Origin of the sequence: Variovorax sp. 22077 (assembly GCF_052044195.1) — a bacterium.
GTDB classification, from domain to species: Bacteria; Pseudomonadota; Gammaproteobacteria; order Burkholderiales; family Burkholderiaceae_C; genus Variovorax; species Variovorax atrisoli.
This window is the reverse complement of the sequence record NZ_JBQEQC010000008.1, coordinates 110,693-166,010: the sequence shown is the minus strand read 5'-3', so window position 1 is coordinate 166,010 and position 55,318 is coordinate 110,693. Positions and strand designations below refer to the sequence as shown.

The 55,318-nt window shown below is 68.8% G+C and carries 51 protein-coding genes (2 of these 51 cut by a window edge); 24 read left to right on the top strand and 27 right to left on the bottom strand.

Going from position 1 to position 55,318, the window contains the following annotated elements:
• The 11 genes from ACTJLF_RS14120 to ACTJLF_RS14070 all read right to left on the bottom strand — a co-directional run.
• Positions 1-573 carry the 5' portion of a TetR family transcriptional regulator C-terminal domain-containing protein gene (locus ACTJLF_RS14120; RefSeq protein WP_019653878.1) on the bottom strand. It extends 117 nt beyond the left edge of the window, so 573 of the gene's 690 nt are visible here — the first part of the coding sequence; it begins with the start codon at positions 571-573; its stop codon lies off the left edge, out of view.
• Positions 570-1,535 (bottom strand): PDR/VanB family oxidoreductase, encoded by a 966-nt coding sequence (locus tag ACTJLF_RS14115; protein ID WP_184606112.1) that lies wholly within the window; start codon positions 1,533-1,535, stop codon positions 570-572. The genes ACTJLF_RS14120 and ACTJLF_RS14115 overlap by 4 nt, the downstream gene beginning before the upstream one ends.
• 37 nt (positions 1,536-1,572) lie before the next feature.
• A complete protein-coding gene (locus ACTJLF_RS14110; RefSeq protein WP_019653880.1) occupies positions 1,573-2,163 on the bottom strand; it encodes an NAD(P)H-dependent oxidoreductase in 591 nt (196 codons plus the stop codon).
• Between the two features lie 165 nt (positions 2,164-2,328).
• Positions 2,329-3,357: an ABC transporter substrate-binding protein gene (locus tag ACTJLF_RS14105; protein WP_019653881.1), complete on the bottom strand. Its 1,029-nt coding sequence runs from the start codon at positions 3,355-3,357 to the stop codon at positions 2,329-2,331.
• A gap of 59 nt (positions 3,358-3,416) precedes the next feature.
• Positions 3,417-4,799: an FAD-binding oxidoreductase gene (locus tag ACTJLF_RS14100; RefSeq protein WP_019653882.1), complete on the bottom strand. Its 1,383-nt coding sequence runs from the start codon at positions 4,797-4,799 to the stop codon at positions 3,417-3,419.
• A gap of 129 nt (positions 4,800-4,928) precedes the next feature.
• Positions 4,929-5,819 (bottom strand): ABC transporter permease, encoded by an 891-nt coding sequence (locus ACTJLF_RS14095; RefSeq protein ID WP_184606113.1) that lies wholly within the window; start codon positions 5,817-5,819, stop codon positions 4,929-4,931.
• On the bottom strand, positions 5,797-6,615 hold the full coding sequence (locus ACTJLF_RS14090) for an ABC transporter ATP-binding protein (protein WP_184606114.1): 819 nt from the start codon (positions 6,613-6,615) through the stop codon (positions 5,797-5,799). The genes ACTJLF_RS14095 and ACTJLF_RS14090 overlap by 23 nt, the downstream gene beginning before the upstream one ends.
• Positions 6,612-7,433 carry a creatininase family protein gene (locus ACTJLF_RS14085; RefSeq protein WP_019653885.1) on the bottom strand — a complete coding sequence of 274 codons (822 nt, stop codon included), beginning with the start codon at positions 7,431-7,433 and terminating at the stop codon, positions 6,612-6,614. The genes ACTJLF_RS14090 and ACTJLF_RS14085 overlap by 4 nt, the downstream gene beginning before the upstream one ends.
• A gap of 173 nt (positions 7,434-7,606) precedes the next feature.
• Complete coding sequence (locus ACTJLF_RS14080) at positions 7,607-9,232, bottom strand: MFS transporter (RefSeq protein WP_184606115.1); 1,626 nt, start codon at positions 9,230-9,232, stop codon at positions 7,607-7,609.
• A 153-nt stretch (positions 9,233-9,385) separates the two neighbouring features.
• On the bottom strand, positions 9,386-10,156 hold the full coding sequence (locus tag ACTJLF_RS14075; RefSeq protein ID WP_019653890.1) for an amino acid ABC transporter permease: 771 nt from the start codon (positions 10,154-10,156) through the stop codon (positions 9,386-9,388).
• Positions 10,157-10,237: 81 nt separating this feature from the next.
• Positions 10,238-10,996, bottom strand: a complete 759-nt coding sequence (locus ACTJLF_RS14070) for a basic amino acid ABC transporter substrate-binding protein (protein WP_126183730.1) — start codon at positions 10,994-10,996, stop codon at positions 10,238-10,240.
• Positions 10,997-11,204: 208 nt separating this feature from the next.
• On the opposite strand from ACTJLF_RS14070, the gene ACTJLF_RS14065 reads away from it, so the two are divergent.
• Positions 11,205-12,887, top strand: a complete 1,683-nt coding sequence (locus ACTJLF_RS14065; protein ID WP_019653892.1) for a M28 family metallopeptidase — start codon at positions 11,205-11,207, stop codon at positions 12,885-12,887.
• A gap of 159 nt (positions 12,888-13,046) precedes the next feature.
• Here ACTJLF_RS14065 and ACTJLF_RS14060 read toward each other — a convergent pair whose 3' ends face one another.
• On the bottom strand, positions 13,047-13,547 hold the full coding sequence (locus ACTJLF_RS14060; RefSeq protein WP_132801484.1) for an Lrp/AsnC family transcriptional regulator: 501 nt from the start codon (positions 13,545-13,547) through the stop codon (positions 13,047-13,049).
• Between the two features lie 175 nt (positions 13,548-13,722).
• Here ACTJLF_RS14060 and ACTJLF_RS14055 point away from each other — a divergent pair, with 175 nt between their 5' ends.
• From ACTJLF_RS14055 to ACTJLF_RS14035, 5 genes are all read left to right on the top strand, one after another.
• A complete protein-coding gene (locus tag ACTJLF_RS14055) occupies positions 13,723-17,346 on the top strand; it encodes an indolepyruvate ferredoxin oxidoreductase family protein (protein WP_440883273.1) in 3,624 nt (1,207 codons plus the stop codon).
• A 289-nt stretch (positions 17,347-17,635) separates the two neighbouring features.
• The gene (gene yajC, locus ACTJLF_RS14050) at positions 17,636-17,965 is read left to right on the top strand and encodes a preprotein translocase subunit YajC (protein ID WP_019653895.1); all 330 of its coding nucleotides are present in this window, start codon (positions 17,636-17,638) and stop codon (positions 17,963-17,965) included.
• Between the two features lie 78 nt (positions 17,966-18,043).
• Positions 18,044-19,927 (top strand): protein translocase subunit SecD, encoded by a 1,884-nt coding sequence (gene secD, locus ACTJLF_RS14045; protein WP_019653896.1) that lies wholly within the window; start codon positions 18,044-18,046, stop codon positions 19,925-19,927.
• A gap of 24 nt (positions 19,928-19,951) precedes the next feature.
• Positions 19,952-20,905 carry a protein translocase subunit SecF gene (gene secF / locus ACTJLF_RS14040; protein ID WP_019653897.1) on the top strand — a complete coding sequence of 318 codons (954 nt, stop codon included), beginning with the start codon at positions 19,952-19,954 and terminating at the stop codon, positions 20,903-20,905.
• Positions 20,906-21,071: 166 nt separating this feature from the next.
• Positions 21,072-23,489: a DUF1631 family protein gene (locus ACTJLF_RS14035; RefSeq protein WP_440883272.1), complete on the top strand. Its 2,418-nt coding sequence runs from the start codon at positions 21,072-21,074 to the stop codon at positions 23,487-23,489.
• Between the two features lie 124 nt (positions 23,490-23,613).
• On the opposite strand, the gene ACTJLF_RS14030 is transcribed toward ACTJLF_RS14035, so the two are convergent.
• The 3 genes from ACTJLF_RS14030 to ACTJLF_RS14020 are packed head-to-tail and all read right to left on the bottom strand — an operon-like array spanning position 23,614 to position 26,570.
• Complete coding sequence (locus ACTJLF_RS14030) at positions 23,614-24,132, bottom strand: DUF494 family protein (protein ID WP_019653899.1); 519 nt, start codon at positions 24,130-24,132, stop codon at positions 23,614-23,616.
• Positions 24,133-24,166: 34 nt separating this feature from the next.
• Positions 24,167-25,318, bottom strand: coding sequence for a DNA-processing protein DprA (gene dprA / locus ACTJLF_RS14025; RefSeq protein ID WP_440883271.1), 1,152 nt, complete (start codon positions 25,316-25,318; stop codon positions 24,167-24,169).
• Between the two features lie 34 nt (positions 25,319-25,352).
• Complete coding sequence (locus ACTJLF_RS14020; protein ID WP_440883270.1) at positions 25,353-26,570, bottom strand: LysM peptidoglycan-binding domain-containing protein; 1,218 nt, start codon at positions 26,568-26,570, stop codon at positions 25,353-25,355.
• A gap of 159 nt (positions 26,571-26,729) precedes the next feature.
• Between ACTJLF_RS14020 and def the strand changes: the two genes are divergently transcribed.
• From def to ACTJLF_RS13995, 5 genes are all read left to right on the top strand, one after another.
• Complete coding sequence (gene def, locus ACTJLF_RS14015) at positions 26,730-27,248, top strand: peptide deformylase (protein ID WP_019653902.1); 519 nt, start codon at positions 26,730-26,732, stop codon at positions 27,246-27,248.
• A gap of 5 nt (positions 27,249-27,253) precedes the next feature.
• Positions 27,254-27,769 (top strand): hypothetical protein, encoded by a 516-nt coding sequence (locus tag ACTJLF_RS14010; protein ID WP_132754313.1) that lies wholly within the window; start codon positions 27,254-27,256, stop codon positions 27,767-27,769.
• Positions 27,766-28,731: a methionyl-tRNA formyltransferase gene (gene fmt, locus ACTJLF_RS14005; RefSeq protein ID WP_440883269.1), complete on the top strand. Its 966-nt coding sequence runs from the start codon at positions 27,766-27,768 to the stop codon at positions 28,729-28,731. The genes ACTJLF_RS14010 and fmt overlap by 4 nt, the downstream gene beginning before the upstream one ends.
• Positions 28,731-29,471, top strand: a complete 741-nt coding sequence (locus ACTJLF_RS14000; protein ID WP_019653905.1) for an AzlC family ABC transporter permease — start codon at positions 28,731-28,733, stop codon at positions 29,469-29,471. Before fmt ends, ACTJLF_RS14000 begins: the two co-directional genes overlap by 1 nt.
• Before the next feature lie 192 nt (positions 29,472-29,663).
• Positions 29,664-30,011: an AzlD domain-containing protein gene (locus ACTJLF_RS13995; RefSeq protein ID WP_132754309.1), complete on the top strand. Its 348-nt coding sequence runs from the start codon at positions 29,664-29,666 to the stop codon at positions 30,009-30,011.
• Positions 30,012-30,111: 100 nt separating this feature from the next.
• Here ACTJLF_RS13995 and ACTJLF_RS13990 read toward each other — a convergent pair whose 3' ends face one another.
• From ACTJLF_RS13990 to ACTJLF_RS13965, 6 genes are read right to left on the bottom strand one after another with little or no spacing between them, the layout of a single operon-like run.
• Positions 30,112-31,086 carry a Bug family tripartite tricarboxylate transporter substrate binding protein gene (locus ACTJLF_RS13990; protein ID WP_440883268.1) on the bottom strand — a complete coding sequence of 325 codons (975 nt, stop codon included), beginning with the start codon at positions 31,084-31,086 and terminating at the stop codon, positions 30,112-30,114.
• Positions 31,087-31,133: 47 nt separating this feature from the next.
• The gene (locus tag ACTJLF_RS13985) at positions 31,134-32,096 is read right to left on the bottom strand and encodes an MBL fold metallo-hydrolase (protein ID WP_019653908.1); all 963 of its coding nucleotides are present in this window, start codon (positions 32,094-32,096) and stop codon (positions 31,134-31,136) included.
• Positions 32,093-32,305, bottom strand: coding sequence for a DUF2783 domain-containing protein (locus ACTJLF_RS13980; RefSeq protein WP_440883267.1), 213 nt, complete (start codon positions 32,303-32,305; stop codon positions 32,093-32,095). The genes ACTJLF_RS13985 and ACTJLF_RS13980 overlap by 4 nt, the downstream gene beginning before the upstream one ends.
• Entirely contained in the window at positions 32,302-33,954 is a 1,653-nt protein-coding gene (locus ACTJLF_RS13975; RefSeq protein ID WP_440883266.1) for an FAD-dependent oxidoreductase, read from the bottom strand. The genes ACTJLF_RS13980 and ACTJLF_RS13975 overlap by 4 nt, the downstream gene beginning before the upstream one ends.
• Before the next feature lie 13 nt (positions 33,955-33,967).
• Positions 33,968-35,089, bottom strand: a complete 1,122-nt coding sequence (locus tag ACTJLF_RS13970) for an alpha/beta hydrolase family protein (protein ID WP_440883265.1) — start codon at positions 35,087-35,089, stop codon at positions 33,968-33,970.
• Complete coding sequence (locus ACTJLF_RS13965) at positions 35,082-35,642, bottom strand: VOC family protein (RefSeq protein WP_132754303.1); 561 nt, start codon at positions 35,640-35,642, stop codon at positions 35,082-35,084. Before ACTJLF_RS13965 ends, ACTJLF_RS13970 begins: the two co-directional genes overlap by 8 nt.
• A gap of 91 nt (positions 35,643-35,733) precedes the next feature.
• Between ACTJLF_RS13965 and ACTJLF_RS13960 the strand changes: the two genes are divergently transcribed.
• The 3 genes from ACTJLF_RS13960 (at position 35,734) to pyk (ending at position 39,523) form a co-directional block, all read left to right on the top strand.
• Complete coding sequence (locus tag ACTJLF_RS13960; RefSeq protein WP_440883264.1) at positions 35,734-36,642, top strand: LysR family transcriptional regulator; 909 nt, start codon at positions 35,734-35,736, stop codon at positions 36,640-36,642.
• A 119-nt stretch (positions 36,643-36,761) separates the two neighbouring features.
• Positions 36,762-37,955, top strand: a complete 1,194-nt coding sequence (locus ACTJLF_RS13955; protein ID WP_132754299.1) for a phosphoglycerate kinase — start codon at positions 36,762-36,764, stop codon at positions 37,953-37,955.
• A 119-nt stretch (positions 37,956-38,074) separates the two neighbouring features.
• Positions 38,075-39,523, top strand: a complete 1,449-nt coding sequence (pyk, locus tag ACTJLF_RS13950; RefSeq protein WP_019653915.1) for a pyruvate kinase — start codon at positions 38,075-38,077, stop codon at positions 39,521-39,523.
• Between the two features lie 102 nt (positions 39,524-39,625).
• On the opposite strand, the gene ACTJLF_RS13945 is transcribed toward pyk, so the two are convergent.
• Positions 39,626-40,642 (bottom strand): 1-aminocyclopropane-1-carboxylate deaminase, encoded by a 1,017-nt coding sequence (locus ACTJLF_RS13945; RefSeq protein ID WP_019653916.1) that lies wholly within the window; start codon positions 40,640-40,642, stop codon positions 39,626-39,628.
• 155 nt (positions 40,643-40,797) lie between these two features.
• Between ACTJLF_RS13945 and ACTJLF_RS13940 the strand changes: the two genes are divergently transcribed.
• The 5 genes from ACTJLF_RS13940 (at position 40,798) to ACTJLF_RS13920 (ending at position 46,137) form a co-directional block, all read left to right on the top strand.
• Complete coding sequence (locus ACTJLF_RS13940; protein WP_126021137.1) at positions 40,798-41,283, top strand: Lrp/AsnC family transcriptional regulator; 486 nt, start codon at positions 40,798-40,800, stop codon at positions 41,281-41,283.
• 44 nt (positions 41,284-41,327) lie between these two features.
• Positions 41,328-42,248, top strand: a complete 921-nt coding sequence (locus tag ACTJLF_RS13935; protein ID WP_132754297.1) for an alpha/beta hydrolase — start codon at positions 41,328-41,330, stop codon at positions 42,246-42,248.
• Between the two features lie 74 nt (positions 42,249-42,322).
• On the top strand, positions 42,323-43,387 hold the full coding sequence (fba, locus tag ACTJLF_RS13930; protein WP_019653919.1) for a class II fructose-bisphosphate aldolase: 1,065 nt from the start codon (positions 42,323-42,325) through the stop codon (positions 43,385-43,387).
• A gap of 94 nt (positions 43,388-43,481) precedes the next feature.
• Positions 43,482-44,387: a phosphoribosylaminoimidazolesuccinocarboxamide synthase gene (locus ACTJLF_RS13925; protein WP_132754295.1), complete on the top strand. Its 906-nt coding sequence runs from the start codon at positions 43,482-43,484 to the stop codon at positions 44,385-44,387.
• A 124-nt stretch (positions 44,388-44,511) separates the two neighbouring features.
• Positions 44,512-46,137: a hypothetical protein gene (locus ACTJLF_RS13920; RefSeq protein ID WP_132754293.1), complete on the top strand. Its 1,626-nt coding sequence runs from the start codon at positions 44,512-44,514 to the stop codon at positions 46,135-46,137.
• A 9-nt stretch (positions 46,138-46,146) separates the two neighbouring features.
• Here the strand turns inward: ACTJLF_RS13920 and ACTJLF_RS13915 are convergent, their stop codons facing one another.
• Together ACTJLF_RS13915 and ACTJLF_RS13910 are read right to left on the bottom strand one after the other, a co-directional pair.
• Positions 46,147-46,596, bottom strand: a complete 450-nt coding sequence (locus ACTJLF_RS13915) for an META domain-containing protein (protein WP_132754291.1) — start codon at positions 46,594-46,596, stop codon at positions 46,147-46,149.
• A 146-nt stretch (positions 46,597-46,742) separates the two neighbouring features.
• Positions 46,743-47,663 carry a tetratricopeptide repeat protein gene (locus tag ACTJLF_RS13910; protein ID WP_440883263.1) on the bottom strand — a complete coding sequence of 307 codons (921 nt, stop codon included), beginning with the start codon at positions 47,661-47,663 and terminating at the stop codon, positions 46,743-46,745.
• Between the two features lie 36 nt (positions 47,664-47,699).
• On the opposite strand from ACTJLF_RS13910, the gene purE reads away from it, so the two are divergent.
• From purE to ACTJLF_RS13895, 3 genes are read left to right on the top strand one after another with little or no spacing between them, the layout of a single operon-like run.
• On the top strand, positions 47,700-48,251 hold the full coding sequence (gene purE / locus ACTJLF_RS13905) for a 5-(carboxyamino)imidazole ribonucleotide mutase (RefSeq protein ID WP_019653924.1): 552 nt from the start codon (positions 47,700-47,702) through the stop codon (positions 48,249-48,251).
• Positions 48,248-49,456 carry a 5-(carboxyamino)imidazole ribonucleotide synthase gene (locus ACTJLF_RS13900; RefSeq protein WP_019653925.1) on the top strand — a complete coding sequence of 403 codons (1,209 nt, stop codon included), beginning with the start codon at positions 48,248-48,250 and terminating at the stop codon, positions 49,454-49,456. The genes purE and ACTJLF_RS13900 overlap by 4 nt, the downstream gene beginning before the upstream one ends.
• Positions 49,453-50,454, top strand: a complete 1,002-nt coding sequence (locus ACTJLF_RS13895) for an L-threonylcarbamoyladenylate synthase (RefSeq protein WP_019653926.1) — start codon at positions 49,453-49,455, stop codon at positions 50,452-50,454. The genes ACTJLF_RS13900 and ACTJLF_RS13895 overlap by 4 nt, the downstream gene beginning before the upstream one ends.
• A 99-nt stretch (positions 50,455-50,553) precedes the next feature.
• Here ACTJLF_RS13895 and ACTJLF_RS13890 read toward each other — a convergent pair whose 3' ends face one another.
• The 3 genes from ACTJLF_RS13890 to ACTJLF_RS13880 all read right to left on the bottom strand — a co-directional run bounded on the left by ACTJLF_RS13890 (position 50,554) and on the right by ACTJLF_RS13880 (position 54,337).
• On the bottom strand, positions 50,554-52,158 hold the full coding sequence (locus tag ACTJLF_RS13890) for an alpha/beta hydrolase family protein (RefSeq protein ID WP_440883262.1): 1,605 nt from the start codon (positions 52,156-52,158) through the stop codon (positions 50,554-50,556).
• A gap of 162 nt (positions 52,159-52,320) precedes the next feature.
• Positions 52,321-53,742, bottom strand: a complete 1,422-nt coding sequence (gene dacB / locus ACTJLF_RS13885) for a D-alanyl-D-alanine carboxypeptidase/D-alanyl-D-alanine endopeptidase (protein ID WP_126183749.1) — start codon at positions 53,740-53,742, stop codon at positions 52,321-52,323.
• 7 nt (positions 53,743-53,749) lie between these two features.
• Positions 53,750-54,337 carry a GDP-mannose pyrophosphatase gene (locus ACTJLF_RS13880; RefSeq protein WP_132754287.1) on the bottom strand — a complete coding sequence of 196 codons (588 nt, stop codon included), beginning with the start codon at positions 54,335-54,337 and terminating at the stop codon, positions 53,750-53,752.
• Positions 54,338-54,416: 79 nt separating this feature from the next.
• Here ACTJLF_RS13880 and ACTJLF_RS13875 point away from each other — a divergent pair, with 79 nt between their 5' ends.
• Positions 54,417-55,238, top strand: a complete 822-nt coding sequence (locus tag ACTJLF_RS13875; protein WP_019653930.1) for a DeoR/GlpR family DNA-binding transcription regulator — start codon at positions 54,417-54,419, stop codon at positions 55,236-55,238.
• An 8-nt stretch (positions 55,239-55,246) separates the two neighbouring features.
• Positions 55,247-55,318, top strand: partial view of a tRNA (adenosine(37)-N6)-threonylcarbamoyltransferase complex dimerization subunit type 1 TsaB gene (gene tsaB / locus ACTJLF_RS13870; RefSeq protein ID WP_440883261.1) — the 5' end (the start) only. 645 nt of this gene lie beyond the right edge of the window; 72 of the gene's 717 nt are visible here — the first part of the coding sequence; its start codon is at positions 55,247-55,249; its stop codon lies beyond the right edge, outside the window.

Genomic DNA, 55,318 nt, shown 5'->3' with positions numbered 1-55,318 from the left:
GTCGGCGTAGAACTGCGTCACGGCCCAGATGTGGAACAGCACCAGCATCGGGTCGGCCTTGTCCATCAGGCCCTGGTTCATCCAGTTCTGGATGACGGCGGCAGCCTGTTCGGTGCGCTGCTTGCTCGTTGCCATCATGTCGTTGATGACCGGCGCGCCGCGCATCATCTCGGCCGTGAAGATGCGCGAGCGCAGCGGGTGCTCGAACGAGAACATCATCTTGCGCCGGATCAGGTCGCCCAGCACCCTGCGCGGGCCGAAGGCCTCGTCGCTGAAGCCGAACACCACGATCCAGTCGTTGAGGATGTCCTGCAGCACCTGGCGGTACAGCGCCTCCTTGCTGTCGATGTAGTAGTGCAGCTGCGCCTTCGAAAGCCCCGCCTTGTCGGCGATCGCCTGCGTCGACGCGCCGGCCAGGCCCTCGCTCGCGAACACCTCGATGGCGGCCTGGTTGATGAGGGCCAGCACCTGCGTGTACTTGCGCGAGCGCCCGCGCGTGGCGGGAGCCTCGCCGTCGTTCTCCTGGGTGATGGCGGAAGCCGCAGCGGAAGAGGCAGACGCACGCGCGCTCACAGCTGCAGTTCCAGTTCCAGCCCCTTGGCGCGCGAGCAGCACAGCGCCACCTTGTGGCGGCGCTCGCTGCCGGTCAGGCAGAAGTCGCGGTGCTCGGCGCCTTCACCGTCGCCCTCGACCACGCAGGTGCCGCACAGGCCCTGCTGGCACGACACCGGGATGTCGATGCCGACCTCGTGCAGCGCGTCGACGGCGGTCTGGTCCGCCGCCACCGGCACCGTGATGCCGCGCTTGGCGAGCTTCAGCGTGAAGGGCAGGCCGGCGGCCGCGCCGGCATCGGTGGGCGCGGAGAAGTATTCGGCGTGCAATGCGTCTTCCGGCCAGTGCGCGGCGGCGTCGCGCACCGCCTGCATGAAGCCGCCGGGGCCGCACACATACAGGTGCGTGCCGGGTGCGCGCTGGGCCAGCAGCGAACGCAGGTCGATGCGCTGCGATGCGTCGCCCTGGTCGAGGTGCAGCCGCAGGTGCGGTGCGAGCGACGGCGCGCGCAGCGCATCGGCGAAGGCCAGGTGCTCCTCGCTGCGCGCGAAAACGCACAGCGTGAAGGCGGCGCCGCGCCCGGCCAGCGCCTGCGCCATCGCCAGCAGCGGCGTCATGCCGATGCCGCCGGCCAGCAGCAGGTGGTGCGCGGCCTCCTCGCGCAGCGGGAAGGTGTTGCGCGGCGCGCTGATCGGCAGCAGGTCGCCCTCGCGCACGCGCTCGTGCATCGAGGCCGAGCCGCCGCGGCTGGAAAGCTCGCGCTTCACGCCGATCACGTAGCGCCCCGCGCTGGCCGACGACGGCGCCCGCGCCAGCGAATACTGGCGCGAGAAGCCGCCGGGCATGTGCACGTCGATGTGCGCGCCGGCCTCGTACGAGGGCAGCGGCCGGCCCCACGGGTGGGCCAGCTCGAAGGCCAGGATTTCCGGCGTCTGGCGCGAGATGCGTTCGACGCGGACGGTGAGCGTGCGTTCGAGGCTCATGGTTTCGTGTCTCCCTCTGGAGTCTGTGGCTCTTCTGCTAGATGCTGCTCAGCTTGCGCGAGACGCGTTCGATGAAATGGGTGCGGTCGTTCGCGGTGACGGCGTTCATGTCGTGCAGCTGCAGCCAGGTCACCTTGCAGCGCCACGCGAAGAGTGCGCGCAGCGCCCGCGTGAAGAGGCGCCTGCCCGGATCTCCGATGACCATCACGAACCAGCGCGGCGAGCCGCCGGTGGTCACCACCGTGAGCCGCCTGATGTGGCGCATGCCCGACTTCGCGAGCTGTCCCTTGCGTTCCGCCGGCAGGAAGGCCACGCCAGGCAGCCAGACCCGCTCCAGCCAGCCCTTGAGCATCGACGGCGGCCCGTGGAACCAGGTGGGAAACACGAACACCAGGTGCTCGGCCCACAGCAGCGCTTCGACGTGGGGTTTCACACGTTCGCGGATCAGGTCGGGGTTGTCGAGGTAGGCGATGCGCTCTTCGCATGTCAGCGTGGGGTCGAAGCCCTCGGCATAGAGGTCGATGGCCTTGACGGGATGTCGCGGCGAGAGCGCCTCGAGGGCGGTGCGGTAGAGCGCGTGGTTGAAGCTGTCAGGGTTCGGATGGCAATGGACGACGAGCGTTTTCATGGTTGAGGGCCGGTTCGCTCGGCGGTTGTCGGCCGCCGGCGAGACGGGGTCAGAGCCCAGGGGGTGAAAGGCCGCGCGGTGCCTTATGGCAACCCAGGCGCCGGCATCTGACCCCGGCGCAAGCCCCGCGCGGCCCGCGGGAAAAATGCGTTCTTCGCAGGGGCCTTACTTGCCCGTGAGCTTCTTGCGAACGTCGATGCCGACGCCCTTGTTCACGAACTGCGTGGTGACCACCTTCGACAGGTCGACCTCGCCGGGCTTGTACAGGCCGGCCTTGACCATCTTGTCGTAGAAGTCCTTCACGCGGGCCTCGTCCATCGCGCCGATGCCCTTGGTGAGCGATTCGCCGCTGTCGACGATGCCCATCTTCTTCATCAGCTCGATGGAGCCCTGCGAGGACGCCACGGGCGAGTCGGGGTTGATCTTGGCGATCATCTCGTTGGCGGCCTTGTTGTCGCCGTAGAGGTAGTTGTTCCAGCCGATGATCGAGGCCTCGATGAACTTGCGCACCGTCTCGGGCTTGGTCTTGACCATGTCGGCGCGCGTCTCGATGGTGGTCGAGTAGGTCGAGAAGCCGTTGTCGGCCAGCAGCTGCACCACCGGGTCGAAGCCGGCCTGCGCCTTGATCGACAGCGGCTCCGAGATGGCGTAGCCCTGCTGGATGGACTTCTTGTCGGCCAGGAAGGGGCCGACGTTGAAGGTGTAGGGCTTGAGCTGCGAGTCCTTGAAGCCGTGCTCCGACTTCATCCACTGCCAGAAGCTGAACTGGCCGTCCTTGCCGATGAAGGCCACCGGCGCCTTGGTCATGTCCTTGAAGGTGTCGAAGCCCTGGCCCGGGTGGGCGAACATGGCCTGCGGGTCCTTCTGGAAGAAGGCCGCCACCACCACCGTGGGCACGCCGTTCTTCACGTTGTCGAAGGACTGCAGCAGGTTGCCCGTCATGAGGAAGTCGACCTTGCCGGCCGGCAGCATCGGCCGGTTGTTGACCATCGGGCCGCCCTGCTGGATGTCGACGTCGAGGCCGTACTTCTTGTAGGTGCCGTCCACCAGCGCCTGGTAGAAGCCGCCGTGGCCGGCCTGCGCCTTCCAGTTGGTGGCGAACACCACTTTTTCCTGCGCCTGCACGGCGAAGGCGGCGCCCGCGAGGGCCAGACCCAGAACGAGCGGGCGGAGGGTGAATGCGGGGATGCGCATGGGAACGTGCTCCTGTGGAGGTTTCGTTGAAAAGAAAGGGATGCGCAGACTAAGGCTTTTCAGCGTTCGATGGCCATGTCGGCGCGCCACCCGCGTGTTTTTCCGGGGTTCATCAGGCCCATCGGGTCGCTGCGCTTCTTGAACTCGATCTGCTTCGTGTCGATGGTCTTCATGCCGCCGTCCTCGATGGTGACGACGTGCGGGTTGAAGATCACGCAGCCGCCCTGCGACTCGATCTCGCGGATCACCTCGTACTGGTGGGCCTTGCCCTTCCAGCGCACCAGCAGGATGCCGAAGGTGCCGCATTCGCCGTTGGCGCGCGCGAAGTCCTGGTGCTGCAGCACGTCGTCGCCGAAGATCTCAAGGTGCCGCTCGACCACGGCCGGGTCGAAGGGTTGTGCGTAGGCCACCTGCAGGTAGGTCCAGCCGCGGTCGGCCTTCAGCGCCTGCAGCGTCGTGTGGTTGAAGGCGCACTCGTAGGCGGGAGGCAGCCCGTCGGCGAGCAGCTCGGCCTCGGTACCCGCTACCGAGATGGTGCCGCCCTGCGCATCGGCGAGCGCGCGGAACTCGGCCATCGATTCGGGCGAGACCATCGCGAACACCGCGTGCCGGTCGGCCGGGAAGCGGTCGCGCATGGCCGTGTAGTAGGGCGAGAAGCGCGCCTCCACCGTCGACAGCAGGAAGATGTCGAGCGAAGGCGCCTGCGCGGCGATGCCGAAGTCGAGCGCGCCGCGGTAGGTGCCGAAGAGCACCGTGCAGTGCACCCAGTCGACGGCAGGGCTCAGCGCCACTTCCACGTCGAGGATCACGCCGTTGGTGCCGTAGGCGTGGTGCACCTGCTGGATCTCGTCGCCGTGCAGCTCGATGACGCGCGGCTCGCGCTCCACCGTCATCACGCGCGCGCGCAGCAGGTTGCCGGGGTCGCGCAGGATGCCGTGGCGGAACGAGCCGATGCCGCCGAAGCCGCCCGCGATGAAGCCGCCGATGGAGGCCACGTGCCAGGTCGAGGGCCACATGCGCAGCGCCTGCCCGGTCTCGCGCGCGGCGAGGTCGATGTCGTGCATGCGCGCGCCGGCCTCCACGCGGATGCTGCCCTCGCGGATGTCGAGCACGCGGCACATCTGCGTCACGTCCAGCACGATGCCGCCTTCCAGCGGCACGCACTGGCCGTAGTTGCCGGTGCCGCCCGCGCGCACCGTGAGCGGCAGCTTCCACTTCGCGGCCACGGCCGCGGCCTGGCGCACGTCGTCCTCGGTGCCGACCTTCACCACCAGGTCGGCCACGCAGCCCGCGAGCTGCTCGGTGAGGATGGGGCTGTACCAGTAGAAGTCCTTCGACAGCTGCTTGCGCTGGCCGGGCGCGGTGATCACGTTGAGGCCGCGCAGTTCCTCGCGCACGGCGTTCCAGTCGACGTTTGCAGGGGAAACGTGTTCGGAGTTCATCGACGCTCCGTCAAGGGGGACTCTTCGCAAGGGAACGCCGCGGAACCGGCTTTGCCGGGCCGCAGGTGTTGCCCCCGGCAGGGGGTTGGCGAAGCGACACGAAGTGCGCGCAGCCCGGGGGCGAGCCAACTATCTTTCACGGCGCATCTCGCTTTCGTGCCAGTGGCCGAGGACCAGGCGCGACAGGGCCGCGAACACGATGAAGATCACGATGCCCAGCAACGACACCAGCAGCAGCGCCGCGAACATCATCGGGATCTCTGTTCGGAAACTCGATTCGAGGATGCGCGAGGCCAGCCCCGTCTCCTTGCCCGCCGTGCCGGCCGTGAATTCGGCCACCACCGCGCCGATCAGGCTCAGGCCGCCCGCGATCTTCAGGCCCGCCATGAAGTAGGGCAGCGCGCTCGGCGCCAGCAGGTAGCGGAAGGTCTGCCAGGGCGAGGCCTTGTAGAGCTGGAACAGGTCGCGCAGGTTGCTGTCGGCGCTCTTCAGTCCGATGACGGTGTTCGACAGGATCGGGAAGAAGGCCACGATCCACGCGCACAGAAGGAGCGCCGCCGTGGTGCTCGACACGTAGATCAGGATCAGCGGCGCGATCGCGATGATCGGCGTGACCTGCAGGATCACCGCGATGGGGAACAGGCCGATCTCCACCCACTTGAAGAGCGCGAAGGCGATCGCCAGCAGCACGCCGCCCACGATGGCAGCGACCAGCGCCAGCAGCGTGAGCTTCACCGTGAACCACAGCGCGCTGGACAGCGATTCCCAGTTGTCGAACAGCGTGCGGATGATGAGCGAGGGCGCGGGCAGGATGTAGTGCGGGATGTTGTTGGCGCGCACGGTCCATTCCCACGCCAGCAGCAGCAGCGCGACGATGGCCGCGGGCACCGCGATGCGCAGCATCGACTCGCGCCGGCGCAGCCGGTCCTCGTGTGCGCGCAGCGAGGCCTCGGAGGGCGCGGCGGCGGCATCCGCGAGAGGGGCGGCCGCGTGGGTCTCAGTGATCGATGTCGAGGCCATGCAGGGCTCCATGCAGCGATTGCGACACCGCGGTGCAGTGCGCGTTGTAGCGGGTCGAGGTGCGGAAGTCTTCGCCGCGCGGATACGGCTCGTCGATGCGGATCTCGTCGATCACGCGGCCGGGCCGCGCTGCCATCACCACGATGCGGTTCGACAGATACACCGACTCGTACACGCTGTGCGTGACGAACACCACCGAGAAGCGGTGCTCGCGCCAGATGGCCAGCAGGTCGTTGTTGAGCTTGATGCGCGTCATCTCGTCGAGCGCGGCGAAGGGCTCGTCCATCAGCAGCAGGCGCGGGTGGGTGACCAGCGCGCGGGCGATCGACACGCGCATCTTCATGCCGCCGGAGAGCTCGCGCGGGTACACGTCGGCGAAGCGCGAGAGGCCGACCATCTCCAGCGCCTGCTTCACCACCGGCGCCGCTGCGTCGCGGCTGGTGCCGGCCAGCTTCAGCGGCAGCCAGACGTTGTCGAACACCTTCGCCCAGGGCATGAGCGTGGGCTCCTGGAACACGAAGCCCAGGTCGCGGTCGGTCTTGCCGTTCTTGCTGTTGCCGGCGGCGGCACCGCCCCAGTGCATGTCGCCCGAACTGATGCGCGTGAGCCCCGCGATGAGGCGCAGCGCCGTGCTCTTGCCGCAGCCCGAGGGGCCGAGGAAGCTGATGAAGTCGTGCTCGCCGATGTCGAGCGACATGCCCTGCAACGCGAGCGTGCCGTTGGCGAAGCGCTTGCTGACGTTGCGCAGGCTGACCAGCGGCGCGCCGGCGGCGGCGGTGGTGGCTTCCGTGCTCATTTCCAGGCCGGCTCGTTGGCGAGGCGCGAGAGCGGGAAGCGGTCGACCTCCTGCAGCAGCTCGACGAAGCGGCGGCCCACGTGGTCGAGCACGGCCGCGCCCTTCTCGGCGGTCGCGCGCGTGGCGTCGCCGGCGGCGCCTGCGGGGTTGATGTCGTGCATCTGCCAGCCGAGCTTGCCGCTGGGCGTGATCGAGAGGAACCTGTTCTCCGCGGCCAGCTGCTCGGTCATCGAGCTGAAGTTCCGGAACTGGTCGCGGCGCACGTAGTCGGGCGTGAGGTGCAGCATCACCGAGCTCTCGAGGTCGCCCGCGTGGATGCCGTGCCTGCCCTCGTGCGCGGTGAACAGGCCCTCGGGCAGGCCCAGGGTGTACCAGTTGGCGGCCACGACCATCATGCCGTGCTCCTCGCGCAGGTCGCGCGCGACGATGTCCATCACGCTCATCTGGCCGCCGTGGCTGTTGTAGAGCACCAGCTTGCGCACGCCGGCTTTCGCGACGCAGGCGCCGATGTCCTTCCACATCGAGATCAGCGTGTTCGCCGACACGGTGAGCGTGCCCGGGTAGCGCGAGTGCTCGTTGCTCTTGCCGTAGGGAACGGTGGGCAGGAAGAGCACCGGCAGGTCGTCGGGCAGGTGCGGCAGCGTGGCGCGCACCATGCCGTCGATGGTGGCGGTGTCGGTCGACATCGGCAGGTGCGGGCCGTGCTGCTCGGTGGCGCCCACCGGCAGCACGGCGATGAGCCGTTCGCGGTCGAGGCGGGAGAACTCTTCGCTGGTCAGGTCGGACCAGAAGCGGCTGCGCAGGGGAGGCGGATTCATCGCGGGTGTACCTCGTGGCGCCTGGTGTGGCGGTGGCTTAAATTATCCATGCGGTCAAAAAAGAGCGGATATACGTGGATACCCGGCAAATTTTTCCATGCAAGCGCCGTGCCATTAAAGTTAACCGATTGGTAAAAATTGGATGGCAAGCATCCGACCGACCGGATGCCCGCTCAGCGCCGCACGATGTACCGCGTGACGACCGGCCCCGACTCGCCGATGTGGAAGGCGAGCCTGCGTTCGCGCAGCGCCATGTCGCTGGCGGTGGCGCGGGTGAAGCGCCGCAGGTGGTCGGTCCACGACTCGTCGACGATCTGCTCCACGTAGCGCTCGGGCTGCCCGATGTCGTGCAGCAGCTCCCAGCCGATGGCGCCCTGGCTCAGGCGCGCGCGGCGCGTCTGCTGCATCACGAGGTGGAAGGCGGCGGCGCGCGCGGGGTCGATCAGGTATTCGACGGTGACCACCACGCGGCCGGTCTCCTCGGGGGCTTCCGCGGGCGGACCGACGGCCCAGCCGGCCTGCGCGGGGCTGGTGTCGTCCTCGCCGCTCAGGTCGGTCACCCAGCGCAGCGCCGCGAGCATCAGCAGCGTGCCGCTGACCGCCGCAACGCTCAGGCTCGCGACCAGCGAGCTCAGCGTGGCCACCTGCCCCCAGATGGCCGCGCCGATCGCGCTCGCGCCCATGATCGCCATCTGGTACATCGACATGCCGCGCGCGCGCACCCAGTCGGGCAGCGCGAGCTGGGCCGACACCGACAGCGAGTTGGCCACGGTGATCCACGCCATGCCGCCGAAGAACATCGCCGGCACCGCGATCCACGCATTGGGCGCGAACGCCATCACCGCCGTGGCGCCCGACTGCAAGAGCGTGCCGCGCAGCACCAGCTGGTCGCGCCCCATCGCCTGGCGCAGCCGCGGCAGGAACAGCACCGCGACGATCGCGCCCGCGCCCATGGCCGCCAGCAGCAGCGTGAAGGTGCCTGCGCCGCCGCCCTGGAGGTTGCGCGCCAGCAGCGGCAGCAGCGCCAGCAGCGCGGTCGAGTGGAAGAAGAAGATCGAGATGCGCGTGAGCACCGCGCGCATGCGCTGCGACTGCCGCACGAACTGCACGCCGACGCGCATCGCGCTCACCAGCTTCTCGCGGCCCAGCGGATTGGGCGTGTGCTCGCGCCGCCAGCGCAGCACGACGAAGCCCGATGCCACCGACAGCACCGCGTTCAGCGCGAACACCCAGATGCTGCCCGCGCTCGCGATCAGCATGCCGGCGGTGAGCGGGCCCACGATGCGCGACGCGTTCATCGCGATGCCGTTGAGGCCCAGCGCGGCCGGCAGCTGTGCGCGCGGCACCAGCTCGGGAACGATGGCCGCGAACACCGGCCAGCGCAGCGCCAGCCCGATGCCGTTGGCGAAGGTCAGCGCCAGCAGCAGCGGCGCGGTCATGAGGTCGAGCGCCAGCGCGGCGCACAGCACGATGGCGGTGCCGGCCAGCCAGAACTGCGTGGCCACCAGCCAGCGCCTGCGGTCGAGGATGTCGGCCAGCGCGCCGCTGGGCAGGCCCAGCAGGAACACAGGCAGCGTGGAGGCCGACTGCACCAGCGCCACCCAGATCGGCGAGGAGGTCAGCGTGGTCATCATCCACGCGGCGGCCACGTCGTTCATCCACATGCAGATGTTGGCGACGAGCCAGGTGCTCCACAGCATGCGGAACACGGGAATCTTCAGGGGCACGAGCGCCGCGAACTTCGTCGGCTGCGGCCTCGCGGGCGGGATGGGTGTCTCTTCGGTGGATATGGGGGGCATGTGGCGCTATTTTGGCTCCGCGCCAGCAGAGCCCGCGATCCCGTCATCGCCATCGCGCGAACACCGAGGAACCGGCTTTGCCGGGCCTCAGGTGTTGCCCCCTGCAAGGGGGGTGGCGCAGCGACACGAGGTGCGCGAAGCCTGGGGGTGTGCCTAGGTCCTGTCGCTGCGGGCGAGGCGGTGCTCGAGGCGGCGCAGCAGCGTCGTCAGGATCAGCGTCATCACCCAGTAGATGACGGAGATCGCCAGGTACGGCTCCCAGTAGCGCGCATAGGCGCCGGCCACGGTCCGCGCGGCGTAGGCCAGCTCGGCCAGGCCGATGGCGGAGACCAGCGAGGTGTCCTTCAGCAGCGCGATCGCGTTGTTGCCCAGCGGCGGCAGCATGCGGCGGAAGGCCTGCGGCAGCACCACGTAGCGCATCACCTGCGCGGGCGAGAAGCCCAGCGAGCGGCCCGCGTCGAACTGGCCGCGCGAGATCGACTGGATGCCCGCGCGGAACACTTCCGAGATGTAGGCCGCCGAGTTGAGCGTGAGCGCCACCACGCCCGAGATGAGCGCACCGTGCTCCTGCTTGAGCGTGCGCGCGAGCTCGCCGTCGATCAGCAGGCCCGAGGTCGGATGGATGAACACCGGCATCACCGCGAAGTGGATCAAGAGGATCTGCACGAACAGCGGCGTGCCCCGGAAGAAGCTCACGTACACCGTGGCAGGCCAGCGCAGGAAGAAGCGCGCGACCCAGGTCCACGGCGCGTGGCGCGGCTGCGCAAGCCGCGCGAGCGCGAGGCACAGGCCCCAGCTCGCGCCCAGCAGCACGCAGACCACCGTCATGCGCAGCGTCATCCATGCGCCCTGCCAGAACAGGTCTTTGTATTCCACGAGGATGTCCCATCGGAACCATCCAAACAGCAGGATCGGTTGTTCCATGCTTGCGTCCTCAGCTCTCAGTCAACAAAAAAACGAAACGGCCGCTTCGAGGCGGCCGTGTTCGGAGAAATGCCGTGCGGCTCAGCGCACGTTCGGGTCCTTGTTGAACCACTTCTTGTAGATCGTCACGTAGCTGCCGTCGGCGCGGATGGCAGCGAGGCCGGCCGTGAGCTTGTCCAGCAGGGCCTTGTCGCCCTTCTTCACGACGATGCCGAAGCCCTCTTCGGGGAAGGACTTGTCGTCGATGGTCTTCAGCTCGGGGTTCTGCGCCACGCGGTAGGCGATCACGCCGTTGTCGCCCATGGCGGCATCGACGCCGCCGCCGGCCAGCTCGGAAATGATGAGCGGCGTGCTCTCGAAGCGGCGGATGTCGGGGCTGGTCTTGCCGAACTCGCGCGAGGCGATGTCGTCGGCGGTGGAGGCGCTGACCACGGCGATCTTCTTGCCGGCCAGGTCCTTCAGCGAGGCGACCTTGCTGTTCTTCGGCACCGCGATCAGCTGGCGGGCCGCGAAGTACGGCGGCGTGAAGTCGTAGCTCTGCTTGCGCTTCTCGTTGATGGTCACGCCCGAGATCACGAGGTCGACGTCGCCGTTGTTCAGTGCGCCGAAGATGCCGGTGAAGGGCGTGTTGACGATCTTGATCTTCAGGCCCTGCTGCTTGGCGATGGCGTTGATGATGTCGATGTCGAAGCCGACGATCTGCTTGTCCTTGTTCTCGAAGGCGAAGGGCGCGTAGGTGGCGCTGGAGGCCACGATCAGCTCGCGGTTCTGGGCCTGGGCGCCAAAGGCGAGCGTGGCGGCGGCGAGGCCGAAAGCCAGGGCGCGGCGGAGGGAGTTCATGCGGGGTCCTTGTTGTTCGCCGTCCGGCGGGAGAAAGGTGGTGGGCGGGGATTTTAGGCTGTCGCTATCGGTGGCCTTCCGTTGCACCTGTTTCAAGGATCGCCGCACGAGGCCAACCAAGGTTCTCAGGGCGGCGCGAAGGACATCGGCCGGCCGTCGCGGTCCGCTGGCTAGCATCCGGGGCTTTCCGGCCCCAGGAGCGCCTCGCATGACGACACAGCGGCTTGCCTTCCATCTTCTCTGCGGCATCGGCCTCGCATCGGCCGCCGCCATCTCGCTGGCCGCGGCCGACGCACCGGCGCCGCCCTTCGATCCGCAGCGCCTGTCGCAGATCGTGAAGACGGTCTCCGGCGACGACTTCGAGGGCCGCGCGCCGGCCACGCCGGCGGAAGCGAAGACGCTCGACTACCTCGTCGCGCAGTTCAAGGCCGCCGGCCTCGCGCCCGGCGGCGATCTCGAAGGCGGCCGCCGCACGTGGACGCAGTCGGTGCCGCTTGTGAAGACCGAGTTCCGCGGCACGCCGCAGATCACGCTGCAGGTGGGCGCGCAGCGCGACGCGCTGGCGCAGGGCGAGCAGATCGCGGTGCGCGCGGCGCTCGACGGCTCGACCGCGGTGTCGATCCAGCAGGCGCCGCTGGTCTTCGTGGGCTACGGCGTCAGCGCGCCCGAGCGGCGGTGGGACGACTACAAGGGCGTCGATCTCAAGGGCAAGATCGCCGTGGTGCTGGTGAACGACCCCGACTTCGAGACGGGAAGCGGCGACTTCGGCGGCAAGGCCATGACCTACTACGGCCGCTGGACCTACAAGTTCGAGGAGGCCGCGCGCCGCGGTGCGCTGGGCGTGCTGATCGTGCACGAGACCGCGCCGGCCGCCTACGGCTGGGCCACGGTCAAGAACTCCAACACCGCGACCATGCTCGACATCGAGCGCGAGCAGCCCGCGGCGGTGCATCCGAAGCTGGAGGGCTGGATCCAGCGCGACGTGGCGGTCGACCTGCTGCGCCGCGCGGGGCTGGACTTCGAGGCGCAGAAGAAGCTCGCGCAGACGCGCGAGTTCCAGCCGCAGCTGCTGAAGGACGCGAGCCTGTCGGCCGAGTACGCGATCGACCGGCAGGTGATCGTCTCGAAGAACGTGGTCGGCCGCGTCGAAGGCCGCCGGCACCCCGACGAGACCGTGATCTACAGCGCCCACTGGGACCACCTGGGCGTGGGCGCGCCCGACGCGAAGGGCGACCGCATCTACAACGGCGCCGTCGACAACGGCACCGGCCTGGCCGCGCTGGTCGAGATGGGCCGCGCCTTCGCGAGCGCGCGCCACAGGCCCGAGCGCTCGGTCGTGTTCCTCGCCGTGACTGCGGAGGAGCGCGGCCTGCTCGGCTCGGAGTTCTATGGCGCGAAGCCGCTCTATCCGCTGGCGAAGACGGTGGCCGTGATCAACATGGACGCGCTCAGCCCCGAGGGCCCGGCGCGCAACTTCAGCACCTCGGGCAGCGCGGTCTCGCAGCTGCAGGACCTGCTGGTGGAGCAGGCGCGCGGTTTCGGCCTGGCCTATGCGCCCGATCCGCATCCCGAGGCCGGCTACTTCTTCCGCTCCGACCATTTCTCCTTCGCCAAGCGCGGCGTGCCGGCGCTCTCGTTCGCCTCCGGCAACGACCTGGTGGACGGCGGCCTCGCGGCCGGCGAGGCCGCCAGCAAGGCCTACAACGCCGAGCGCTACCACCAGCCGGCCGACGAATGGCGCGCCGACTGGTCCTTCGCCGGCATGGCGCACGACCTGCCGCTGCTCTACCGCGTGGGCGAGACGCTGGCCAACAGCCGGCGCTGGCCGGAGTGGGGGCAGTCGTCGGAGTTCCGCGCGATCCGCGAGGCCAGCCGCGCCGAGCGGCGCTGATTCCGGGGCCCCTCGGAGCACCAGACCTGCGGAAAGGGCAGCCGGGGCAGGCCGCCCGGCGTTGCGCTCCTGGCGTGTGCGTGTGCGCACGCGTCGTCCCGCGCCTTGATCGGCCCGCCCTGGTGCCCTTCGCGGCTCCGGAAACAGTGTGAACGGGCCCTATGCCCCGCGCGAGCGGCCGGTGCCGCCGCCCAGGTGCGCCAGCGGCAGCGCGCTGCTGGCCTTCACCTCGCCCAGCGAGAAGCTGGTGTGCAGGTCCTTCACGTTGGGCAGGTTCATCAGGTGCTGGCGTGCGAAGGCCGAGAAGCTGTCGAGGTCCTGCGCCACCACCTGCAGCTCGAAGGTGCCGGTGCCGCTGATGTAGTGGCAGGCGATCACGTCGGGCAGCTTGCGGATCGCGTCTTCCAGCCGGCGCGTGGCCTCGTGGGTGACGCGCTCCGTGTCGACCCGCACGAAGGCGAGCACGCCCAGGCCGATCTTGTGGCGGTCGATCTCGGCGTGGTAGCCCTTGATGAAGCCGGCCTCCTCCAGCGCGCGCACCCGGCGCCAGCAGGGCGCGGCCGACAGGCCCACGCGCTGCGCAAGCTCGGCGTTGGTGAGGCGTCCATCGGCCTGCAGTTCTTGCAGGATTGCGAGGTCGAACTTGTCGATGCTTTCCATGGATGCCGATGTTAAGCAAGATTCTTTCTGGAAGCGCGTTTTTCAAGGCAGAGAACGCAAACACCTGTCGCGGACCCCGGCATACACTTTGCGTGATCATGGGCTCGTGCCCTACCCGGGCACAGACCCAGAAACAGCCAGGCCCATGAGGCCCTGCCAAACGGAGACAGACGACATGAATGCACCGCTACCCGCGCACATTCGCAAGGCCCTAGAAACCGTCACGCTCGACGACAAGTACTCCCTCGACTACGGCCGCGCATTCATGAGCGGCGTCCAGGCCCTTGTGAAGCTGCCCATGCTGCAGCGGCTGCGCGACAAGCACGCCGGCAAGAACACCGCCGGCTTCATCAGCGGATACCGCGGCTCCCCGCTCGGGGGCTACGACCAGGCGCTGTGGAAGGCCAGCAAGTTCCTCAAGGAACAGAACATCGTCTTCCAGCCCGGCGTGAACGAGGAGCTCGCCGCCACCGCGCTGTGGGGCACCCAGCAGCTGGGCTTCTCCCCGCAGGGCACCAACAAGTTCGACGGCGTCTTCGGCATCTGGTACGGCAAGGGCCCGGGCGTGGACCGCTGCTCCGACGTCTTCAAGCACGCCAACATGGCCGGCACCACCGAGTACGGCGGCGTGATCGCGGTGGCGGGCGACGACCATATCTCCAAGAGCTCCACCGCCGCGCACCAGAGCGACCACATCTTCAAGGCCTGCGGCACGCCGGTGTTCTTCCCGGCGAACGTGCAGGAAATCCTCGACCTGGGCATCCACGCCTTCGCCATGAGCCGCTTCGCGGGCGTGTGGTCGGGCATGAAGACGATCCAGGAGATCGTCGAGTCGAGCGCCACCGCCATGATCGACCCCGACCGCGTCGAGATCGTCATTCCCACCGACTTCGAGATGCCGCCCGGCGGCCTGCACATCCGCTGGCCCGACCACGCGCTGGAGCAGGAAGCCCGGCTCATGCACTACAAGTGGTACGCCGCGCTGGCCTACATCCGCGCCAACCGGCTCAACCACAACGTGATCGAGGGCCCGAACGACCGCTTCGGCATCATGGCCAGCGGCAAGGCCTACAACGACACCCGCCAGGCGCTCATCGACCTGGGCCTGGACGACGCGGCCTGCCGCCAGCTCGGCATCCGCCTGCACAAGGTGGGCGTGGTGTGGCCGCTGGAGGCGCAGCTCACGCGCCAGTTCGCCACCGGCCTGCAGGAGATCCTGGTGGTCGAAGAGAAGCGCCAGGTCATCGAATACCAGCTCAAGGAAGAGCTCTACAACTGGCGCCCCGACGTTCGGCCCAACGTGGTCGGCAAGTTCGACGAGGGCGAGGTGCACGCGGCCGAGGGCTATTCGGGCGGCGAATGGTCGATGCCCAACCCGACCTCGCACACGCTGCTGCGTGCCAATGCCGACCTGAACCCGGCGCTCATCGCCAAGGCCATCGCCTCGCGCCTGAAGAAGACCGGCCTGCTGGCCGCGGCCGGCGCCGACATGGCCGCGCGCATCGACGCGCAGCTCGCCATTCTGGAAGCCAAGGAGCGCTCGATGGCGCTGCAGCAGGCCTCCACCGGCGTGGCCGACGCCACGCGCCAGCCGTGGTTCTGCTCGGGCTGCCCGCACAACACCAGCACCGTGGTGCCCGAGGGCTCGCGCGCGATGGGCGGCATCGGCTGCCACTTCATGGCGACCTGGATGGACCGCTCCACCATCGGCTTCACGCAGATGGGCGGCGAGGGCGTGCCGTGGGTGGGCCAGCAGCCCTTCACTACCGACCAGCACATCTTCGCGAACCTGGGTGACGGCACCTACTTCCACAGCGGCCTGCTTGCCATCCGCCAGAGCATCGCGGCGGGCGTGAACATCACCTACAAGATCCTCTACAACGACGCGGTCGCCATGACCGGCGGCCAGACGGTGGGCGAGCGCCCCGAGGGCCACTCGGTGCTGCAGATCGCCGAGAGCCTGCATGCCGAGGGCGCGGCCAAGGTCGTCATCGTGACCGACGAGCCCGAGAAGTACGAGGGCGTGAGCATCCCCGGCGACCACGTGCAGGTGAAGCACCGCGACCTGCTCGACGACGTGCAGCGCGAGTTCCGCAAGATTCCCGGCACCACGGCCATCATCTACGACCAGACCTGCGCCACCGAGAAGCGCCGCCGCCGCAAGCGCGGCACGGCGGTCGATCCGGCGAAGCGCGTGGTCATCAACGAGCTGGTCTGCGAAGGCTGCGGCGACTGCAGCGTGCAGAGCAACTGCCTGAGCGTGGAGCCGCTGGAGACCGAATTCGGCCGCAAGCGCACCATCAACCAGAGCAGCTGCAACAAGGACATGAGCTGCCTGAAGGGCTTCTGCCCCAGCTTCGTGACCGTCGAGGGCGGCCAGCTCAAGAAGAAGGGCAAGAACAAGGCGGCCACGCCAGCCGAGTTCGGCCTGCTGCCCGAGCCTTCGATCCCGTCGCTGGAAGGCGGCCGGGTCTGGGGCGTGGTGGTGGCGGGCGTCGGCGGTACCGGCGTGATCACCATCGGCCAGCTGCTGGGCATGGCGGCGCACATCGAAGCCAAGGGCATCGTCACGCAGGACGCGGCGGGCCTCGCGCAGAAGGGCGGCGCCACCTGGAGCCACGTGCTCATCGGCGACACGCAGGACGACATCCGCACCACCCGCGTGGGCACCGCGGCGGCAGACCTGATCCTGGCCTGCGACCCGCTGGTCACGGTGAACGCCGAGACCATGGCCCGCATGCGCGAAGGGCGCACGCACGTGGCGCTCAACAGCCACAGCTCGCCGACGGCCGCCTTCGTGCGCAACGCCAACTGGAAGAATCCGGAAGAAGCCTGCGCCGCCGAGATCGCACGCGCTGTGGGCACCGACGGTGTGGGCAGCTTCGATGCCGACGCCGCCGCGACCGCGCTGATGGGCGACACCATCTATGTCAACCCGATGATCCTGGGCTACGCCTGGCAGAAGGGCTGGATCCCGCTGGCGCACGAATCGCTGATGCGCGCCATCGAGCTGAACGCCGTGGCCGTCGACAACAACAAGGCGGCCTTCGAATGGGGCCGCCAGGCGGCGGTGCGGCCGGAAGAGCTGAACAAGCGCGTTCGCCCGGGCCAGGTCATCGAGTTCAAGAAGCGCGAGTCGGTCGAGAGCATCGTCGAGCGCCGCGCGGAGTTCCTCACCGGCTACCAGAACGCCGCGTACGCCGAGGAATACAAGCGCTTCGTCGGCAAGGTGCGCCAGGCCGAGTCGGCCGCGGGCAAGAGCACCGCGCTGACCGAGGCGGTGGCGCGCTATCTCTTCAAGCTGATGGCGTACAAGGACGAGTACGAAGTCGCCCGCCTGCACAGCGACCCGGCCTTCCTCGGCCGCATCGAAGGCATGTTCGAGGGCCAGATGGGCAAGGACTTCAGGCTCAATTACCACCTGGCGCCGCCGATCGTCGCGAAGAAGAACGCCAAGGGCCAGCTGCAGAAGCAGAAGTTCGGGCCGTGGATGCTCACCGGCTTCAGGCTGCTGGCCAGGCTCAAGGGCCTGCGCGGCACGGCGCTCGACATCTTCGGCCGCACCGAGGAACGCCGTACCGAACGCGCGCTGATCGGCGAGTACCGCGCCGCCATCGAGGAAGTCATCGGCGCCCTGCGCGCCGACAACCACGCGCTGGCGCTGGAAATCGCGAGCCTGCCCGAGCAGATCCGCGGCTACGGCCACGTCAAGGACCGCAACCTGGCGGCCGCCCGCACCCGCTGGAGCGAGCTGATGGCCAGGTGGCGCAATCCGCAGGGGCAGCGCGCGGCGGCCTGAGCCTCGGGCCGGCCGGGCATGCAAAAGGGCGCCTGCGGGCGCCCTTTGCTATTGAATCGATAGCGATCGAGAGCAGCAGGAACTGCTGGAAAGCCCTCCCCACCGCGCCGGATAAGCGCTCCGGGCGGCGATCCGCGCCGAATACAATGCCCGGTGCTGTGCGCGGCCAGGCCCCGCCGCGCTTTGACTTGGCGCACCCGCATCCCGCGTGGCCGCGAACCCCAAGGAACCGCGGGCGTGGCCCGCGCTCCCACACTTTTTCTTTCTCTTCCCTCTGCTGGAGACTCTCTTGTTCATTTCCTCTGCTTTCGCCCAGACCGCGCCCGCTGCAGGCGGCGGCGACATGATGTCCTCGCTCGGCAGCATGCTGCCCCTCGTGCTGATGTTCGTGGTGCTGTACTTCGTCATGATCCGGCCCCAGATGAAGCGCCAGAAGGAAGCCCGCGCCATGATCGAGGCGCTCGCCAAGGGCGACGAGGTCGCCACCGCCGGCGGCCTGCTCGGCAAGATCACCTCGCTGAACGACCAGTACCTGGGCCTCGAGATCGCCAACGGCATCGAGATCAAGATCCAGCGCAGCGCGGTGGTGCAGGTCCTGCCCAAGGGCACCGTCAAATAAAGGCGTGAGCTGACCTTGCGCCTTCGGGCGCGGGGCCCCAATTCACGCCGTGTTCCGTTTCAGAAAAAGCGCTTTCTCATGAACCGTTACCCGGTCTGGAAGTACGCGATCATCCTGGTCGTGCTGCTCGTGGGGCTCATCTACGCCCTGCCCAATTTCTTCGGTGAGGCGCCTGCGGTGCAGGTGTCGGCGGCGAAGTCCACCGTCAAGATCGACGCGTCGACCCAGGCCAGGGTGCAGGAACTGCTCAAGACGGCAGGCCTCACGCCCGACCTGCTGACCCTCGAGCCCACCGCGGTGCGCGCCCGCTTCGCGACCACCGACGACCAGATCAAGGCACGCGACACGCTCCAGCAGGCGCTGGTGCCCGATGCCGACGACGCCTCGTACACGGTGGCGCTCAACCTCGTGTCGCGCTCGCCCTCGTGGCTGACGGCGCTGCACGCCTTCCCGATGTACCTGGGCCTCGACCTGCGCGGCGGCGTCGACTTCCTGCTGCAGGTCGACATGCGCGGCGTGCTCGACAAGAAGGCCGAGTCCTTCGCGGGCGACATCCGCATGGGTCTGCGCGAGAAGAAGGTGCGCGGCAGCGCCGTGAACCGCAACGGCCAGACCGTCGAGATCACCCTGCGCGACGCCGACAGCGTCGAGATCGCCCGGCGCCTGATCCAGGACCAGATGCCCGACCTCAGCACGGTCGAGACCCAGCAGGGCAGCGAATGGCGCATCGTGGCCAGCATCAAGCCCGAGGCCGCCCGCCGCTTCCAGGACGCGGCGCTCAAGCAGAACGTGACCACCCTGCACAACCGGATCAACGAACTCGGCGTGGCCGAACCCGTGATCCAGCAGCAGGGCATCGACCGCATCGTCGTGCAGCTGCCCGGCATGCAGGACCCGGCCCAGGCCAAGCGGATCATCGGCCGCACCGCCACGCTCGAGATGCGCCTGGTGGATGAAAGCGCCGAAGGCCGCGCCGCCGAACTGAGCGGCGGCCCCGTGCCCTTCGGCTCCGAGAAATTCCTCGACCGCCAGGGCCGTCCCGTGATCGTCAAGAAGCAGGTGCTCGTCACCGGCGAGAACCTCACCGACGCGCAGCCCGGCTTCGACCAGCAGAGCAACCAGCCCAAGGTCGACCTGACCATGGACTCCAAGGGCGGCACCATCATGCGTGACGTCAGCCGCGAGAACTACAAGAAGCGCATGGCCATGCTGATCTTCGAGAAGGGCAAGGGCGAAGTGCTCACGGCTCCCTCGATCAACGGCGAGCTCGGCAACCGCTTCCAGGTCTCGGGCTCGATGAGCGTGGCCGAAGCCAACGACCTCGCGCTGCTGCTGCGCGCCGGCTCGCTGGCCGCACCCATGGAAATCATCCAGGAACGCACCATCGGCCCGACGCAGGGCGCCGAGAACATCAAGAAGGGCTTCGACAGCGTGATGTACGGCTTCGCCGCGATCATGGTGTTCATGTGCATCTACTACGCGCTGTTCGGCCTGTTCTCGTCGATCGCGCTGGCCGTCAACCTGCTGCTGCTGGTGGCCATCCTCTCCATCCTGCAGGCCACGCTGACGCTGCCGGGCATCGCTGCCATGGCGCTGGCCATCGGCGTCGCCATCGACTCCAACGTGCTGATCAACGAGCGGGTGCGCGAGGAGCTGCGCAACGGGGCGTCGCCGCAGGCGGCGATCCATGCGGGCTACGAGCGCGCCTGGGGCACCATCCTGGACTCGAACGTGACCACGCTGATCGCGGGCATCGCGCTGCTGGCCTTCGGTTCGGGCCCGGTGCGCGGCTTCGCGGTGGTGCACTGCATCGGCATCGTCACCTCGATGTTCTCGGCCGTGTTCTTCTCGCGCGGCCTCGTGAACTTCTGGTACGGCCAGAAGAAGAAGCTCAAGTCGGTGTCCATCGGTACGGTGTGGCGCCCCTCGACCGGCGGCACGGCCGCGGCCGAAACCAAGTAAGCGGCAGAAGAAGGACGCACAGCCATGGAATTCTTCCGCATCCACAAGACCATCCCGTTCATGCGCCACGCGCTGGTGCTGAACATCGTTTCCGTCGTCACCTTCGCGCTGGCGGTGTTCTTCCTGTTCCACCGCGGGCTGCACCTGTCGGTGGAGTTCACCGGCGGCACGGTGATGGAAGTCGCCTACAACCAGTCGGCCGACGTCGGCAAGGTTCGCGATATCGTCGGCAAGCTGGGCTACACCGAAGTGCAGGTGCAGAGCTTCGGCAAGTCGGTGCAGATCCGCCTGCCGGTGAAGAAGGGCGTGACCTCCGCCCAGCAGAGCGCCGAGGTGATGGATTCGCTGAAGGCCGCCGACCCCTCGGTGGAGCTGCGCAGCAATGAATTCGTCGGCCCGCAGGTGGGCGACGAGCTGACCACCAACGGCCTGAAGGCCCTCGCGATGGTGGTCGTCGGCATCATGATCTACCTGGCGTTCCGCTTCGAATGGAAGTTCGCGCTGGCTACAGTGCTGGCGAACCTGCACGACGTGGTGATCATCCTGGGCTTCTTCGCCTTCTTCCAGTGGGAGTTCTCGCTGGCGGTGCTGGCGGCGGTGCTGGCGGTGCTGGGCTACTCGGTGAACGAGTCGGTCGTGATCTTCGACCGCATCCGCGAGAACTTCCGCCGCTACCGCAAGATGTCGACGGTCGAGATCATCGACAACGCGATCACCTCGACCATCAGCCGGACCATCATCACCCACGGCTCCACCCAGCTGGTGGTGCTGTCGATGTTCTTCTTCGGCGGCCCGACGCTGCATTACTTCGCCCTGGCGCTGACCATCGGCATCTGCTTCGGCATCTATTCCTCCTGCTTCGTGGCGGCGGCCATCGCCATGTGGCTGGGCATCAAGCGCGAAGACCTCGTCAAGGGCGGCCCGGCCAAGCGCGACGGCGGCTCCGAGGACGATCCGAACGCCGGCGCCGTCGTCTGACGGATACTCCGGGGCTCGACAACCGAAGGCGCCTGCGGCGGCGGCGAAAGCCCCCGCCGCGGTTCGCATGCAACGCCGGGCAATCCCACACTTGTGCGGCAGCCCGTCCCGATGCAAGCTCCGGTTGTCGCCAACGAATCGACCACCCTGGCCTTCCGACCTTTCAATGAGCATTGCGCGGTCCGCTTCCTCCCTGCAGCTCGCACGCGAGACGCGTGAGCGTTTCGTCTCGGCCACGGAAGGCGCCATCGCCCCCCTGGCGCGCGCGATCCGGGACCGGCTGACCACGCTGTCCACCGAGGCCGGCACCGCCCGCTCCATGCAGGAGCACCGCGACGACTTCGTCGCCTTCCAGGGGCAGGCCACCCACTGGGTCGCGCTGTCCCAGGCCGGCTGGCGCAAGGCGCTGGCGGCCAGTTCGGGCGGCCCGGGCGCCGTGCCCTCGGCGCTGCGGCTGGAGCTCATCGGCGACGAGGTGGTCGAGAGCAACATTCTTTCGTCGCGCCTCGCGCAGCTCATCCACGACAAGGCAAGCTTCGAGCTCAGCGACCTGCGCCTGCGCATCCAGCACCTCGAGGGCACCACCGAGCTCGATTCCAAGGACGTGCTCAAGCCCGAGACGCTGGCCAAGCTGTTGGTCGAGCAATGGCTCGCGGCAGGCCTGAGCCGCGGCCTCTGGACCCGCGTGCAGGACACGGTGCAGCAAGGCCTGGTCGACGTGATCGTCAAGGCCTACCAGAGCGCCAACGCCTACCTGATCGCCGCCGGCGTGATGCCGGAGATCGACCTCAAGAGCTTCGTCCGGCGCACGGGCAATGCCACAGGCGCGGGAGGAGGCGGCGGCGGATCGGGCGCGGCGCCGATGGACAGCGGCATGTCCGCGGCTCACGCCCCCCAGGCCGTGCAGCGGCCCGGTTTCGGATTCGAAGGCCAGCAGCAACAGCTTTCGGTGCCTGGCTCCGTCGCGACAACGACCACCGGCGGTTCGCCGCTGATGATCGCGCGCCAGCGCGCGCAGACCGCGCTGCTGAGTCTCAAGCGCTTCGTGACCGCCCGCATCGGCGGCGACCCGGGTGCAGCCGGCGGCGCCTTCCAGGCCGGCGCGGGGGAGGGCCGCACCACGAGTCCCGGCAGCCAGCAGGGCGGCCAGGGCGGCGGAGGCGGCGTGAGCCCCGCACCGCGCGCCTTCTCCAGGACGTTTGCCGGCGCCATCGCCGAGGCCGAGGCCGCCTACCGCATGGCCGCCACTCAATACATGGAAGGCGCTGGCGAGCAGGCCACCGTCATGCAGCAGACGGCCGTCGACCTGCGCCGGCGCACGGCCGAGCTCAAGAAGCGCGCGCCGACCACCGCCGACAAGGCCACCGTCGAGATCGTCGCGCTGATGTTCCAGGCCATCCTCGCCGAGGAGCGCATTCCTTTCTCGGCCCGCGTGTGGTTCGCGCGCCTGCAGATGCCGGTGCTGCGCGTGGCCATCGCCGAGCCCGAGTTCTTCGGCACCCTGCAGCACCCCGCGCGCATGCTGATCGACCGCATGGGCTCGTGCGTGATGGGCTTCGACGCCGCGGCCATCACCGGCAGCGCGCTCGAAGGCGAGATCCGCCGCGTCGTGCAGGTGATCGAGCAGTACCCCGAGACCGGCCAGCGCGTGTTCAAGCTGGTGTTCGACGAATTCGTCGCCTTCCTCAACCGCTACCTGACCCAGAGCGACACCACGCAGCGCGTGATGAGCGTGGCCCAGCAGGTCGAGCAGAAGGAGACGATGGCGATCCAGTACACCATCGAGCTGCGCAAGATGCTCAACGACATGCCGGTGCGCGACGAGATCCGGGAGTTCCTCTTCAAGGTCTGGGCGGAGGTGCTGGCCATCGCCGCGCTGCGCTACGGTGCGCAGGGCGAGCAGACCGTGATGCTCAAGCGCGTGGCCTCCGACCTCGTGTGGGCCGCGAGCGCCAAGCCCAACCGCACCGACCGCGCCCGCGTGATCCAGGACCTGCCGCAGCTGCTGCAGCGCCTGCGCCAGGGCATGGCGCTGCTGGGCATCGTCGACGAGCCGCAGGAAGCGCACATCAAGACCATCGGCGCCACGCTGTCGGATGCCTTCCTGTCGAAGACCGAGGCGATCCCGCAGGTCAAGATCGAAGCGATGGCCGAGCGGCTCGCGCACCTCGAAGACTTCGTGACCGACGTGGGCGGCACCGCGGACCTGCCGCTCGACGCGCACAGCATCGAACTGCTGCTGGGCGTGGACGCCGCATCCATCGAGGTCATCCCCGACACCGCCGGCGCCAAGGTGCCCGACGACATGATCGCCTGGGCGCATGAACTGCAGGTGGGCAACTGGTTCATGCTCGACCACAACGACCGCGTGAGCCAGGTGCAGTTCGTCTGGCGCAGCGACCGCAAGCAGCTTCACCTGTTCGCCTCGGGCGACGGCCGCAGCTTCCTGATCCAGGCCGGTCGGCTGGCTGCCTATCTGCAGGCCGGCCTGCTGGTGCCCGCGGAAGAGGAAACGCTCACCGTGCGCGCCACGCGCGAAGCGCTGGCGAAGCTCGACGCCAACCCCGAGCGCCTGCTGAACTAGCAGACCGGGCTTCTGCTCTTTTCAAGGAACACCGAGGAACCGGCTTTGCCGGGCCTCAGGTGTTGCCCCCGGAAGGAGGTTGGCGTAGCGACACGAAGTGCGCGGAGCCTGGGGGTGAGCCTGGCTAATGCGCCGTGCGGCCTTCGCGGCTCTCGCACAGTTCGTCGAGCACCAGTGCATCGGGCTCGATGCCAGTGCTCCAGTGCACCATCAGCACGATGATCTTCAGTTCGTCGAGCGCGACGGGGTCGCCCGGCGCGGCCATCGCGCGTTCGACGACGATCTCGCGCAGCCCGCAGGGCAGCACGTTCGACGATTCGAGAAAGCGGATGAAGCCGAGGCACTCGGCGCCCAGGTGCTCCTGCTCGGCCTGCGAGTACACGCGCATCGCATCGTCCGATTGCGCCAGGGCCGCTTCGGGCCTGCTGCGCGAGCCGACGGTGGCGCTGGCTTTGCCGTCAGGACTGCGTTCGATCTGCAGGCCCTGCGTTGCAAGGCTCAGGCCGTCGAGCCAGTGAAGAGCTTCGCGGATCTCCTCTGCCTCGAAGCCATGGGCACTGAGCTTGCGGCCCAGCTGCTCGGGCTCGGGGCAGGCGTCGCCGCGCCAGTAGTTCTCGTAGACAAAGACAAGCACTTCGAACATGGGCCCAATATAGCCGACGTTCGTGCAATGAAGGCTAAGTGGAAGCCACCCGCTGAAAGAGCCCGCCGGGCAACCGCGAAACATGCCCATCCAGTTCGAGCCCGAGCATCCTGGCCTGCAGCTCGGCGGCGCCCCAGCCGGTGCGGGCACTGAGCGCATCGAGGCTCACCGGTTCGAAGCCGAGGGCCTCCAGCAGCGGGTCTTCTGGCGACGAGGCTGCGTTCGCCCCATTGCTGCTCGATGGGGCCGAAGCCGCGGCGACGCGTGGCGCGTGGAGCGGCGGCAGCTCCTCGAGGATGTCGTTCACCGATTCGACGAGCTTCGCGCCCTGCCGGATCAGCGCGTGGCAGCCGCGCGACTGCGGCGAGTGGATGGAGCCCGGGATCGCGAACACCTCCTTGCCCTGCTCCGAGGTGAGCCGCGCGGTGATCAGCGAGCCCGACTGCAGTGCGGCCTCGACCACCAGCGTGCCGCGGGCCAGCCCGGCGATGAGGCGGTTGCGCCGCGGGAAGTTCTGCGTGAGCGGCGGCGTGCCCAGCGGCAGCTCGCTCACGATCAGCCCCTGCAGCGTGATGCGGTGCGCGAGGTCGCGGTGCCGCGCGGGATAGACGCGGTCGAGTCCGGTGCCCACGACGGCCACCGTCGCGAGCCGCGGCTCATCGCTCGCAGCATCGAGCGCGCCCATGTGCGCTGCGCCGTCCACGCCCAGCGCGAGCCCGGACACCACGGGCAGCCCCGCCTCGCCGAGCGCGCGCCCGAAGCTGCGGGCGTTCGTCGCGCCCTGGGGCGTCGGGTTGCGGCTGCCCACGACGGCGATGCTGTGGCCGAGCTGCGTGAGGTCGAAGGCCGGCGCTCCGAGCACATAGAGCATCGGCGGCGGGTCGGCCATTTCGAGCAGGGAGGCGGGATAGCCCGGGTCGCCGAGCGTCACGACGCGGCGCGAGACCTTGTCGTCGCCCGCCTGCAGCCACTGCCACGTCAGGTCGATCTGCGCCTGCAGGCTGGGGGGCGGCTGCATCAGCGCCTCGGCCTGCGCATGCGAGACGACCTCGCGCAGCGCGGCATCGGGCTGGGTGAAGATCCTTTCGGGCAGCCCGAAAGCAGCGAGCAGGCGGCGCGCGGCACCGTCGCCGATGCCGGGCGTCAGCGAAAGCCGCAGCCAGCCTGCGAGTTCTGCGCGTTCCAAGCGAATTTGCGGGAAGAGAAGCCGGGTTCGCGGATCAGGGATTGACGAGGAAGTCGCCGGCGCGGGGAGTGTCGTTGATTTCGAGCACCAGCGCGTAGGAGACCTTCTCGAAGGTGCGGAAGACCATCAGCAGGCCGATGCGCTCGTTGGGCAGCTTGATGGTTTCCTTGCGCGCGCCGGTGCGGTCGAGGATGGTCTCGCCGTTCTTCAGGATCGCCAGCACGTGGCCGTTGTCGATGCCGTCGCGCGTGCCCTTGTTGATGGCCACCACCTGGTTCTGCGCCGCGAACTGCACCGCGTTGCCGTAGACCGAGATGATGCGGCCGTCGACCTGCGTGGAGGGCGCGCGCGGCACGTAGCTCAGCAGCTGGCGCGGCGGCTCGGGCAGCAGGCGGTCGCCGGCGCGCATCTCCTCGCGCGAGGCGATGATGTCGATGCTGGCGGGCACGACGGTGATGACATCCTTGTCCTCGACCGTCTCGATGGTGGTCGATTCGCCGCGCTGCAGGCGTGCCTTGCCCAGGTACTGCGCCTCGTAGCCGAGGATCTCGCCCGTGCCCGGGTCCTTCAGCGGCGTGGCGTTGCGGAAGATGCGGAAGTTCTGCACCGGGCCCGGAACCTCGACCAGCGGCGCCTCGGCGGTGCCGCGGGCATAGGCCCGGTCGCCGCGCGACAGCAGCACGCGGCTGTCGTTGCCGGCCACGATGCGCGGCGCGGCCTCGAGCGTGCCGGCGTCGACCACGATGGGTTCGCTCAGGAAGGGCTCGATGATGCTCGGGTTGAGCGTGGGCAGCGCCATGCCGGCCAGCGAGTCGAAACGGGTGCGTGGTGACAGCTTGATGGTTCCGCCGTCGCCGCCCGGCCCGCCGCGGCGCATGCTCAGGCGCGCGCGGCCGCCCGTCTTGTCCAGGTAGAGCACCTGGCCGGGGTAGATCCGGTGCGGGTTGGCGATTTCATTGAGGTTCATGCCCCAGAGCTCCGGCCAGCGCCAGGGGCGCAGCAGGTAGAGGCGCGAGATGGCCCAGAGCGTGTCGCCCGACTTCACGGTGTATTCGTCGGGCGCGTTGGGCGCCAGCTCGCTCAGGGGAACGCCGGTCTGGGCGGTCTGCTGCGCGGTGGCGCGCTGCTGGGGCGTGACGGGGTAGTTCTGAGCCCAGGCCGTCGTGGCGCCGCAACTGCCGATCACCGCCAGGGCTGTCAGCGTGGCAAGGAAGGAGGTGCGCCGGCGTTCGGTGGGTCTGAGCTTTTTCATGTCTGATGGGTGAGCGCCGCGACGTATCGCTGCGCATACGAATCTCACAATTTGCTACGAATTCTGCGCTGAAGCCCTTGGGAGGGCAACGTTTTCGGCCTCCGCGGCCGCGTGTCGTCGCGGAATTGGCGAAAATAGCCACAACTTTCCCCCGATTTCATGGCCAAACGAAACATTCTGAGTTACCCGGACAAGCGCCTGCACACGGTGGCCAAGCCGGTGCAGGGCGTGGACGCGCGCATCAAGGCGCTGGTCGCCGACATGCTGGAGACCATGTACGACGCCAACGGCATCGGCCTGGCGGCCACGCAGATCGACGTGCACGAGCGCCTCGTCGTGATCGACGTGTCCGAGGAGCGCAACCAGCCCATCGTGCTGATCAACCCCGAGATCACCTGGGCCAGCGAGGAAAAGGTCGTGAACGAGGAGGGCTGCCTCTCGGTGCCCGGCATCTACGACGGCGTGCTGCGCTCCACCTCGGTGAAGGTGCAGGCGCTCGACGAGAACGGCGAGACGCGCACCATCGAGGCCGAAGGCCTGCTGGCCGTGTGCATCCAGCACGAACTCGACCACCTGCTGGGCAAGGTGTTCGTCGAGTACCTCTCGCCCCTGAAGCGCAACCGCATCAAGAGCAAGCTGCTGAAGCAGCAGCGCGAAGAAATGCGGGAGCGGGCTTGATCCCCATGAACGCGGGCCGACGCTCCGGCTCCCTCGCGGCACTGGCGCTCGTCGCGGCCGTGGGCCTGGGGCTGCTGGCCGGCTGTGCCGGCGAACCGACCCGCATCCAGCCCGGCACCTCGGCTGCCGACACCGTCCAGCGCCTGGGTGCGCCCACCGGCCGCTACCCGCTCACGGGCGGCGGCGAGCGGCTGCAGTATTCGCGCATGCCGGCCGGCTTCGAGGTGGTCGACATCGACGTGGACGCCTCGGGCAAGGTCGTCTCGGTGACGCAGGTGCTCAACGAGGCGCGCTTCGGCCAGGACATCAAGGTCAACCAGTGGCGCCAGAACGACGTGATGGCCTTCTATGGCCGTCCGTATGAGATCACCCGCGTCAGCTCCTTCGACGGCGCCGTCTGGACCTGGCGCTACAAGGCCGTGAACGAGCGCCGCATGCTCTACATCTACATCGATCCGACCGGCGTGGTCCGGCGCTATCACACGGGGGACGATCTCGATTTCGATCGGATCCGCGATTGAGCCGCCTCAGAGTCGTCTTCGCGGGCACGCCCGAGTTCGCGCGCGTCGCGCTCGAAGCCATCGCCGCCGCCGGCCATGAGATCGTGCTGGTGATGAGCCAGCCCGACCGCCCCGCCGGCCGCGGCATGAAACTGCAGGCCTCCCCCGTCAAGCAATGCGCCGTCGCCAACGGCTGGCCGGTGGCCCAGCCCCGCAGCCTGCGGCTGGACGGCAAGTACCCCGACGAAGCCGCCGCCGCCCGCGACACCCTGCTGGCGCTGAAGCCCGACGTGATGGTGGTCGCCGCCTACGGCCTGATCCTTCCGCAGTGGGTGCTCGACCTGCCCGTGCACGGCTGCCTGAACATCCATGCGAGCCTGCTGCCGCGCTGGCGCGGCGCCGCACCGATCCACCGCGCCATCGAGGCCGGCGATGTGCAGACCGGCATCACCATCATGCAGATGGACGCGGGCCTCGACACCGGCGACATGCTGCTGCGCGAGGCCGTCGACATCGGCGCGGGCGACAACACCGCCCGCCTGCACGACCGCCTGGCCGAACTCGGCGGCAGGATGATCGTCGAGGCGCTGGCCCGCATCGGCACGCTGACGCGCACGCCGCAGCCGGCCGAAGGCGTCACCTACGCCAGCAAGGTCGAGAAGCACGAGGCGCTGGTCGACTGGGCCCGGCCCGCCGACGCGATCGTGCGCCGCGTGCTGGCCTTCGATCCGTTCCCGGGCGCCAACAGCCCGCTCGACGGCGAGACCATCAAGCTCTGGGCCGCCCATGCCGAAAAGGCCCCCGCGGTTTCTCCGGCTGCGCCGGGCACGATCCTGGCCGTCGACGCGGCCGGCGTCACGGTGGCAGCGGCCGACGGATCGGCCGTCGTCCTCACCGAACTGCAGCGTCCCGGCGGCAAGCGCCTGCCGGTGGCCGACTTCCTGCACGGCTTCGACCTGAAGCCCGGGCAGGCATTCGGCTGATGTTCCTCTCGCAAAGCATCCGCAGTCGCCCCGAGTTCCGCGTCGGCGTGCGCGACATGACGCCCGTGGCGCTGGGCATCGGCGCCTGGGGGCTCATGACCGGCGTGGCCATGGTCAAGTCGAACATGAGCCTGGTCGAGGCCGTGGCGATGACGCTGCTCGTCTACGCGGGCAGCTCGCAGCTCGCGGCCATTCCGCTGCTCTTCGCGGGGGCACCGGCCTGGGTGATCCTGGCCACGGGCTTCTGCGTCAACCTGCGCTTCGTGGTGTTCAGCCTGCACCTGCGCCCCTACCTCATGCACATGCCGCGCTGGCGCCGCATGCTGCACGGCTACCTCACGGCCGACATGAGCTACGCGCTCTTCACCAAGAAGTACCCCAAGCCGCCGCTGACCGTGGCCGAGCAACAGGCGCAGGAGGCCTACCTCACCGGCAACTACTTCGTCACCTGGTGCGCCTGGATGGGCATGAGCCTGCTGGGCATCGCGCTGGCCAACTTCATCCCCCAGACGTGGGGCTTGAGCTTCGCCGGCGTGCTGAGCCTGGTGGCCATCGTCTGCTCGATGGCGACGACCCGCCTGCGCGTGCTGGCCGCGCTGATCGCCGGCGCCACGGCGGTCGCGGCCTACGCGCTGCCGCTGAAGCTCAACATCGTGGCCGCCATCGGCGTGGCCGTGCTGCTGTGCTTCTGGCTCGAGAAGCAGCTCGGGCTCGACCCTGGCGCGGAGGACGATAAATGAGCGCCGCCCGGCCGCCCGAAGGCGCTCGCCCCCTCCGTCCGGAGGGGGGAGGAGAAGCGACACGAAGTGCGCGGATCCTGGGGGAGGGCAACAAATGATCGCCGCCCGGCCGCCCGAAGGCGCTCGCCCCTTCCGTCCGGAGGGGCGAGGAGAAGCGACACGAAGTGCGCGCAGCCTGGGGGAGGACAACGAATGAGCACTGCGAATGCGACCACCGACTGGTGGACCATGGGCGTGATCGTCGGCCTGGCGCTGGTCACCGTGCTCACGCGCTGCTTCTTCTTCATCCTCGACCGGCCCTGGGGCCTGCCAGAGTGGGCGCACCGCGCGCTGCACTACGCGCCGGCCGCCGCGCTCGCGGGCGTGATCGCGCCCGAGATCGTCATGACGCAGGGCCACCTCATCACCACGCTGCACGACGCGCGCCTGTACGCGGCGGTGGTCGGCGCCGCCTACTTCTACTGGCGGCGCGGCGTGCTGGGCACGATGCTCGCAGGGATGGCGGTGTACCTGCCACTGCACCTCGGACTGGGTTGGTAGGCGGCCGCCGCCGGGCCGCCCCAAGGCGGGCCGCGCCTCCCCCTCGGGGGGTGGAGTTACACGCAGCGAAGCGAAGTGAAAAGCCGGGGGGCTCCGATTTCTAGTCGAGCTTCACGCCGGCCGCGACGATGATCTTGCCCCAGCGCTCGCTCTCGGCGCGCGAGAGCTTGTAGAAGTCCTGCGGCGTCCCGGGCAGCGCCTCGAAGCCGAAGTCCGCGAACAGCTTCACCACCTTCGGCGTCTTCATCGCCTTGTGCAGCTCGGCATTGAGCCGCGCCACCGCTTCCGGCGGCATGCCGGCCGGGCCGATCAGGCCGTGGAAGGCGTAGGCGTTGACGTCGCTGAAGCCGGCCTCGACGAAGGTCGGAACATCGGGCAGGGCGCTCGCGCGCTGCGGCAGCGCGATGGCCAGCACCCGCACCTTGCCCGACTTGATGATCGGCAGGCCCGAGGCCAGGTCCAGCATCATCGTCGGCACCTGGCCGCCCATCACGTCGGTCATGGCCGGCGCCGCGCCCTTGTACGGCACGTGCGTGATGGTCAGCCCGGCCTTCTGCTTGAAGAGCTCCATCGCCATGTGGTGCGGCGAGCCGTTGCCCGGCGAGGCGTAGCTCACCTTGTCGGGGTTGGCCTTCACGTAGCGCACGAACTCCGCCACGTTCTTCGCGGGAAAGTCCGGGTGCACCACCAGCGCCACCGGGAAGCGCCCGATGGTGCCGATGTAGGTGAAGTCGCTCGCGGGCTTGTACGGCAGCTTGGCGAACATGTGCTCGTTGAAGAGCAGCGCGGCGTTCTCGGCCTGCATGATGGTGTAGCCATCGGGCCTGGCCTGCATCATCACGCCCACGCCGATGTTGGTGGAGGCGCCCGGCCGGTTGTCGATGATGAGCGGCTGCCCCAGCGATGGCTGCATCGCCTCGGCGAGCGTGCGCGCGAGGTTGTCGGTGCCGCCGCCGGCCACGTAGGGCACGATCCATTTGATCGGCTGGGTGGGGTAGGCCGCCGTTTGCGCCGATGCGAAGGTGGAAGTGGCCAGCGCGAGGGCCGCTGCCAGCAGGGGAAGGAATCGCTTCATCGTCTCTTGTCTCCGTTGCTCGTTTTGAAATCGGTCGGGCCGGCTTGCTAGCCGCGCAATGTCTGCCACAGCTCGCGGTCGCGCTCGGCGGTCCACACCACAGGGTGTTCGATGCCGCGCAGTTCGTCGTAGGCGCGCGAGACGTCGAAGGGCAGCACGTGCTGGAACACGGGCCAGTCGCCGAAGCGCGGCGTCATCGCCGCCTCGGCGCGCGCGAAGCAGCCCTTGAGCGTCTCGCCGGCTGCGATGCCGGCCTTCACGCTTTCCAGCAGCGTCGAGAGGAATGCCTTGGTGAGGCCGATGGCCTCGGCGCAGGCGGCCTCGTCCTGCAGCACCGCGCCGCGGCCAGGCACCAGCACGCGCGGCTTCAGCGCGGCCACGGCGTCGAGCGTGCCGGCCCAGTCGCCGATGTAGGCGTCGCCCGCGTACACGCCGCAGCGGTTCTCGACCACGTCGCCCGAGAAGAGCACGCCGCAGTCGGCCAGCCACGCGACCGCGTCGCCACCCGAATGGCCGCGGCCCAGCGACATCAGCCGCAGTTCGCGGCCGCCGCCCAGCGGCAGCGTCATCTCGCGGTCGAAGACCTTCGTGGGCATGGTCAGGCCTGGTATCTCCTCGACGCCGGCGAACAGCCGCGGAAAGCGGCCGACCTCCGAGTCGAAGTCGGCCTGGCCGCGCGTGCGGATCCAGTAGAGCGTGCCGCTGCTGGCGACGATGTCGCGCACCTCGGCGAAGGCGCTGGCGCCCATCACCCGCACCGCGTGGTAGTGCGTGAGCACGATGGTGCGGATCGGCTTGTCGGTCACCGTGCGGATGGCAGCGAGGAAGTCGCGCGCCATGCGCGGCGTGGGGCGGGTGTCGATCAGCACCACGTGCTCGTCGCCGACGACGAAGCCGCAGTTGGGATCGAAGTCGCTGATGTAGCCGTAGGCGCCGGGGCCCAGCTCCTGCAGCCGGGGCTTCTGCTCGCGGGTGTCGGAGGCGGATGCGAAAGAAACGCTCGTGGTCATGGGGTGTCGTGGTCCGTCGTCGTGGTTTCTTCTTCGGCCGCCGCGCGGATGCACGCGAGCAGCACGTCCTGGTCGGCGCACTGGTTGGCCAGCAGCAGCACGAGGCGCGCGTTGAGGTCGGCGCTCTGCGCCTCGCTGCGGCCTTCGTGGGCGGCGAGCAGCGCGGCGTAGAAGCCGTCGGGATCGGGGATGCGGGGCTCGGTGATCATGGGGCGAGTTCGTTGGCGGCCAGTGCGGTGCGCACGGCGCGGGCGATGGCTTCGGGCGTGGCGTTCGGCAGCACGGCGGCGCGGTAGGCGTCGGGCCGCACGAGGACGAAGCTGCCTGCGTCGCCCGCGCCGAGGTGGCTCGCGAGCTTTTCGTCGGCCTGCAGCGTGGGCAGGCCGCTGTCGCCGCCAACGGCCAGCAGGCGCAACGGCAGCGACGCGATGGCATCGAGCGCCGCTCTCGACTGCTCGCGCGTCGGCACGAACCACAGGCCGATGCACTCGGTGCCTTCGGCCAGCAGCTGCATCAGCGTCGTCTCGCGGCCATCGGCCAGGCGCAGCGGCAGGTTCTGCACAGAGCGCGCGCCCTCGGGCAGCACCGCCGCGGGCGGATAGTCGTTGGCCACCGACATCCGGCCGGTGTTGACCAGCGCCCGCGCGAAGGGATGGCGCGCCGCCAGCGCCACCACCGCACGGCGCAGCGTGTGCTCGGCGGGCGAGCGCGGCGCGAGGAAGCGTGCCGATCGGCTCGTCACCTGCAGGTTCTGCTTCGCGGCGGGCTGGCGCTCGGCGTCGTAGCTGTCGAGCAGCGCCTCGCCGGCCCTGCCCTGCGCGACGAGCGCGAGCTTCCAGCCGAGGTTGGCCGCGTCCTGGATGCCGCTGTTGCCGCCGCGTGCGCCGAAGGGGCTCACCACGTGCGCCGCGTCGCCGATGAAGAACACGCGGCCGTGGCGGAAGCTGTCGAGCAGGTGATCGCGGTAGCCATAGGGGCCGATCCAGACGAACTCGAACTCCACGTCCGGCCCGAGCTGCTCGCGCAGCCGCGCGCCCGCCACCTCGGGCTTGCTGATGTAGGCGGTGTCGCAGTCCTCGGGCATCTGGTAGTCGATGCGCCACACGCCATCGGCCATCAGGTGCTGCCACACGCCGCGGCCTTCGTTGAAGGGCGCGTCCACCCAGGTCCAGCGCTCCGTGGGCAGCGGCTTCCTGAAGCGCACGTCGCTGATGCACCAGCGGTCGGTGCTGCGCGAGGAGTGCGCGTCGATGCCCATCTGCGTGCGGATCGTGCTGTTGGCGCCGGTGGCGTCGATCAGCCGGTCGGCCTCGATGGTGTAGCTGCCGGCGGGCGTCTCGACTTCCAGGCGCACGCCGTCGGCGAGCTGCTCCACGCGGGTGAGGCGGTTCTTCCAGCGCAGGTCGGTCAGCCCCAGTTCGATGATGCGCTCGACCAGGAACCACTCGACGTAGAACTGCTGCAGGTTGACGAAGGGCGGCTGCTTCGAGACGCTGTTGGCCTGCAGGTTGAAGTTGTAGACCTCCTGCTCGCCCGAGAAGGTGCGCCCGAACGACCAGGTGATGCCCTTGGCCGCGATGCGCTCGTAGATGCCCAGGCGCTCGAAGATCTCCAGGCTCTTCTGCGCATAGCAGATGCCGCGCGACGATGCGCCGCGCACGCCGACGGTGTCGTCCTCGTCCAGCAGCACGGCGCGCACGCCGCGTTGCGCGAGGTCGCAGGCCAGCGTGAGGCCCGAGGGGCCGGCGCCGACGATGACGATGGGATGCCGCACGGGCTTCGTGCTGCCGAGCTCGGGCGGCGGCGTGAAGGGCCAGACCGGCAGCTCGTAGGCCGGTGCGAAAGCGAATTTTTCCATGGTGGCTCTGCGGCTACAGCGCGTGCGCGAACCCGGCGATGGCGTCCGCCGCCTTCGGGATCAGCTCCGGCTGCCCCGCGAGGTAATGGTTGCCGCCGACGATGTCGACGTTGCGGATGCGCGGCCCGCCCGCCGCCATCCAGGCATCTCGCGTGCTCGGGAAGGTCGACTGGTCGCCCGTGTAGGTCAGCAGAAGTTTCGGCACCGTGGTGCGCGCGAGGTTGGTCGGACCGTCGGCCTGCGAGCGCGACGACCACTGCGAGAGAAAGGCCGTGAGCGACGTGGTGCGCCCCATCGCATTGGCCGAGTAGTTCACCTGCCGCGCGTCGCCCCAGACGCTGCCGGGCAGGCGGTCGTTGGGATCGAGCGAGAGGTCGACGCAGCGCGGATCGGCATGCGTGCGATAGACGATGAAGGTCTGGTCGCGCGGTGCGCCGGGTGTGCCGCGCAGCAGCGCGAGGCGGTCGAGGCACCACTGCTCGATGCGAGCGAGCCGTGCCTTCTGCGCGGCGCCGAAGCGCGCGAGGAAGTCGCGCTCGTAGGGCACTCGGTGGCGCGCGTCGTACATGTCGAGCTCGGGGTCGACCGAGAGCGGGTCGTGCTCGTCGGTGACCGAGGGGTCGATCCAGTCGCGCATCAGCCGGGTGCGGCCCAGGTGCGCGGCGCACAGGGCGATGCCGTCCACGGGCGGCAGGTCGTCGGGGTGCAGGTGCGTGGGATCGCCGTCGGGCAGGTGCGTGGCGGTGAGCTTTTCGGCCTGCGCCTGGTAGAAGGCCGAGAGCGCGGCGCCGCCCGAGTTGCCGACGAGGAACACCTTCTCGTAGCCGGCGGCGCGCAGGTACTGCACGCCCGCGCCCAGGTCCTGGATGGCGCGCTCCATCAGCAGCACGGTATCGTTGCCCACGAAGCGCGAGTTCAGGCCCATGCAGCAGATGCCGCGCTCGGCCAGCGGGCCGATCAGGTAGTGGCCCATGAAGTTGCTCGTGGGGTGCATCACGATGGCGGCGATCTTCTTCGGGCCCTGCGGCGCGCGGTAGGCGCCGTAGATGCGCGGGCGCAGCAGCTGCAGGCCCGACTGGCTCTCCATGGCCGCGCCGGGCTTCACGTCGATGACGGCGAGTTGCAGCTCAGGCATTCGACGCATCCTTCGCAGCGGCGGCGCGCAGGCCGGCCTTGCGCTCGGTCCAGGCGTCGAGCTCGGCGCGCGCGCGCAGCGCGTGCGCGTCCATCTCGGCCTGCGGCACGGTCGGCGTGGTCAGCTCCACGCGGATGCCGTTGGGGTCGAAGAAGTAGATCGATTCGATGATGTGGTGGTCGGTCACGCCCAGCACCTCGACGCCCGCGCCTTCGAGCCGCGCCTTGGCGGCCAGCAGGTCGGCCACCGAATCGACGCGCAGCGCGATGTGGTTCACCCACGAGGGCGTGTTGGGCGAGGGCAGCGCCGCGACGTCGTCGCCGAGGTCGAAGAAGGCGATGAACGAGCCGTCGCGCATGCGAAAGAAGATGTGCACGTACGGGCAGTACTCGCCGGTGCTAGGCACGTGGTCGCTCTTGATGACGTGGGCCAGCGGCAGGCCGAGCAGGTCTTCGTAGAAGCGGCGGGTTTCCTCGCTGTCGCGGCAGCGCCAGGCGAAGTGGTGCAGCCCGTGGATGGGCGGTGGGGGTGCCGTGGTGGCAGTCGTCGGCATGGCTCGTGTCTCCGGTGAGCCGGTATTGGGCGATGCCGCGTCTTATGATGCAATCGAAATTAATTCATCGATTGATGAAACAACCGTATATATGAACCTCACCCTGCGCCAGCTGCGCGCCTTCGCCGCCGTGGCCGACACCGGTAGCTTCACCGCCGCGGCGCAGCAACTGCACCTCACGCAGTCGGCGCTCAGCGTGCTGGTGCGCGAACTGGAGCGCGAGATGGGCGTGCAGCTGCTCGACCGAAACACGCGCAGCGTGCAGCTGTCGGAGGCAGGGCGCGAGTTCCTGCCCTCGGTGCACCGGCTGCTGGGCGACCTGGCCGGCGCGGTGGCCGGCGTCACCGATTTGCGTGACAAGAAGAAAGGCTTGCTACGGCTTGCCGCGCCGCAGCTCATGGCCTGCACCCTGATGCCGCGCGTGATCGCGCTCTACCGCGAGCAGTACCCCGACGTCGACGTGCGTCTGGCCGATACCCTGCCCGAGCATCTGCTCGCGGGCGTGACGGTCGGCGACGTGGAGCTGGCCGTGGGTCAGGACGTGGCGGTCGACGACGCCATCGAGCGCCGCACGCTGCTGCGCGACCGGCACTGGCTGATCTGCCCGCCGGGCCATGCCTTCGCCAATCGTCGCAAGGTGCGCTGGCACGAGCTCGGCCCCTACACCTTCATCGCGCCCACGCGCGACTTCCGCCAGCGCGTGCTGCCCGAGCTCGCACCCGCCGAGCGCGAATACATCCTGCGCCCCGCCACGCAGGAGGTGTCGTACATGACCACCGCGCTGGGCATGGTCGCCTCGGGGCTGGGGCTGACCGTGTGCCCCACATACTCCGCGCCGCTGGTGCGCGCGCACGGGCTGCAGATGGTGCGGCTGGAGTCGCCCGACTTCCATCGCGAGGTGTGCGTCTACAGCGCGGCGCGGCGCTCGCTGTCGCCGGCGGCGGCGAGCTTCGTCCAGGTGCTCGAAGGCTTCGCGCGGGAGCAGCAGCAAAAGGACTGACCGCCGCATCCGGTGGAGGAAAAGCATCGGCGCGCGGCAACAGGCGCGTAGAGGCGGCGATGGGGCCAAAACTACAATGCAGCCGATCCCCGTCTTCCAATCTTCTCCAGGTTTCTCCAATGAACGTCATTCGATTCACCGACCTCTGCGCGCAGGGCAAGGCCGCCGGCCAGCGCGTCTTCATCCGTGCCGACCTCAACGTGCCGCAGGACGACGCCGGCAACATCACCGAAGACACGCGCATCCGCGCCTCCGTGCCCTGCATCAAGCTGGCGCTGGACGCAGGTGCCGCCGTGATGGTCACTTCGCACCTGGGCCGCCCGACGGAGGGCGAGTTCAAGCCCGAGGACTCGCTGGCGCCCGTCGCCAAGCGCCTGGGCGAACTGCTCGGCCGCGAAGTGCCGCTGGTTTCCAACTGGGTCGACGGCGTCGACGTGAAGCCCGGCCAGGTGGTGCTGCTCGAGAACTGCCGCGTCAACAAGGGCGAGAAGAAGAACGACGAAGGCCTGGCTCGCAAGCTGGCCGCGCTCACTGACATCTACGTGAACGACGCCTTCGGCACCGCGCACCGCGCCGAGGCCACCACCTACGGCATCGCGCAGTTCGCCAAGGTGGCCGCGGCCGGCCCGCTGCTGGCAGCGGAGATCGACGCCATCACCAAGGCGCTGGCGCAGCCGAAGCGGCCGCTGGTGGCCATCGTGGCGGGTTCCAAGGTGAGCACCAAGCTGACCATCCTGAAGAGCCTGTCGGCCAACGTCGACCAGCTCATCGTGGGCGGCGGCATCGCCAACACCTTCATGCTGGCCGCGGGCCTGAAGATCGGCAAGTCGCTGGCCGAGCCCGACCTGGTCGACGAAGCCAAGGCGGTGATCGACGCCATGCGCGCGCGCGGCGCCGACGTGCCGATCCCGGTGGACGTGGTCACGGCCAAGACCTTCGCGGCCGACGCGGCCGCCACCGTCAAGGACGCGAGCGACGTGGCCGACGACGACCTGATCCTCGACATCGGCCCCAGGACGGCCGCCCAGCTCGCCGCGCAGCTGCGCGAGGCCGGCACCATCGTCTGGAACGGCCCGGTGGGCGTGTTCGAGTTCGACGCCTTCGCGGGCGGCACCAAGGCCATCGCGCAGGCCATCGCCGAGAGCAGCGCGTTCTCGATCGCAGGCGGCGGCGACACGCTGGCGGCCATCGCCAAGTACGGCATCGAGAAGCAGGTCGGCTACATCTCGACCGGTGGCGGCGCCTTCCTGGAAGTGCTGGAAGGCAAGACCCTGCCGGCCTTCGAGATCCTGTCGAAGCGGGCTGCCGGCTGAACGAGCGGGTGGAGCCGCCCGGGCCTCGGCCCGCGGCCCATCGAGGAAAAACCCATGGGTGACTTCCGTCCGACACACAAACTGTATACAGTAGCGAATACAAAACGGAGACTACCCTCATGAGCACGGACCGCATTCCCCGCCACGCCACCAAGATCGTCGCCACCCTCGGTCCGGCATCCAGTTCGCCCGACCTGCTGGAGAAGATGATCCAGGCCAAGGTCAGCGTGGTGCGGCTGAACTTCAGCCACGGCACGGCGCAGGACCACATCGACCGTGCCGCCATGGTTCGCGAAGCCGCCCGCAAGGCCGGCCGCGAGGTGGCCATCATGGCCGACCTGCAGGGCCCGAAGATCCGCGTGGGGAAGTTCGCGCAGGGCAAGGTCTGGCTCGAGCCGGGCGCCAAGTTCGTGCTCGATGCCTCGCGCACCGAACTGGGCGACGTCGATGCCGTCGGCCTCGACTACAAGGACCTGCCGCGCGACGTGAAGCCCGGCGACAGGCTGCTGCTGAACGACGGTCTCATCGTGCTGACCGTCGACGCCGTCAAGGGCGAGGCGGTGCACACGACCGTCAAGCTCGGCGGCGAGCTCTCGAACAACAAGGGCATCAACAAGCAGGGCGGCGGCCTCACCGCGCCCGCGCTGACGGCCAAGGACATGGAGGACATCAAGACCGCGATGAGCTTCCAGGCCGACTACGTGGCCGTGAGCTTCCCCAAGAACGCCACCGACATGGAAATGGCCCGCCAGCTGTGCAACGTGGCTGCCGCCGAGTACGGCCACAAGCCCGGCATGATCGCCAAGATCGAGCGCGCCGAGGCCATTCCGAAGCTCGAAGAGATCCTGCGTGCCAGCGACGGCATCATGGTCGCACGCGGCGACCTCGCGGTCGAGGTGGGCAACGCGGCGGTGCCCGCTCTGCAGAAGAAGATGATCCGCATGGCCCGCGAGATGGACAAGGTGGTGATCACCGCGACCCAGATGATGGAGTCGATGATCACCAACCCCGTGCCCACCCGCGCCGAGGTCAGCGACGTGGCCAACGCCGTGCTCGACGGCACCGACGCCGTCATGCTCTCCGCCGAGACCGCCTCGGGCCGCTATCCGCTCGAGACCGTGCAGGAGATGAGCCGCATCTGCGAGGCCGCCGAGGCCGCCGAAGACAAGCAGCTCGACGCCGACTTCAGCGGCCAGAGCTACAGCCGCATCGACCAGTCGATCGCCATGGGCGCGCTCTTCACCGCCCATCACCTGGGCGCCAAGGCGATCGTGGCGCTCACCGAGTCGGGCTCCACCCCGCTGTGGATGAGCCGCCACCGCGCGCACATCCCCATGTACGCGCTGACCTCGCGGCTGTCGACGCAGCGCAAGATGGCGCTCTACCGCAACGTGCGCCCGCTGCTCATGGACTCGGAAAGCGATCGCGACACCGCGCTGCTGCAGGCCGAGAACCACCTGAAGAAGCGCGGCATCGTGCAAAGCGGCGACGTCTACGCCATCACCTGCGGCGAGCCGATGGGTGCCCCGGGCGGCACCAACATGCTGAAAATCTGCAGAGCGAGTTGAGCAAACCCCCAGGCTTCGCGCACTTCGTGTCGCTGCGCCAACCCCCTTGCAGGGGGCAACACCTGCGGCCCGGCAGAGCCGGTTCCGCGGTGTTCCTGGAACTTATCCGTTCCTGAAAAGGAAGCTGTAGGCGTTCAGGGCGGGCACGCCGCCCAGGTGCGCGTACAGCACTTTCGAGCCCGCCGGGAATTCGCCCAGGCGCACCTTCTCGATCATCCCGTGCATCGACTTGCCCTCGTACACCGGGTCGGTCAGCATGGCCTCGAAGCGCGCGCTCAGGCGGATGGCTTCGAGCGTACCCTCGTTGGGCAGGCCGTACTCGGGGCCGCCGAAGCGGCGGTCGAGCACGATGTCCTTCTCGGTGATGTCGCGGCCCAGCTCCACCAGCTCGGCCGTGTTCTTCGCGATGCGCAGGATCTGGTCGAAGGTCTGCTGCGGCTTGGCCGAAGCGTCGATGCCGATCACGCGGTCGGCGCGGCCGTCGGCGGCGAAGCCCACCACCATGCCGGCCTGCGTGCTGCCCGTGACCGAGCAGACCACGATGTAGTCGAACTTGAAGCCCAGTTCGGCCTCCTGCTGGCGCACTTCCTCGGCGAAGCCGACGAAGCCCAGGCCGCCACGCGGATGCTCCGAGCAGCCCGCGGGAATCGGGAACGGCTTGCCGCCGGCCTGGCGGACGCTCTCCATGGCGTCTTCCCAGCTCTTGCGGATGCCGATGTCGAAGCCCGCTGCGTCCAGGCGCACGTCGGCGCCCATGATGCGTGACATCTCGATGTTGCCGACCCGGTCGTACACCGCGTCGGAGTAGTTGACCCAGTTCTCCTGCACCAGCACGCACTTCATTCCGAGGTGCGCCGCCACGGCGGCCACCTGCCGCGTCTGGTTCGACTGGATGCCGCCGATGGACACCAGCGTGTCGTAGCCGCCTTCGAGCGCCTCGGGAATCAGGTATTCGAGCTTGCGCGTCTTGTTGCCGCCGAAGGCCAGGCCGCTGTTGCAGTCCTCGCGCTTGGCATAGAGGTCGACCTTGCCGCCCAGGTGGGCGCTCAGGCGCTTGAGCGGCTGGATGGGCGTGGGGCCGAAGGTCAGCGGGTAGCGGGGAAACTTCTCGAGGTTCATGGCGGCACTTCCAGGAAAGGGGGAAAGAGGGAGGGGTGTCGAAGCCTCCATCGTAGGAACAATGCTGCACAACGTGCTTGCGAAGTTTGTTGGATCTGTCAGAGAAAAAGAGGCAATATCGAGGAAGTGAATGCTTTCATTCCGAAAAAAACTAGATGAGCACAACAAAATTGCGTGACACCCCGGAGCTCGACCGCACCGACCGCGCCATCCTGCGCACCATGCAGCGCGACGCCTCGCTGTCGAACGTGGCGCTGGCCGCCAAGGTCAACCTGAGCCCGGCCGCCTGCCTGCGCCGCGTGGAGCGGCTCAAGGCGGCGGGCCTCATCAAGGGCATCGTCGCGCTGCTCGACCCCGACGCGCTCGACGCCAGCATGCTGGTGATGATCGGCGTGGTGCTCGACCGCTCCACGCCCGATTCCTTCTCCGACTTCGAGAAGGCCGCCCAGAAGGTCTCGGGCTGCCTCGAATGCCACGTGGTCTCGGGCGAGTTCGACTACTTCATGCTCGTGCGCACCCGCGACAACGACAGCTTCAACCGCCTGCACGCCGAGCAGCTGTTGTACCTGCCGGGGGTGCGCCAGATCCGCACCTTCGTCGTGCTCAAGCAGGTGCTTTCGACCACGCAGCTGCCTGTCTGACACGACCGGCGAAACCGCCGTCCGGCTGTCTGCGTACAGCACGGATGATTCTTCCCTCCCCCGCGTCATTCCTCCGGCGCCGCGGCGCCTTCGTCCTCACCCTCGCCTCCGCATTGCTTTCGGCCTGTTCGCCGGTCAAGGTGCTCAACGGCCTGGTGCCCACCGACACCTACCGGTTCGAAGGCGGCATCGCCTACGGGCCGGCGCCGCACCAGCTGCTCGACGAATACCGGCCGCTGCCGTCCAACGCGCCGGCGCCGGGCGCGCGGCCGCTGGTCGTGTTCTTCTACGGCGGCACCTGGACGACCGGCGACCGCGCCAGCTACAGGTTCATGGGCGAGGCCCTGGCCGCGCAGGGCGCCGTGGTGCTCGTGCCCGACTATGGGCTGTCGCCGGCCTTCACCTATCCCGCCTTCGTGCGCGACAGCGCACTGGCCGTCAAGTGGGCGCTGGACAACGCGGCGCGCCTGGGCGCCGACCCGAAGCAGGTGTACGTGATGGGCCACAGCTCCGGTGCCTACAACGCCGCGATGGTGGCGCTCGATGCGCGCTGGCTCGGCGAACTGGGCGCCAACCCGAAGCAGCTCGCGGGCTGGATCGGCCTGGCGGGACCCTACGACTTCCTGCCCATCGGCGACCCGCAGGTGAAGACCGCGTTCAACTGGCCGGACACGCCGCGCGACTCGCAGCCCCTGGCGCACGCCGGCCCCGCCTCGCCGCGCACCCTGCTCATGGCGGCCTCCAGGGACAACCTCGTCTACCCCGACCGCAACACCCTGCGCATGGCCGCGGCGCTGCGGGAAGCGGGCGTGCCGGTCCAGGTCAGGCTGTTCGACAACCTGAGCCATGCGACGCTGGTGGGTGCCTTCGCCACGCCGGCGCGATGGCTGGGCGGGCCGGTGCTGCCGCCCGTCGTGGACTTCCTCGGACTGGCGTCGGTCCTGTCCCACAAGGGTGCTCGGTAGAATTGCGGCAGTCTTTCCCGCCTTTTCGTCTTCTACTTTTTTCCCTTTTTTCCAATTCCCGCGAGGTATTTCCCATGGCACTCGTCTCGATGCGCGAACTGCTCGACCATGCCGCAGCCAATGGCTACGGCATTCCGGCCTTCAACGTCAACAACCTCGAACAGGTCCAGGCCGTCATGGAGGCCGCCAAGGAGACCGGCGCCCCCGTCATCCTGCAGGCCAGCGCAGGCGCCCGCAAATACGCCGGCGAAGCCTTCATCAAGCACCTGATCCAGGCCGCCATCGAGCAGTACCCGAACATCCCGCTGGTCATGCACCAGGACCACGGCCAGAGCCCGGCCATCTGCCAGGGCGCCATCGACCTCGGCTTCTCCTCCGTCATGATGGACGGCTCCCTGCATGAAGACGGCAAGACGCCCGCCTCCTTCGACTACAACGTCGACGTGACCCGCAAGGTCGTGCAGCTTGCGCACAAGGTCGGCGTGACCGTCGAGGGCGAGCTGGGCTGCCTGGGCTCGCTGGAGACCGGCATGGCCGGCGAGGAAGACGGCATCGGCGCCGAAGGCGTGCTCGACCATTCCGCGCTTCTGACCGACCCCGAGGAAGCCGCCCAGTTCGTCAAGGCCACGCAGCTCGACGCGCTGGCCATCGCCATCGGCACCAGCCACGGCGCCTACAAGTTCACCCGCAAGCCCACCGGCGACATCCTGTCGATCCAGCGCGTGAAGGAAATCCACGCCCGCCTGCCCAACACCCACCTGGTGATGCACGGCTCGTCGTCGGTGCCGCAGGACCTGCTGGAGATCATCCGCAAGTACGGCGGCAACATGAAGGAAACCTACGGCGTGCCCGTCGAGGAAATCCAGGAAGCCATCAAGTACGGCGTGCGCAAGATCAACATCGACACCGACATCCGCTTGGCCATGACCGGCGCGGTGCGCAAGTTCATGGCAGAGAACCCCGAGAAGTTCGACGCCCGCGAATGGCTCAAGCCCGCGCGCGAAGCCGCCAAGCAGATCTGCAAGCAGCGCTACATCGAGTTCGGCTGCGAAGGCCAGGGCGCCAAGATCAAGGGCGACAGCCTGCAGGTGGTCGCCGCCAAGTACGCCAAGGGCGAACTGGCCCAAGAAGTGATCTGATCACATCCCCTTGAGCCGACGGCCACCGTTCGCGGTGGCTTTTTTCTGCGCGCACAATCCGAACTCCGCTATCCCGTTTCACCGCACCAGCCCCATGACCACCGTCCACACCTCCTCCATCCAGAGCCTGCCCCTGCTTGCGCGCGGCAAGGTGCGCGACAACTACGCCGTCGGCGAAGACCGCATCCTGATGGTCGCGAGCGACCGGCTCAGCGCCTTCGACGTGATCATGGGCGAGCCCATTCCGGGCAAGGGCGAGATCCTCACGAAGATGGCCCTGTGGTGGTTCGACCGCCTCGGCCAGATCTGCCCCAACCACCTGACCGGCGAGGCGCCCGAGAGCGTGGTCACTCAGGCCGAGGTGCCGCAGGTCACCGGCCGCTCGATGCTGGTCAAGCGCCTGAAGCCGATCCCGGTCGAGGCCGTGGTGCGCGGCTACCTGGCCGGCAGCGGCTGGAAGGAGTACCAGGAATCGCGCGCGGTCTGCGGCGTGCCGCTGCCCGAGGGCCTGACCAACGCGAGCAAGCTGCCGCGCCCCATCTTCACGCCCGCCGCCAAGGCTGCCGTGGGCGAGCACGACGAGAACATCAGCTACGACCGCGTGGTCGAGATCGTCGGCCCCAAGCTGGCCCAGCAGATCCGCGACACCAGCATCGCCATCTACGAGACCGCCGCGCAGATCGCCCTGGCCAAGGGAATGATCATCGCCGACACGAAGTTCGAGTTCGGCCTCGACGAGAACGGCACCCTGGTGCTGATGGACGAGGTGCTTACCCCCGACAGCTCGCGCTACTGGCCGGTCGAGGGCTACCAGGCCGCGCTGGCGTCCGGCGCCAATCCGCCGAGCTACGACAAGCAGTTCGTGCGCGACTGGCTCGAGGGAACGAAGATCAACGGCAAGCCCTGGGACAAGACGCCCCCGGCGCCGCGCCTGCCCGCCGAGGTCATCGAGAAGACGGCGGCCAAGTACCGCGAGGCGCTGGAGCGGCTGACGGGCTGAGGCTGAAGCAAGGGCTGCCCCCAGCCGGGTAGTCCATCCCGGGCGCCTTGTCGCCACGGGAAAAGGGGATGTCCGAACGTCCCCGTCTCGCCATCATGTGCGCCAAGAACATGAGGGGCGGGAAATGGAAACCAGCAAAGGCGTTCATGGTTGGCAGCGCTGCGTGGCGGCGGCGCTCGTTCTGGCCGTTGCGGGCTGCAGCAGCATCGATCCGTACCAGCGCAGCAAGCGCGCCGACGTACCGATCAACCAGCTCGGGTATGAGGAAGTCACTCTTGCCAACGCCAGGCCCCTTGCCGGCAACCTGCAAGGCGCGCTGGGCGCGCTGAAAGACCAGCGCCGCGAATGGTTCGATTCCCTGTCGGCGCAGGCGCGCGTTCGCACCATGACGCAGCTCGGCCTGCTGGGCGTGACGGCCGCGGCGCTGTATGGGGGGCTGAAATCCGGTGTCACCAGCGATCGCGAAAAGACCCGGCTCGCCATGGCCGGCGCGGTCGGCTTTACGGCCTATTCGGCCAGCAACTGGTTCGTCAATCCCAATCAGGAGAAGGCTTACGTCGAAGGCGTTCTCGGACTGACCTGCGCGATGCTGACCATCGAACCATTGCGGCTGGAGGTCGAGAGCTTCGACAGGATGTGGGCCGAGAAATACCGCCTGACGCAGGCCATCAACAGGCTCGATGCGGAGTTGCTCCGGGCTCAGGCTGTCTTGCGCTATGCCCGTGACAGCGAACTGCCGCAGGCGCATGTGCGTCGCGAGGCGGCCTCGGCCTTGTGGCGCGCGCGCAAGACCCTGGCATCCAGCGAGCAGCTGTATTCCCAGCTTGGGAACAGCGGAGTCATCCTGATGCGGGAGGGTGATCTGGTCTTTGCCCGCGTGGCGGCGCATATCAACGCGGCCAACAAGACGATATCCAGCCCTGATGAGTTGGTCGCACAAGCCACGGGGATCATCGGCAAGTTCCGGGCGGTCAAGATTGACACTGCAAACGAGAGCACCCAGGGAGACTCCGAAGGCGCGGGCAGGCCAGCAGTTGATACCGCTGCCGGGAAGAAGCCGGATGGCGATGCGGGCTTTGCCGGCAAAGACGAAGAGATGCTCGAGCAAGAGCCGGCGGCTACGTCCACAGCCATTGCGAAGAAGGCGCAGTTGCTGGCGCAGTTGGCCGCGATTCAGAAAAAGGAGTCCGAGGACGCCTCTGCGCAAGCCCAGAAGAATCTGAAGGAGTCTCAGGCAGCACTCAAGCGCGCCAAAGCTGCTGAAGCGGTCGCCGCCACCGCCGCGAACAGAAAGGTGATCGATGCTTGCAAGGCAGCAGGCCGCCGCGACTGCGGGCCTCTGGAGGCCGATGCCATCGCTGTTTCTCTCGCCGCCGGCACAGCAGAGATTTACGCTGCAAGGCGCCCCTTGAGCAATCGCCTTCTGACTTTCAACGATGCGCGCAAGGCAGCGGCCCGAAATCCGGGCTGTGCCGGCGGCAGCAGTGCCATGAGCGTTTCACCGGCCGAGGACGCAAAGGTCAAACCCGGTCAGCGGTATCTCATCACCGTGAACGGTGTCGCCAAGCCGCCTCTGGCGTCGGTCAAGGGGCCGGCAACCCTGGAAATTCTTGTCTCCGGTCCCAACCAGTACACCGTGCGCGTCATGGTGAAGGCCGACGCAAAGGGTACGGTGGACGTCAGCATCTCCGACCAGGGGCTCGCTACCGAGGAGATCCAGCTGACGGTCGACACGCCAGCCGCCAAGTAGCCGGCGCCCTCAGCGCCCCCCGCCGCTGTTCAGCAGCGCCACCGTCCGCCCGCTCGCATCCAGCAGCGCCAGCCGGGTCGGTCCGGCCAGCCGGTAGCTGGTGGTGCTCTGCAGGGCGGAAATGAACTGCGCCTCGTTGGCACCGCGTGTAGGGTCGGTGCAGGCCATGCGGGTGGAGGCAAGCTGGCCGATCTTCAGGGCGACCCCGGTGCGCGTGAAGGTGCCGGAGATGCGGTTGCAGCCGCCCGAGCCGCTCACGCGTCCGCTGCTGCGGTCGAATTGCACCTGGGCGCCGCTGCCCGGCTGCACCGGTTCATCGCCCAGCTGCACCAGCTGCCAGGCCGGGCCTTCGATCGGCTCGTCGAGGCTGATGCCGCTGCCGCAACCGGCCAGCGTGGCCAGCAGCGCCGTGGCGGCAAGGGCGGGGAGGAGCGCGGTGCGGCGGGCGAAGGAGCGCATGGCCAGTGTTCCTTTTTCGAACTGCAACAAGTTGAATCGGGCGTGATCGTATGCGACGGCGCCTGGCCCGCCAATGCCGCTCGCCTGCCCTGCGGCCATGAAAAAAGCGGCCCGGAGGCCGCTTTCCTGGAAGGTCTGGAGGGAAATCAGCTCAGCACGATGCTGCTGAGCCGGCGGCGGTAGCTGGCCACCACCGGATCGTCCGGCGGGATCTGCCCGTCGGCCACCTTCACCTTCGGCGGCTCGATGATCTCCAGGATGGCGATGTAGGTCTTGCGGGCGAGGTCCTCGCTCCAGGTCTTGTCGCGCATCAGGATGTCGAGCAGCTCGTCCATGGCGTCGGTCCAGCGCTGGGCGGCCATGAGGAGGCGGGCGCGGCCGAAGCGGGCGTCGAAGTCGCGCTTGTTGGCAGCGATCTTCGCGTCGAAATCGGCGATCGAGGGGGCGGCGCCGGCCGGCGGCGCTGCGAAATCGATAGCATCCATCCAGCGCTGCAGCGCGTCGAAGCGGCGCACCAGCGAGGTCTTGGCGATCACCGGGGCAAAGGCGACCTTGGCGTCGTCGACGCGGCCTTCCTGCAGCAGCAGCTTCACGTAGTCGAAGCGGGCGTCGTCGTTGGCCGGGTCGGTGGCCACCGCGTGCTGCAGCTTCTCGAGCGCGCCTTCGGTGTCGCCACCGGCCAGCGCCTCCTGGGCAGCGGCTTCCTGCGAGGCGGCCTCGGCCTCGTCGGCGCCGGGCACGTGCTTGTCGAGGAATTCGCGGATCTTCTCGACCGGGATGGCGCCGACGAAGCCGTCCACCGGCTGGCCGTCCTTGAACATCACGCAGAAGGGGATGCTGCGCACGCCGAACATCTCCGACAGCTGCGAGGAGATCTGCGGCACCTTGTCGGCGTCGAGCTTGGCCAGCGTGAAGCGCCCGCCGTACTCGACCTCGAGCTTTTCGAGCACCGGGCCGAGCTGCTTGCAGGGGCCGCACCATTCGGCCCAGATGTCCAGCAGCACCGGTGTGGCGACCGAGGCTTCGATCAGTTCGGCCTGGAAATTTTCGAGAGTGATGTCGATCATCGGAACCAGCTGGGGGTGAAACGTAAAATTGAAACCATGAACGAAACCATTCAGGTCGGTGTAGTGATGGGCTCGAACTCCGATTGGGAGACGATGCGCAACGCGGTCGAGATTCTCCAGCAATTCGGAATCGGGCACGAAGCCAGGGTGGTCTCGGCCCACCGGATGCCCGATACGCTCTTCGAATATGCCGAAAGCGCCGCCGGGCGCGGCCTTGCCGCGATCATCGCCGGCGCGGGCGGCGCGGCCCACCTGCCGGGCATGCTGGCGTCGAAAACCACGGTGCCGGTGCTCGGCGTGCCGGTGGCCAGCCGCCATCTGCAGGGCGTCGATTCGCTCTACAGCATCGTGCAGATGCCCAAGGGCGTGCCGGTCGCCACCTTCGCCATCGGCAATGCCGGCGCGGCCAACGCGGCGCTGTTCGCGGTGTCGATGCTGGCGGTGAACGACCCGGCCCTGCGCGCGAAGCTCGACGCCTTCCGTGCCGCGCAGACGGCGGCCGCCGAGGCCATGACCCTGCCCCCGCCGCCCGCCGGCGAGGCAGCGCCCGTTTCTCCCTTCTCGCCGCAAGGCGGGGGTGCCCTGTGAGCGGCCGCAACGGCGACCTGCCGATCCTCCCGGGCGCCACGCTCGGCGTGCTCGGCGGCGGACAGCTGGGGCGGATGTTCGTCCATGCCGCCCAGCGCATGGGCTACTTCACCGCGGTGCTCGACCCCGACACCGACAGCCCCGCCGGCCGCGTGAGCCACCACCACATCCATACCGACTACGACGACGTCGACGGCCTCGCCCGCCTGGCCGGCCTGGCCGACGCGGTGACCACCGAGTTCGAGAACGTGCCCGCGCCCTCGCTGGAGCATCTCGCGGTGGCGCGCCCGGTGTCGCCCGCCGCGCCGGCCATCGCCATCGCGCAGGACCGCATCGCCGAGAAGGCGCACTTCACCCGCTGCGGCGTGCCCTGCGCGCCCTACGCCGTCATCGAAACGGCCGCGCAGCTCGCCGCCATCGACGACAACCTGCTGCCCGGCATCCTCAAGACCGCGCGCCTGGGCTACGACGGCAAGGGCCAGCAGCGCGTGAAGACGCGCGACGAGCTGGTCGAGGCCTGGCAGGCCGCGGGCTGCGTGCCCTGCGTGCTCGAGAAGATGCTGCCGCTCGAATTCGAGTGCTCGGTCATCCTCGCGCGCGGCCGCGACGGCCAGATCGTGCACTTCCCGCCGCAGCGCAACCTGCACCGAGACGGCATCCTGGCCGTGACCGAGGTGCACCCGCAGAACATGCCCAAGACGGTGGCGCAGGGCGCCATCAACTCGGCCAAGAGCATCGCCAACGGCCTCAACTACGTGGGCGTGCTGTGCGTCGAATTCTTCGCGCTGGCCGACGGCTCGCTGGTCGTCAACGAGATGGCGCCGCGCCCGCACAACAGCGGCCACTACACCATGGAAGCCTGCGACGTGTCGCAGTTCGAGCTGCAGGTGCGCACGCTCGCCGGCCTGCCGCTGGCGGCGCCGCGCCAGCACAGCCCGGCGATCATGCTCAACCTGCTGGGCGACCTGTGGTTTCCCGCCGGTGCCGACGGCAAGTCCGACAAGGCGGTCTCGCCGCGCTGGAGCGAAGTGCTCGCGCTGCCCGGCGCCCACCTGCACCTCTACGGAAAGATCGAACCCCGCCGCGGCCGCAAGATGGGCCACCTCACGCTGACCGGCGCCACGCTCGAGGCGGTTCGCGCCACGGCCTCGCAGGCCGCGCTGCTGCTGGGCCTGCCGGCGGTGAGCACCGCCGACCTCGCATGATCCTCGACGGCCGCACCCCCGAAGCCATCGCCGAGGCGGCGCGCGTGCTGCGCGCGGGCGGGCTGGTGGCCTTCCCGACCGAGACGGTGTACGGCCTGGGCGCCGACGCCAGCAGCGACACCGCGGTGGCCGGCATCTTCGAGGCCAAGGGGCGGCCGTCGGACCATCCGCTGATCGTCCACGTCGCGGCCGGCACGAAGGGCACCGAATCGCTCTCGCGCTTCGCCCAGCCGCTGCCGGACTTCGCGCAGAAGCTGGTGCAGGCCTTCTGGCCCGGCCCGCTCACGCTGATCGTCACGCGCCAGCCCGGCGTGGGCGCGGCGGCGGCCGGCGGGCAGGACACCATCGGCCTGCGCTGCCCCTCGCACCCCGTGGCGCAGGCGCTCCTCGAAGCCTGCGCCGAGCAGGGCGTGCCCGGCCTCGCGGGGCCGAGCGCCAACCGCTTCGGCCGCGTCAGCCCGACCACCGCGCAGCACGTGCACGACGAGTTCGGCGACGAGCTGCTGGTGATCGACGGCGGCCCCTGCGACGTGGGCATCGAGTCGACCATCGTCGACTGCAGCCGCGGCGCGCCCGTGCTGCTGCGCCCCGGCCTCATCACCCGCGCGCAGATCGAGGCCGCCTGCGGCGAGAAGCTCGCCGATCGCGAAGTGCTTGAAACGCCCGACCCGCGCGCCTCGGGCACGCTGGAGGCGCACTACGCGCCCAATGCCAAGGTGCGGCTGATGGACGCCAAGTCGATCCAGACCGGCCTCGACGTGCTCGGCGCGAACGCCGCCCACATCGCCGTATGGTCGCGCACCACGGTGCGCAGCCGCTCGCAGCGCGTGCTGCTGCGGCGCATGCCCGACGACGCGGCCGCCAGCGCGCAGCTGCTGTTCGCGGTGCTGCGCGAGTTCGACGCACAGGGCGTGAAGCTGATCTGGGTGGAGACGCCGCCCGATACGCACGAATGGGAAGGCGTGAAAGACCGCTTGCAGCGCGCATCGGCCGCTTGATCCAGGAACACCGTGGAACCGGCTTTGCCGGGCCACTGGTGTTGCCCCCGGTAGGGGGTTGGCGAAGCGCACGAAGTGCGCGCAGCCTGGGGGCGAGCCCTATCCTCCGGCTGCGAGGACACCCTGGAAGAAGCCTCGCGCGGAGGCCAGGCAGAAGGGCGGCGCCAGCGTGCCGTGGTACGCCAGCGTGACGGCCTGGGCCTTGTCCGATGCGCTGCCCGAGGTGTTCTGCGCGAGCAGCGCCTTGGCCTGCGCGAAGCCGGCGCGGGCAGTGGAGTAGGCGTCGATGGCTGCCGAATCCTCCAGGTCGACCACGGAGAGCAGGCTGGACGGCATGCCCTTGGCGCGGAAGTAGCCCGAGGTGGCGCGAGTGCTCGCGAAGTTCACCGTGGGGTCGTTGGCGCCACCGCACATCAGCATCGGCCGGGTCGGCACCCAGTTGCGCAGGTCGTTGGCGACGGCGGCCTTGCGGAAGCCCGTGGAGGGCTTGCAGTCCAGCGGCGATGTGGTGCTCAGCGAAGCGGCCGTGGGCGGCAGCGCGTTGCCGGGGCAGGGGTTGCCCTGGATGTCGCCGGCTGCCTGCGTCAGGAAGCTCTGCTTGATGAGGTTGTTGGGCCCGTAGAAGATCGAAAGCTCCGGGCTCACCGGACCCGGCTTGGCGTCCGCCGGGAAAAGCGCGAGCTGAGGCAGCTTGCCGCTGGAGAACAGCGTGCCGGGCGATGCGCTCGGCAGCAGCGTGTCGATGCCGCTGGCGTACTGGGCCTCGTACACGTCGCTGGTCGAGCCGTAGACGTTGCCGAACTGCTGCTGCCAGCTGGTCGACAGCAGCGGCACGAACAGCGTGGCGCCCAGCGCCGGCCAGCCCAGGTAGGTGTAGTCGGTCAGCAGGCTGATGGCAGAGGGCGCCGACAGCGGCGCCGAGGCCGTCACCGGTTTGCCCGTGGCCTGCATCTCGCGATGCGCCGCCATCGCCACGTAGCCGCCCTGCGAATAGCCGGTGATGAAGAGCGAGCCGGCGTCGTTCGCGCCGATGCCGGAGAAGGTCTTGCGCGCCGCGGTGAGCGCGTCGACCATGTCCTTGCCCTGCTGGTCGCCGTCGAGGTACGGGTGGTAGGGCAGCGTCGACTTGTCGTAGCCCGCGTAGTTGGGCGCCACCACGATGTAGCCCTGCGCCGCGAACATGGCGGCGACCATCAGGCCCTCGCCGGCGGCGGCCTGGCTGCTGTCGGTCCACTTCGCGAGGTTGTAGGCCTTGGCGGCGGTCGTGCCGTGGGCATAGAGCACCACCGGGCGCTGGCCGCTGCAGGCCACGTCGGAGCCGGTGGGCACCATGATGGCGGCGGTGGCGTTGGTGGCCTCGTTCTTCGCGCCGATGGTGCGGTATTCGAGGTAGCGCAGGTCCACGCCGCACTTGGGCGTGCCCGCCACCTGAAGCAGCGCCTTGCCCTGGTCGCTGGCCTGCAGGCTGGCGGTGAACTGGGAGGCTGTCAGCGCGGCAGTCTTCTCGGGCGGGTCGTTGACCACCGAGCCGCGGCCGTTGTCCACGGCCGGCGGCGGAACGCCCACCCCGATGCCGATGCCTCCTCCACCCCCGCCGCCACCGCCGCAGGCTGCAAGCAGCAGCAATGTCGCGGCGCTTGTCACGGCCGTGAAGGCGGCGGTCTTGCGCATGGGGCTGGAGGGCAGGCGGTGCGGCTGGTTCAAGGCATGTCTCCTGCGCCGGCGGGGCGCTTGGCTTGTATGGAATCGAACGACCGTCCGATTCTGTGCAGCGGCATGGCCGCGCGCAAGCGGGCGTTTGCCCTCAGAAGATTTCAGTACTCGGCGCCATGGGCCGAGGCCGGCAGGGGCCCGCGCGCCCTGCCCTCAGTTGTCCTGCGAGGCCCAGTCGACCAGCGCGTCGAAGGCCGCGCGCGCGGCGCCGGCGTTCTCGCCGTTGGCGATGGCCACGAGCACGTAGCGGCGCCCGCTCGCGCCATCCACGTAGCCGGCCACGCCCGAGGCGTCGCGCAGCGTGCCGGTCTTCAGGTGCGCCGAGCCGCCGGAGCGCATCGTGCGCTTCTTCAGCGTGCCGTCCACGCCCATGGCGGGCAGCGAGGACATCAGCTCCGGCATCACCGGCGAGCGCCATGCCACCTGCAGCATCTTGCCGAGCGCGGCGGCGCTGATGCGCTCGTCGCGCGACAGGCCCGAGCCGTTCTCGAACACCGGCTGGGCCTCGCCCGTGCCGATGCGGTCGCGCCACCACTGGCCCAGCGCCGCCCGCGAGGCCTCGAAGGTGCCGCGGTTCTTCTGCGCCAGCCCGATGGTGAGGAACAGCTGCTGCGCCATCACGTTGTTGCTGTACTTGTTGATGTCGCGGATCACCTCGGCCAGCGGCGGCGACTCGAACTCGAAGGCCGGCTTCAGCCCCGCCGGCACGCGCCCCTCGCGCATCTGCCCGCCGACGCGCCCGCCCATCTCGGCCCACATGCCGCCGATGGCGCGCATGGCGTAGGTGCGCGGGTCGCCGTAGGCCACGGCCCAGCTCTTCTCGCCGCAGCCGCCGGGAAAGCCGCCGTTGAAGCGGATGCGGTTCACGTCGGAGAAGTCGGCGCGCAGCGTGCCGCGCCAGTCGCCGCATTCGCCGGGCACCAGCGCCACGGTCTGCGGCATCGCCACGCTGGCCAGCGGGGGCTCGTAGCTCACGCGTGCGATCTGGCCCGCGCGGTCGGGCGCGAAAGTCATGTTGACCGACTTGAAGTTCACCAGCAGCGCGTCGGGCGAGGCGTTGTAGGGGCGCAGCGGCTCGCCGTCGAAGGCGGCGGGGTCGCCCTCCACCGTGGTCTCGAAGGCGCTGCGGTCGAGGACGATGTCGCCGCTCACCGTGGTGATGCCCAGGCCCTGCACGTGGCGCAGCAGCAGCCACATGCGCTCCAGCACCAGCTTCGGATCGCCCTGGCCCTTGATGTAGAGGTTGCCGTTGAGCACGCCGTTGTTCACCGTGCCGTCGACGTAGACCGGCGTGGTCCAGCTGTAGGCCGCGCCGAGCATGTCGAGCGCGGCGTAGGTCGTCACCAGCTTCATGATCGACGCCGGGTTCACCTGCGCCTGCGTGCGCCAGGCCAGGCGCGGCTGGCGCGTGCCGTCGGCCTCGGCGACCAGCATGGTCACCGACTCGCGCGGCACCTTGGCGCGGGCGAGGGCGGCTTCGACCTGGGTGGGGAGGGCTTGCTGGGCGAATGCGCCGGCAGGGGCCAGCGTGGTGAAGATCAGGGCGCAGGCCGCGCGACGAAAGGCGAAGGGCATCCGCCCATTATCCCGGCGGGAAGACGTGCAGCCTGGCGTGATACAGCAGCATCACCGTCTTGGCGTCCGCGATGCGGCCGTCGGCCACCATGGCCAGCGCCTCGTCGATGCCGAGCTCGAGCACCTCGATGTCCTCGCCTTCCTCGGCCAGCCCGCCGCCTTCGCCGACGCGCATCGACGACTCGTAGGGCGCGACGAAGAAATGCAGCTTCTCGGTGACCGAGCCCGGGCTCATGAAGCACTCGAAGATCTTGCGCACCTCGCCCAGCCGATAGCCGAGTTCTTCCTCGACCTCGGCGCGGATGCGCTCCTCGGGCGCCGCGTCGTCCAGCAGGCCGGCGGCGGCCTCGATCAGCAGGTCGTCGTGTCCGTTGACGAAGGCCGGATAGCGGAACTGGCGCGTGAGCAGCACGGTGCGCCGCTGGAGGTCGTAGGGCAGCAGGGTGGCGCCGTTGCCGCGGTCGTAGGTCTCGCGGTGCATGCGCTGCCACTGGCCGTCGTTGCGGCGCCAGTCGAAGGCGGTGGTGCGCAGCGTGTACCAGTTGTCGGAAAGCAGGGTGACTTCGTGCACCCGGACGCGGTCTTGGATGGTCATGGCGGCCAGTATGCGTGCGAATTCGTGCAATAACAAGAAAAATCGTGCAAAAGGCGGCGCGAGCCGATACCATCGCCGCATGCTCACCAGCCAGCGCAAGCAACACATCCTCTCGGTCCTGCGGCGCGACGGCAACGTCGTCGCCAAGTCGCTCAGCGAAGAACTCGGCCTGTCGGAAGACACCATCCGCCGCGACCTGCGCGAGCTGGCGGCCGAGGGCCTGCTGCAGCGCGTGCACGGCGGCGCGCTGCCGCTGGCGGCGGCCGAGGCCGACTTCGCCGGCCGCCAGCAGCTTGCGCCCGACGAGAAGATCGCCATCGGCCGCGCCGCCGCGCGCCTGGTGAAGCCGGGGCAGGTGGTGTTCATCGACGGCGGCACCACCGCCGTGCAGCTTGCGCGCCACCTGCCGGCGAACCTGCAGGCCACGGTGGTCACGCACAGCCCGTCGGTGGCGGTGGAACTGGCCTCGCATGCGGGCATCGAGGTGGTACTGATCGGCGGGCGGCTCTTCCGGCATTCGATGGTGGCGGTGGGCTCGGCGGCGATGGCGGCCATCTCGCGCATCCATGCCGACACCTTCTTCATGGGCGTCACCGGCGTTCACGCCGAGGCCGGGCTGACCACCGGCGACCTGGAAGAGGCCGAGATCAAGCGTGCGCTGATGGCCTCGGCGGCCGAGACGGTGGTGATGGCCTCGTCGGAGAAGATCGGCGCGGCGTCGGCCTGGGTGGTCAATCCGGTGGCGTCGGCCGGCACGCTGCTGGTTTCGCCGCAGGCGCCGGCCGCGGCGCTGGTGCCGCTGCGCCGGGCGGGGCTGGCGATCCTGCGCAGCGACGATGCCGATGGCGGCAAACCTGCCGATACCGCAGGCGGGGCTTCGGAATTGCCCGGCGCTCGATAATCGCAGGGATGTCTCCCGTCTCGCCCAAGCTGCTCGCCTTCGATACCAGCACCGAACACCTCTCCGTGGCCGTGCTGCAT

Bases quoted from the DNA above. Each gene is read 5' to 3' on its own strand.
- ACTJLF_RS14115 (WP_184606112.1), bottom strand. From the start codon at position 1,535: ATGAGCCTCGAACGCACGCTCACCGTCCGCGTCGAACGCATCTCGCGC.
- ACTJLF_RS14110 (WP_019653880.1), bottom strand. From the start codon at position 2,163: ATGAAAACGCTCGTCGTCCATTGCCATCCGAACCCTGACAGCTTCAAC.
- ACTJLF_RS14105 (WP_019653881.1), bottom strand. From the start codon at position 3,357: ATGCGCATCCCCGCATTCACCCTCCGCCCGCTCGTTCTGGGTCTGGCC.
- ACTJLF_RS14100 (WP_019653882.1), bottom strand. From the start codon at position 4,799: ATGAACTCCGAACACGTTTCCCCTGCAAACGTCGACTGGAACGCCGTG.
- ACTJLF_RS14095 (WP_184606113.1), bottom strand. From the start codon at position 5,819: ATGGCCTCGACATCGATCACTGAGACCCACGCGGCCGCCCCTCTCGCG.
- ACTJLF_RS14090 (WP_184606114.1), bottom strand. From the start codon at position 6,615: ATGAGCACGGAAGCCACCACCGCCGCCGCCGGCGCGCCGCTGGTCAGC.
- ACTJLF_RS14085 (WP_019653885.1), bottom strand. From the start codon at position 7,433: ATGAATCCGCCTCCCCTGCGCAGCCGCTTCTGGTCCGACCTGACCAGC.
- ACTJLF_RS14080 (WP_184606115.1), bottom strand. From the start codon at position 9,232: ATGCCCCCCATATCCACCGAAGAGACACCCATCCCGCCCGCGAGGCCG.
- ACTJLF_RS14075 (WP_019653890.1), bottom strand. From the start codon at position 10,156: ATGGAACAACCGATCCTGCTGTTTGGATGGTTCCGATGGGACATCCTC.
- ACTJLF_RS14070 (WP_126183730.1), bottom strand. From the start codon at position 10,996: ATGAACTCCCTCCGCCGCGCCCTGGCTTTCGGCCTCGCCGCCGCCACG.
- ACTJLF_RS14065 (WP_019653892.1), top strand. From the start codon at position 11,205: ATGACGACACAGCGGCTTGCCTTCCATCTTCTCTGCGGCATCGGCCTC.
- ACTJLF_RS14060 (WP_132801484.1), bottom strand. From the start codon at position 13,547: ATGGAAAGCATCGACAAGTTCGACCTCGCAATCCTGCAAGAACTGCAG.
- ACTJLF_RS14055 (WP_440883273.1), top strand. From the start codon at position 13,723: ATGAATGCACCGCTACCCGCGCACATTCGCAAGGCCCTAGAAACCGTC.
- secD (WP_019653896.1), top strand. From the start codon at position 18,044: ATGAACCGTTACCCGGTCTGGAAGTACGCGATCATCCTGGTCGTGCTG.
- secF (WP_019653897.1), top strand. From the start codon at position 19,952: ATGGAATTCTTCCGCATCCACAAGACCATCCCGTTCATGCGCCACGCG.
- ACTJLF_RS14035 (WP_440883272.1), top strand. From the start codon at position 21,072: ATGAGCATTGCGCGGTCCGCTTCCTCCCTGCAGCTCGCACGCGAGACG.
- ACTJLF_RS14030 (WP_019653899.1), bottom strand. From the start codon at position 24,132: ATGTTCGAAGTGCTTGTCTTTGTCTACGAGAACTACTGGCGCGGCGAC.
- ACTJLF_RS14020 (WP_440883270.1), bottom strand. From the start codon at position 26,570: ATGAAAAAGCTCAGACCCACCGAACGCCGGCGCACCTCCTTCCTTGCC.
- def (WP_019653902.1), top strand. From the start codon at position 26,730: ATGGCCAAACGAAACATTCTGAGTTACCCGGACAAGCGCCTGCACACG.
- ACTJLF_RS14010 (WP_132754313.1), top strand. From the start codon at position 27,254: ATGAACGCGGGCCGACGCTCCGGCTCCCTCGCGGCACTGGCGCTCGTC.
- ACTJLF_RS14000 (WP_019653905.1), top strand. From the start codon at position 28,731: ATGTTCCTCTCGCAAAGCATCCGCAGTCGCCCCGAGTTCCGCGTCGGC.
- ACTJLF_RS13995 (WP_132754309.1), top strand. From the start codon at position 29,664: ATGAGCACTGCGAATGCGACCACCGACTGGTGGACCATGGGCGTGATC.
- ACTJLF_RS13990 (WP_440883268.1), bottom strand. From the start codon at position 31,086: ATGAAGCGATTCCTTCCCCTGCTGGCAGCGGCCCTCGCGCTGGCCACT.
- ACTJLF_RS13985 (WP_019653908.1), bottom strand. From the start codon at position 32,096: ATGACCACGAGCGTTTCTTTCGCATCCGCCTCCGACACCCGCGAGCAG.
- ACTJLF_RS13980 (WP_440883267.1), bottom strand. From the start codon at position 32,305: ATGATCACCGAGCCCCGCATCCCCGATCCCGACGGCTTCTACGCCGCG.
- ACTJLF_RS13975 (WP_440883266.1), bottom strand. From the start codon at position 33,954: ATGGAAAAATTCGCTTTCGCACCGGCCTACGAGCTGCCGGTCTGGCCC.
- ACTJLF_RS13970 (WP_440883265.1), bottom strand. From the start codon at position 35,089: ATGCCTGAGCTGCAACTCGCCGTCATCGACGTGAAGCCCGGCGCGGCC.
- ACTJLF_RS13965 (WP_132754303.1), bottom strand. From the start codon at position 35,642: ATGCCGACGACTGCCACCACGGCACCCCCACCGCCCATCCACGGGCTG.
- ACTJLF_RS13960 (WP_440883264.1), top strand. From the start codon at position 35,734: ATGAACCTCACCCTGCGCCAGCTGCGCGCCTTCGCCGCCGTGGCCGAC.
- ACTJLF_RS13955 (WP_132754299.1), top strand. From the start codon at position 36,762: ATGAACGTCATTCGATTCACCGACCTCTGCGCGCAGGGCAAGGCCGCC.
- pyk (WP_019653915.1), top strand. From the start codon at position 38,075: ATGAGCACGGACCGCATTCCCCGCCACGCCACCAAGATCGTCGCCACC.
- ACTJLF_RS13945 (WP_019653916.1), bottom strand. From the start codon at position 40,642: ATGAACCTCGAGAAGTTTCCCCGCTACCCGCTGACCTTCGGCCCCACG.
- ACTJLF_RS13940 (WP_126021137.1), top strand. From the start codon at position 40,798: ATGAGCACAACAAAATTGCGTGACACCCCGGAGCTCGACCGCACCGAC.
- ACTJLF_RS13935 (WP_132754297.1), top strand. From the start codon at position 41,328: ATGATTCTTCCCTCCCCCGCGTCATTCCTCCGGCGCCGCGGCGCCTTC.
- fba (WP_019653919.1), top strand. From the start codon at position 42,323: ATGGCACTCGTCTCGATGCGCGAACTGCTCGACCATGCCGCAGCCAAT.
- ACTJLF_RS13925 (WP_132754295.1), top strand. From the start codon at position 43,482: ATGACCACCGTCCACACCTCCTCCATCCAGAGCCTGCCCCTGCTTGCG.
- ACTJLF_RS13920 (WP_132754293.1), top strand. From the start codon at position 44,512: ATGGAAACCAGCAAAGGCGTTCATGGTTGGCAGCGCTGCGTGGCGGCG.
- ACTJLF_RS13915 (WP_132754291.1), bottom strand. From the start codon at position 46,596: ATGCGCTCCTTCGCCCGCCGCACCGCGCTCCTCCCCGCCCTTGCCGCC.
- ACTJLF_RS13910 (WP_440883263.1), bottom strand. From the start codon at position 47,663: ATGATCGACATCACTCTCGAAAATTTCCAGGCCGAACTGATCGAAGCC.
- purE (WP_019653924.1), top strand. From the start codon at position 47,700: ATGAACGAAACCATTCAGGTCGGTGTAGTGATGGGCTCGAACTCCGAT.
- ACTJLF_RS13895 (WP_019653926.1), top strand. From the start codon at position 49,453: ATGATCCTCGACGGCCGCACCCCCGAAGCCATCGCCGAGGCGGCGCGC.
- dacB (WP_126183749.1), bottom strand. From the start codon at position 53,742: ATGCCCTTCGCCTTTCGTCGCGCGGCCTGCGCCCTGATCTTCACCACG.
- ACTJLF_RS13880 (WP_132754287.1), bottom strand. From the start codon at position 54,337: ATGACCATCCAAGACCGCGTCCGGGTGCACGAAGTCACCCTGCTTTCC.
- ACTJLF_RS13875 (WP_019653930.1), top strand. From the start codon at position 54,417: ATGCTCACCAGCCAGCGCAAGCAACACATCCTCTCGGTCCTGCGGCGC.